Annotated in this window: 34 protein-coding genes, 2 tRNA genes and 2 riboswitches; of the genes, 5 read left to right on the top strand and 31 right to left on the bottom strand. The window is 42.1% G+C overall.

Translation table 11 applies throughout. From position 1 onward, the window contains the following. Positions 1-299: 299 nt before the first annotated feature. From ptsG to ACFPA1_RS13840, 15 genes are all read right to left on the bottom strand, one after another. On the bottom strand, positions 300-2,369 hold the full coding sequence (gene ptsG / locus ACFPA1_RS13910) for a glucose-specific PTS transporter subunit IIBC (RefSeq protein WP_213148347.1): 2,070 nt from the start codon (positions 2,367-2,369) through the stop codon (positions 300-302). Between the two features lie 182 nt (positions 2,370-2,551). Continuing rightward, complete coding sequence (gene glcT / locus ACFPA1_RS13905; protein WP_378583765.1) at positions 2,552-3,394, bottom strand: glucose PTS transporter transcription antiterminator GlcT; 843 nt, start codon at positions 3,392-3,394, stop codon at positions 2,552-2,554. A 120-nt stretch (positions 3,395-3,514) separates the two neighbouring features. After that, complete coding sequence (locus tag ACFPA1_RS13900; protein ID WP_378583763.1) at positions 3,515-4,843, bottom strand: NCS2 family permease; 1,329 nt, start codon at positions 4,841-4,843, stop codon at positions 3,515-3,517. Between the two features lie 108 nt (positions 4,844-4,951). Next, positions 4,952-5,053: riboswitch (purine riboswitch) on the bottom strand. A gap of 101 nt (positions 5,054-5,154) precedes the next feature. Then, complete coding sequence (gene guaA / locus ACFPA1_RS13895) at positions 5,155-6,696, bottom strand: glutamine-hydrolyzing GMP synthase (RefSeq protein ID WP_378583761.1); 1,542 nt, start codon at positions 6,694-6,696, stop codon at positions 5,155-5,157. 125 nt (positions 6,697-6,821) lie between these two features. Continuing rightward, a riboswitch (purine riboswitch) is annotated at positions 6,822-6,923 on the bottom strand. A 33-nt stretch (positions 6,924-6,956) separates the two neighbouring features. Continuing rightward, complete coding sequence (locus tag ACFPA1_RS13890; protein WP_378583760.1) at positions 6,957-9,146, bottom strand: transglutaminase TgpA family protein; 2,190 nt, start codon at positions 9,144-9,146, stop codon at positions 6,957-6,959. Next, a complete protein-coding gene (locus tag ACFPA1_RS13885) occupies positions 9,146-10,363 on the bottom strand; it encodes a DUF58 domain-containing protein (RefSeq protein ID WP_378583758.1) in 1,218 nt (405 codons plus the stop codon). Before ACFPA1_RS13885 ends, ACFPA1_RS13890 begins: the two co-directional genes overlap by 1 nt. Before the next feature lies 1 nt (position 10,364). Continuing rightward, on the bottom strand, positions 10,365-11,321 hold the full coding sequence (locus ACFPA1_RS13880; RefSeq protein ID WP_213148353.1) for an AAA family ATPase: 957 nt from the start codon (positions 11,319-11,321) through the stop codon (positions 10,365-10,367). A gap of 132 nt (positions 11,322-11,453) precedes the next feature. After that, positions 11,454-12,248: a 5'-methylthioadenosine/S-adenosylhomocysteine nucleosidase gene (locus ACFPA1_RS13875; protein ID WP_378583768.1), complete on the bottom strand. Its 795-nt coding sequence runs from the start codon at positions 12,246-12,248 to the stop codon at positions 11,454-11,456. A gap of 188 nt (positions 12,249-12,436) precedes the next feature. After that, positions 12,437-14,164, bottom strand: a complete 1,728-nt coding sequence (locus tag ACFPA1_RS13870; protein ID WP_378583756.1) for a CocE/NonD family hydrolase — start codon at positions 14,162-14,164, stop codon at positions 12,437-12,439. Between the two features lie 30 nt (positions 14,165-14,194). Further along, positions 14,195-15,670: a sodium:solute symporter family protein gene (locus tag ACFPA1_RS13865; RefSeq protein WP_213148355.1), complete on the bottom strand. Its 1,476-nt coding sequence runs from the start codon at positions 15,668-15,670 to the stop codon at positions 14,195-14,197. Further along, positions 15,667-15,855 (bottom strand): DUF3311 domain-containing protein, encoded by a 189-nt coding sequence (locus tag ACFPA1_RS13860; protein ID WP_378583754.1) that lies wholly within the window; start codon positions 15,853-15,855, stop codon positions 15,667-15,669. Before ACFPA1_RS13860 ends, ACFPA1_RS13865 begins: the two co-directional genes overlap by 4 nt. Before the next feature lie 187 nt (positions 15,856-16,042). Next, positions 16,043-17,584 carry a BCCT family transporter gene (locus ACFPA1_RS13855; protein ID WP_213148357.1) on the bottom strand — a complete coding sequence of 514 codons (1,542 nt, stop codon included), beginning with the start codon at positions 17,582-17,584 and terminating at the stop codon, positions 16,043-16,045. Between the two features lie 153 nt (positions 17,585-17,737). Then, the gene (locus tag ACFPA1_RS13850; RefSeq protein ID WP_378583751.1) at positions 17,738-18,826 is read right to left on the bottom strand and encodes a tartrate dehydrogenase; all 1,089 of its coding nucleotides are present in this window, start codon (positions 18,824-18,826) and stop codon (positions 17,738-17,740) included. Beyond that, entirely contained in the window at positions 18,826-20,277 is a 1,452-nt protein-coding gene (locus ACFPA1_RS13845; RefSeq protein ID WP_378583749.1) for an aldehyde dehydrogenase family protein, read from the bottom strand. The genes ACFPA1_RS13850 and ACFPA1_RS13845 overlap by 1 nt, the downstream gene beginning before the upstream one ends. Then, positions 20,274-21,359, bottom strand: a complete 1,086-nt coding sequence (locus tag ACFPA1_RS13840; RefSeq protein WP_378583746.1) for an aromatic ring-hydroxylating oxygenase subunit alpha — start codon at positions 21,357-21,359, stop codon at positions 20,274-20,276. The genes ACFPA1_RS13845 and ACFPA1_RS13840 overlap by 4 nt, the downstream gene beginning before the upstream one ends. A gap of 342 nt (positions 21,360-21,701) precedes the next feature. On the opposite strand from ACFPA1_RS13840, the gene ACFPA1_RS13835 reads away from it, so the two are divergent. Continuing rightward, the gene (locus tag ACFPA1_RS13835) at positions 21,702-23,051 is read left to right on the top strand and encodes a sigma-54 interaction domain-containing protein (RefSeq protein WP_378583744.1); all 1,350 of its coding nucleotides are present in this window, start codon (positions 21,702-21,704) and stop codon (positions 23,049-23,051) included. A gap of 70 nt (positions 23,052-23,121) precedes the next feature. Here ACFPA1_RS13835 and tatC read toward each other — a convergent pair whose 3' ends face one another. The 3 genes from tatC to ACFPA1_RS13820 all read right to left on the bottom strand — a co-directional run bounded on the left by tatC (position 23,122) and on the right by ACFPA1_RS13820 (position 25,993). Next, positions 23,122-23,883, bottom strand: a complete 762-nt coding sequence (tatC, locus tag ACFPA1_RS13830; RefSeq protein WP_213148361.1) for a twin-arginine translocase subunit TatC — start codon at positions 23,881-23,883, stop codon at positions 23,122-23,124. A 66-nt stretch (positions 23,884-23,949) separates the two neighbouring features. Then, on the bottom strand, positions 23,950-24,156 hold the full coding sequence (locus tag ACFPA1_RS13825; protein WP_213148362.1) for a twin-arginine translocase TatA/TatE family subunit: 207 nt from the start codon (positions 24,154-24,156) through the stop codon (positions 23,950-23,952). An 85-nt stretch (positions 24,157-24,241) separates the two neighbouring features. After that, positions 24,242-25,993 carry an alkaline phosphatase D family protein gene (locus ACFPA1_RS13820; protein WP_213148363.1) on the bottom strand — a complete coding sequence of 584 codons (1,752 nt, stop codon included), beginning with the start codon at positions 25,991-25,993 and terminating at the stop codon, positions 24,242-24,244. Between the two features lie 374 nt (positions 25,994-26,367). On the opposite strand from ACFPA1_RS13820, the gene ACFPA1_RS13815 reads away from it, so the two are divergent. Next, positions 26,368-27,342, top strand: coding sequence for an L-lactate dehydrogenase (locus ACFPA1_RS13815; RefSeq protein WP_378583741.1), 975 nt, complete (start codon positions 26,368-26,370; stop codon positions 27,340-27,342). Between the two features lie 55 nt (positions 27,343-27,397). Here the strand turns inward: ACFPA1_RS13815 and ACFPA1_RS13810 are convergent, their stop codons facing one another. From ACFPA1_RS13810 to groES, 3 genes are all read right to left on the bottom strand, one after another. After that, positions 27,398-27,838 (bottom strand): hypothetical protein, encoded by a 441-nt coding sequence (locus ACFPA1_RS13810; protein ID WP_378583738.1) that lies wholly within the window; start codon positions 27,836-27,838, stop codon positions 27,398-27,400. A gap of 154 nt (positions 27,839-27,992) precedes the next feature. Next, the gene (groL, locus tag ACFPA1_RS13805; RefSeq protein ID WP_378583736.1) at positions 27,993-29,627 is read right to left on the bottom strand and encodes a chaperonin GroEL; all 1,635 of its coding nucleotides are present in this window, start codon (positions 29,625-29,627) and stop codon (positions 27,993-27,995) included. Positions 29,628-29,669: 42 nt separating this feature from the next. Continuing rightward, positions 29,670-29,957, bottom strand: a complete 288-nt coding sequence (groES, locus tag ACFPA1_RS13800) for a co-chaperone GroES (protein ID WP_213148367.1) — start codon at positions 29,955-29,957, stop codon at positions 29,670-29,672. 302 nt (positions 29,958-30,259) lie between these two features. Between groES and ACFPA1_RS13795 the strand changes: the two genes are divergently transcribed. Next, on the top strand, positions 30,260-30,982 hold the full coding sequence (locus tag ACFPA1_RS13795) for a CPBP family intramembrane glutamic endopeptidase (protein WP_378583734.1): 723 nt from the start codon (positions 30,260-30,262) through the stop codon (positions 30,980-30,982). Then, positions 30,979-31,179 carry a YdiK family protein gene (locus ACFPA1_RS13790; RefSeq protein WP_213148369.1) on the top strand — a complete coding sequence of 67 codons (201 nt, stop codon included), beginning with the start codon at positions 30,979-30,981 and terminating at the stop codon, positions 31,177-31,179. Before ACFPA1_RS13795 ends, ACFPA1_RS13790 begins: the two co-directional genes overlap by 4 nt. 30 nt (positions 31,180-31,209) lie before the next feature. Here the strand turns inward: ACFPA1_RS13790 and ACFPA1_RS13785 are convergent, their stop codons facing one another. The 4 genes from ACFPA1_RS13785 to moaC form a co-directional block, all read right to left on the bottom strand. Continuing rightward, positions 31,210-32,826: an acyl-CoA dehydrogenase family protein gene (locus tag ACFPA1_RS13785; RefSeq protein WP_378583731.1), complete on the bottom strand. Its 1,617-nt coding sequence runs from the start codon at positions 32,824-32,826 to the stop codon at positions 31,210-31,212. A gap of 134 nt (positions 32,827-32,960) precedes the next feature. Beyond that, positions 32,961-33,386 carry a DUF4395 domain-containing protein gene (locus ACFPA1_RS13780; RefSeq protein WP_378583729.1) on the bottom strand — a complete coding sequence of 142 codons (426 nt, stop codon included), beginning with the start codon at positions 33,384-33,386 and terminating at the stop codon, positions 32,961-32,963. Positions 33,387-33,538: 152 nt separating this feature from the next. Beyond that, positions 33,539-34,192, bottom strand: coding sequence for a redox-sensing transcriptional repressor Rex (locus ACFPA1_RS13775; protein WP_213148372.1), 654 nt, complete (start codon positions 34,190-34,192; stop codon positions 33,539-33,541). A 32-nt stretch (positions 34,193-34,224) separates the two neighbouring features. Continuing rightward, complete coding sequence (gene moaC / locus ACFPA1_RS13770) at positions 34,225-34,713, bottom strand: cyclic pyranopterin monophosphate synthase MoaC (RefSeq protein WP_378583726.1); 489 nt, start codon at positions 34,711-34,713, stop codon at positions 34,225-34,227. 164 nt (positions 34,714-34,877) lie between these two features. Here moaC and ACFPA1_RS13765 point away from each other — a divergent pair, with 164 nt between their 5' ends. Then, positions 34,878-36,797, top strand: a complete 1,920-nt coding sequence (locus ACFPA1_RS13765; protein ID WP_378583725.1) for an ABC-F family ATP-binding cassette domain-containing protein — start codon at positions 34,878-34,880, stop codon at positions 36,795-36,797. Between the two features lie 552 nt (positions 36,798-37,349). Here ACFPA1_RS13765 and tsaD read toward each other — a convergent pair. The 6 genes from tsaD to ACFPA1_RS13735 all read right to left on the bottom strand — a co-directional run bounded on the left by tsaD (position 37,350) and on the right by ACFPA1_RS13735 (position 40,310). Next, positions 37,350-38,375 carry a tRNA (adenosine(37)-N6)-threonylcarbamoyltransferase complex transferase subunit TsaD gene (gene tsaD / locus ACFPA1_RS13760; protein ID WP_378583722.1) on the bottom strand — a complete coding sequence of 342 codons (1,026 nt, stop codon included), beginning with the start codon at positions 38,373-38,375 and terminating at the stop codon, positions 37,350-37,352. Then, positions 38,372-38,821, bottom strand: coding sequence for a ribosomal protein S18-alanine N-acetyltransferase (gene rimI, locus ACFPA1_RS13755; RefSeq protein WP_378583720.1), 450 nt, complete (start codon positions 38,819-38,821; stop codon positions 38,372-38,374). Before rimI ends, tsaD begins: the two co-directional genes overlap by 4 nt. Positions 38,822-38,839: 18 nt before the next feature. Beyond that, positions 38,840-39,541: a tRNA (adenosine(37)-N6)-threonylcarbamoyltransferase complex dimerization subunit type 1 TsaB gene (gene tsaB, locus ACFPA1_RS13750; RefSeq protein ID WP_378583717.1), complete on the bottom strand. Its 702-nt coding sequence runs from the start codon at positions 39,539-39,541 to the stop codon at positions 38,840-38,842. Continuing rightward, a complete protein-coding gene (gene tsaE, locus ACFPA1_RS13745) occupies positions 39,538-39,993 on the bottom strand; it encodes a tRNA (adenosine(37)-N6)-threonylcarbamoyltransferase complex ATPase subunit type 1 TsaE (protein WP_213148378.1) in 456 nt (151 codons plus the stop codon). The genes tsaB and tsaE overlap by 4 nt, the downstream gene beginning before the upstream one ends. 163 nt (positions 39,994-40,156) lie before the next feature. Continuing rightward, positions 40,157-40,233, bottom strand: a tRNA-Asp gene (locus ACFPA1_RS13740). Between the two features lie 3 nt (positions 40,234-40,236). Next, a tRNA-Met gene (locus ACFPA1_RS13735) sits at positions 40,237-40,310 on the bottom strand. Positions 40,311-40,420 lie beyond the last annotated feature (110 nt).

Genomic DNA, 40,420 nt, shown 5'->3' with positions numbered 1-40,420 from the left:
ATGTTACGTTGGCTTCGTTTCAAATGAAACGAATATTATTGTTTGTTGACGTTTTTGTTTGTTTAGTTTTCAAAGAACTATTTTTTAAAATCGCTTCATCAGAAGCAACTCTATTAATATATCACATCGTTTTCTCGAAGTCAACAACTTTTTTGAAGTATTTACTATCAATTTGTTGTTAACTCGCCGGTAACGACTGCTTTAATATACTATCACCCTGGATTAAATTCGTCAACTGTTTATATGGATTTTTTTCAAAAAAATAACCGGCCCTTATAAAGAGCCGGTAACTTAATACATTACTTTGTTATTTTAATAATACCTTCTTGCTTTATGTCTACAAGCCCCTGCTTTTCAATAACTACTTTTTCGCCTTCAGTTAAATTAGTAAAGACGATTGGTGTAATCGTTGATTTGGCATGCTCCTTAATATAGGCAATATCAAACTTTAACAGCGGCTGGCCTTTTGTTACACGGTCATTTTCAGACACCAATGTTTCAAAGCCTTCACCCTTAAGGTTAACCGTGTCGATGCCTACGTGAACAAGAATTTCACGGCCGTTATCAGAAAGGATGCCTAGGGCATGCTTGGTTGGGAACAGGTTAACAATTTTACCGTCGACTGGAGATACAACCAAGCCTTCCTCAGGAACAATTGCAAAGCCATCACCCATCATTTTACCTGCAAATACTTGATCCGGCACTTCAGTGATTGGTTTGATTTCTCCTTTAATAGGAGAAACAAATACATCTTCACCGTTATGTTCAGATTGAAGCGCTTCAGGGTTTACCTCTTCAATTTGCTGCTGCACGCCTTTTTCCGGGGCATTGACAGCGGTTGTGCGCGGACGCTTTCCTTCCATTATATCCTTCATTTGACCCTTAATTGTTTCAGAACGCGGGCCGAAGATAGCTTGAATATTGTTGCCGACCTCAAGGACACCCGCTGCCCCAAGCCGCTTCAATTCATTTTTGTCCACGTCTTTAATATCATTAACAGATACACGAAGGCGGGTAATACATGCGTCTAAGTGAGCAATATTTGCTTTGCCGCCCATGGCATCTAATATATTAGAAGCTAAATCGCCTGAGCTTGCTTTGCCAGTCGGCGCCTGGTTTTCTTCTTCCTCCAGTTCGCGGCCTGGTGTTTTCAAATTAAACGTGCGAATCGCGAAACGGAAACCAAAGTAATAAATAACAGCAAACACAAGACCGACAGGAATAACAAGCCAAGCATGCGTTTGCGGGTTAATCAACCCGAATAGAATGTAGTCAATTAAACCTCCCGAGAAAGTCATCCCGATTTTTACATTTAACAGGTGCATCGTCATAAATGACAATCCAGCAAAAATGGCATGGATTCCAAACAAAATTGGTGCAACAAATAGGAATGAGAATTCAATCGGTTCAGTGATACCTGTTAAGAAAGAAGTTAAGGCAGCAGATGCCATTAAGCCCCCGACAAATACTTTCTTCTCTGGTCTTGCTTCATGATAGATAGCAAGCGCTGCAGCTGGAAGACCGAACATCATGAACGGGAATTTACCTGTCATAAACGTACCGGCAGTCAGATTCTTCACGTGGTCTGAAATCTGAGCCATAAAGATCCGCTGGTCACCGTGAACTACCTCACCGGCATGAGTTGTATAGCTGCCAAACTCATACCAGAATGGAGCGTAGAAAATATGATGCAGTCCAAAAGGAATTAATGAACGCTCAATAACCCCAAAGACAAACGCCGAAAGCGTTAAGTTTGCATTTACCATGTTATTAGAGAACGCATTCAATCCGTGCTGGATTGGAGGCCAAATAACCAACATGATTAAACCTAAAATGATAGCTGTTCCTGCCGTAATAATCGGAACAAACCGTTTACCGGCAAAGAATCCCAAATAAGAAGGCAACTCAATTTCATAGAACTTATTATATAATCCTGCGGCGATAATACCAACGATAATCCCGCCAAATACACCTGTCTGGAGGGTAGGAATCCCGAGGACACTAACATAGCTCGTGCCATTAATATCCTTTGCATCAATTCCTAAAACTGTCCCCATTGTGACATTCATAATCAAGTAGCCAATAATCGCTGCAAGTCCGGCTGTACCTTCTCCGCCAGCTAATCCGACAGCAACCCCGACTGCAAATAGCAACGGCAGGTTACCAAAGACAATATCTCCGGCATTTTTCATTACATTAGCGACCATTCTGACCCCTTCATTATCTAAGAAAGGTGCCAAGTTTAATAAGGCCGGGTTAACAAGCGCTGCACCTAACGCCAGCAGGATCCCTGCAGCCGGCAGTAATGCAACCGGTAACATTAATGCTTTACCGACTTTTTGTAAGACGCCAAAAGCTCTCTTAAACATATTTAAACCTCCTGAAATTGTATTCTAGCTCATTAAATGAATGCTTTTTATAAAAAAGACGCAAAAAAGGCATGAGCAAAAGACCAATTGAATGAAGATATGGGTATAGAGTTCCCATACATCCTCATTTCAATCAATTTTTTACTCATGCCTGATCGAATCAGTAACACGTAAATTGATGACTATTTAAATTTGTTTTGCAGCCGCTGCAAATGCATCGTCAGATAGACAGCTTCTGCATCGAACACTTTCATTTTTAAAGCTTGCTGCATTACCTTAATGAGCTTCCATGCAAGATTATAGCACACCGGATATTCATCCTTCAATAGGGAAGCGATTTTTTCTGGCTCTTCCACTTTTTCCCCATTTCTGACACGTTCTATCGTAAAACGAAGATGGCGGACCAGCCTCATATAATCAATGCTTTCCTTATCAATTTCAACCAGTAACTGCTCTTCCACCATATCCACTAATCTGCTGATCAACTGGGAATGCTGATTAACCTCAGAAAGATTCTTATTCGTTATGGCACTATGAATGTGGAGAGCAATAAAACCAATCTCCCCCACCGGAAGTTCAATACCGGTTCTATCTTTAATCAATTCCACGACTTCCTTCGCCACCTCATATTCATGACGATAGAGCGCTTTCGTTTCGACCAAGAATGGATTGCCCATTTCCATCCCTTGCGAGACACGCGTTAGCGCAAACATTAAGTGGTCGGTTAAAGCAACATGAATATGCTCATTTAACTTTGAACGAGTACGCTGCTTTATTAGGTTAATGGCGGAAATGATTACTTCATGAACATTTTGGTCAATAAAAGGAAGAAGTTTAATATAGTTTTCCTGCTCTTTTTCATTTTTAAGAACAAATAGCTTTTCAACTTTTTCCGTATCAATAAAATCGCCCTGTTTACGGTTAAAGCCAATGCCTTTGCCGATAATGACAACTTCCTTGTAGGCAGGGTGTTCAGCAATCAATACATTATTATTTAAAGCCTTATTTATCTGAAGTTTTGCCATACCCTTAATCCTCATTTCGAATAAAAACAATCAGTATTACCATACTAAAAGACGCCCATCAGGAAGTCAACGACAAAAAAAGGAACTGTGAAAAATATCCACAGCTCCTTTATAAAGGATTTATTTTAAGAAAATAAAATACAGTACAAAGATAACAAAGAAGAAGTACATAATCGGATGAATTTCTTTCGCTCTGCCCTTTACCAGCATTGTAATCGGATAGAAGATGAAACCGATCGCGATTCCAGTTGCGATACTGTATGAAAGCGGCATTGCAATGATGGTTAAAAACGCCGGAACGGCAATTTCAAACTTAGTCCAGTCAATTTTCCCTAAAGAAGAAACCATCAGTACCCCAACAATAATTAATGCAGGAGCAGTAACCGGCGCTGTAATGACTGATAATACCGGGAAGAAGAATAATGATAAAAGAAATAATGCAGCAGTTACCAGTGACGCAAATCCTGTTCTGGCACCGGCAGCAACCCCCGCTGTTGATTCGATATACGAGGTGGTTGTTGATGTTCCAAGTACAGCACCGACAGTTGAAGCAACAGAGTCAGAAACCAAGGCTCTTCCTGCATTTGGAAGTTTTCCGTCCTTCATTAATCCTGCCTGACCGGCAACCGCAACAAGCGTCCCTGCGTTATCAAAGAAATCCACAAACAAGAAGGTAAGGATAATACCCAGCATAGCTGTTGTATAAAACGAACTGTCTCCAAAGGAAGAAAACGCAGCACCAAAGGTTGGTGAGATACTTGGTACATGGCCAATAACTTTGTCAGGAACTTTAATTTCGCCAAAAATCATTCCTACGATTACCGTGATGATCATTCCGTAGAATACCGCACCACTAATTCCTCTTGTCATCATGATAACTGTTACTAAGATGCCAAAAATGGCCAATAATGTCCCTGGGGCTGACAAATCTCCCAGACCAACAAGTGTTGCATCATTGTTCACGATAATTCCAGCACTTTGCAATCCGACAAAGGTAATAAATAAACCGATACCAGCACCAACTGCATGTTTCAATTCAATTGGAATGGCATTAATAATTTTCTCCCGAAGACCTGTCAGCGTCAGTAAAAAGAAGAATACGCCGGAAATGAATACAGCGCCCAAAGCATGCTGCCAAGGAATTCCGCTTCCTAGTACCACTGTATAAGCGAAGAAAGCATTTAATCCCATCCCCGGTGCTAACGCAAGCGGATATTTACCAAGAAGACCCATAATAATCGAACCTAATGCCGATGCTAATGCTGTAGCTACAAACACTGCTCCATAATCCATTCTCATTGCATCAGGAAGATCTTTAACAGATGCAAGTGACAGTGTTAATGGGTTTACAACCAAAATATAAGCCATTGCTAAAAACGTAGTCAGTCCGCCCATAAATTCGCGGCGGTAATTTGTGCCTACTTTTTCGAACTCAAAATACTTATGCATTCTTTTCTCCCCCTGTTTTTCCTTTATTTTATGCAAAAAAACGTTCCGGCATTCTACCGGAACGTTGACTATTGGCAGGTGAAAACAGAGAAAAGAATAAAAATGCCTCTCTATTAAACACTGCCTCGTAGTCAAGCCATTTACGGTGGCTCGGTAGAAACTTTTGGGCCATATCCCCAATATTATACGACGCAATTCGACAATATCTTCATTTGACTTTTTTATTTTAACAGCGTTTTTTATGTTTGTAAACAATAAAAACGAACGATACTAAAAAATATTTTTAGCATCGTTCGTTTTTTCACTTCCTCTTATTCCCATTCAATTGTTGCAGGTGGCTTGCTGGTGATGTCATAGACAACGCGGTTGATGTGCGGGACCTCGTTTACGATTCTTGTTGAAATGACTTCAAGGACATCCCACGGAATCCTTGCCCAGTCAGAAGTCATACCGTCAATCGAGGTGACCGCGCGAATCCCAATTGTATAATCATACGTACGGGTATCTCCCATGACACCGACGCTGCGGATATCCGGAAGCACGGTGAAGTATTGCCAAATATCGCGGTCAAGCCCTGCCTTTTTAATTTCCTCGCGGAGAATCCAATCTGATTCGCGGACGATTTCTAATTTATCTTCCGAGATTTCACCAAGGACACGAATACCAAGGCCCGGTCCCGGGAATGGCTGTCTCCAGACAATCTCATCTGGAATTCCAAGCTCGGTACCTAAGGCACGTACCTCATCTTTAAATAAAGTGTTTAATGGTTCGATTAATTTAAATTGCATGTCCTCAGGAAGCCCGCCAACATTATGGTGGGATTTAATCGTTTGCGCTGTTGCTGTACCGCTCTCGATAATATCGGTATAAAGCGTTCCTTGTGCTAAGAATTCAATGCCCTCAAGCTTGGCCGATTCATCATCAAACACATAAATAAATTCATTGCCGATAATTTTCCGCTTTCTCTCAGGGTCAGAAACACCTGTCAACTTTGATAAGAAGCGTTCTTTAGCATCTACCTTGATGACATTCATATGGAAGCCTTCAGAGAATGTCTTCATAACGCTGTCTGCTTCGTTTTTCCGTAATAAGCCGTGATCGACAAAAATACAGGTTAACTGATCGCCTATGGCCTTATGAATTAATACGGCAACAACTGAGGAGTCTACCCCGCCGCTTAGCGCGCACAGAACTTTTTTATTTCCGACAGTTGTACGGATTTTTTCCATTTCCATTTCAATGAAGTTCTCCATTGACCAATCGCCGCTGCAGTCGCAAACATTGAATACGAAATTATTTAAAAGGTCATTACCATAAATAGAATGGCGCACTTCCGGATGGAACTGAACAGCATAAAGCTTTCTATCTGCATTACTCATCGAAGTAATCGGGCAGGATGGGCTTGTTGCATCAACAGTAAACCCTGCCGGCGCTTCCACAACAAGGTCGCCGTGGCTCATCCAGACAACCTGCTCTTCCGGCAGACCGCCAAATAGCGCTGATTGATTTTCTACCTTCATTGTAGCTTTTCCATACTCACGGTGCGTCGCTTTTTCAACCTTGCCGTCAAAATGAACGGTCATTAACTGCATACCATAGCAAATGCCAAGAATCGGCAGACCCATTTCAAAAATTTCTTCGTCACAACGAAAGGAATTTTCATCATACACACTGTTAGGACCGCCTGAAAAAATAATTCCCTTCGGATTCATCTTGCGGATTTCTTCCGCCGTAATCGTATGCGGATGCAGTTCGCTGTAAACGCCAAACTCGCGAATCCGGCGTGTGATTAATTGGTTATACTGACTTCCAAAGTCTAAAACGACAATCATATTTTGCTTTCCAGACAACATGCCCACCCCTATTTTTTTAAGTTAATTTAGTTTTTCCCGATTTTTTATAAAAAATAAAAAAACTAGAGTTCCCGCCCTTAATAAAATAAGAAGGCAGAATTCTAGTTTTTTCGTATAAGAATATACTTAACCAATTCTGCCTTCATAGTCAGGCCATTTACGGCGGCCCGGTAGAGACTCTCGAACCCTATCATCGAGGATATATGAAGGTTTTCACCTATTAAATTACACCATATTGTAACAATAGGATGATTTTTTGGTCAAGCGATAGTCTTTTTGATTAAATTTTCCCACAATTCCCACGTTTCCTTCCAGCTTCCCTCTGGCAGGTTTTGATTGTATATGTACTGCTCATAACGGTGCGTTAAGCGCGTCATTTCCCTCGTCGAGAAGAACGTGTCAATATAGCGGGCATAGTTACGAAGTGTTTGATTTTCCTTACGTTTTAACCCGTAACGGTCGAGCTGACTTAGTAAAATCAAGTAGGCTGCACTGATGGTTTCATCCTTTTTCCTAAAACGGTAACGCAGCATGACGAGATACGGGAACCATTTGCCGCGAATTCGATACAAAAGCGCAATAACAGCAGCAGCTAGCACGCCGCCAAACACAATCCATTTCCACTCATTTTTGAAGAACAACTGGATATTTCTCCAGATATCCCTGATATCAAAGGAGTTATCTTTCTTTACATTTGCTGTTTCTTCGAGCGGCTTCTTTTCCGGTTTTTTTACAGGTGCAGGCGCAGGTGTTTGCGTATTTGTGGAAGTCTGCCCTGATGTAAAGTTAATGTTAATACTGTTTGAGAACCCTTTTGTCGGTTCAAAGGGAATCCAGCCTTGAGTCGGGATAAATACCTCTACCCAGGAATGAGCATTATTATTAGTGATTGTGTAAAGCTCCTTCGTTTCGTCATCCCGGCTGTATTCCAGGAACTCTCCTCCCGTAAATCCCTTTACCCAGCGGGTTGGAATGCCAATCGAGCGGAGCATGACGGCCATTGAGCTGGAAAAATTATCGCAGTACCCTGTTTTCGTATCGAATAAAAATTGGTCCACATAATCGTCTTTTCCCCCTGGGATAGCGACATTTTTCTGGTCATAGGTGTATTCTGTATTTCCAAAATACCGCTCCACCGCTCTTGCCTTATCGAACCAATTCGTTTCAGAAGCGGTGATCTCTTCTGTTAATTGTTTGATCCTTGGCGGCAGCTCTTCCGGAATCTGGGTATACCTTTTGTAAAACTCCTCGTTCATCACAGCCGGGTCATAGCCTGTCGTTTTTCTTAAATCTACAGCTTTGTATTGAGGCACTTTAAAATCAACAATATAATCCACATTGCCGATATTTCTGATTTTTTCCGTATTTGTATCAATTTGAATCGGGTATTGTTCAGGCAGCTTTGGTTGGAAATCGATGAACTTTTGAATTCCTGCCGGATAAACAACAAAAGAAACAAACTCCCCAGCCGGATTGACTTTAGCTGTTTCATTGGTGGTTTCCACATTACTTGGTATAGATAATACCGGCACTAAATCAGACTGTCTGAAATCAATGGTTGTCGCCCCCGATGCAAGCCAGCCCTTTCCGGTATACACATCCTTCGTTTCAACCTTCCAATAGTTCTTGCCATTCGACTCAACCGTAAAAACAGTGGTATCATCCCCAATAAACGGACCGCCCAATCGGGAGTCATTCGTCCCATAGCCAATCCGGCTGATACCGCCGATGCCATCTCCGCCTCCCTTGTTACCCGCCGCTTTTAAATATGGAACCGGGTCGGGCCAAATCGGCGCTGCCTTCGGAGCAGCAATTCCAACAATCACACTTAAGGCAACCATAATAACAAGCGGCACCATCCATTTTTTCATAAAAGCGGAGTCGCTGTTGATATTTTCTCTTCGGTTGATGCGGAAAAAAGTCAGCATGCCCATCACAGCAAATCCAGCTGCCACAGTCCGGACGATGGCAAATTTGGCATCATAGATGGTAAACGTATCGAGAACCGCGATATACAGTAACGTCATAAAGAAAAAGATAAAAATCCGCTGCTGCCGCAGGAGCCAATAATGGATGAGGTAGATCATGATCCACAATAGGATAAAAAACAACAGGGTGCGGAATTCGTTCGATAGTTCATTCCAGTTCCTAGCCGCAACGGACCATAAGTTATTAATAACATCCTCAGAAAAGGAACCTAACCATCCGGAGTGAAAAAAACCTCCCTCGTAGTGGAACCGATTAATCGAAAAAAGAATGAAAACAATCTTAATCAGCCATTGCCAAAACCATTTCATTTGCAGATAGGACAGGGCAAACGCAATAATCAAAAAAACAATAAATGTTTCGATATGGTCCGTATCTGTTAATTGTTCCACCGGCCTAAGCCATTCCCATAGCAGCAAAAATCCAAAGGTATATAAAAGAAGGGTTGGGAAATCTCTTTTCATTAATATAACGTCACCTCCGAGAAGGCAGCTTCGAATTGACCGTCATGAACCAATATCACTCGGACGCCGCGGGCGTTTGCAACTCCAATGAGCGAGCGTTCATTGCCGTCAGGCGCTTCATGTTCACCTTTGATAAGGAAAAGGGTAATCGCCCCTTTTCTTTGGCCGTGAAAGCTGGCTTTTTCAATCAAAGACTTGGTTAACTGGGCTGTGACGAGCATGAATGAAACGGTTTGCTGAATAAATAGGCCATCTGCTTCAATGACCTTTTCTAGCGGTGAAAAGCTTTTTGCCTCGATTTTGGCGAGATGATAGAAAAGCTGCTGCAGCTGCTGTTCCCCGCCTCTGATTGGAAACGAGGCTCGTTCCTTGCTGATGGTAAGAAGGCCTGTTTGCGCCCCTTTTTTCAAAACAGCCCTTAGTAAAGAGGCCGTGAACGAAACTACTGCTTCAAAGCGTTTATCCGGTACACAGTCCATCACCACAAAAACATCATGAGACTGCCGCTTTTCAAACTCTTTTGTCATAATCTCATTCCGCTTGGCAGTTGCCTTCCAGTTAATCCAGGAAAATCGGTCGCCCGGCTGGTAGTCCCTGACGCCGACCGCCATGGTCGTATCGCGCTGGACCCGTTCGCGGGATGCCGTCAAACCTTGGTCATACTGATGCTCAAAGGGACGGTAAAGGAGCTCGGTATAGGCCGGATAGACAATGATTTTCCCTTCAGCTGGGCGTGTTTTTTCCTTTTCAAATAAGCCGAGCGGGTCGCCGGCCCTAAGGGTAAAGGTTTGAAAAAAATGCTCGCCGCGCGGCAATTTATCGATGGTATATTCATAGGTAAACTCTTTTTTAAAACCGGGAAACAGAATGGCCTTCGGGGAGCTGGCTTTATCGGCATATTCTAATGATTGGTCCAGGTTATCTTGGACGATTAAATAAAATAACGGAAAGCCTTTCGACCTTTTTATCTGGACGGTTACTTTTAACGGCTCCCCGGCATTGTAATCCGTTTTGGGCAGAATCCTTTTGACTTCCAGTTCGTTCAAAGAATAGAAGGAAAGTGCAACGCAATAAATCGCAAACGGCAGGAAGCTGTAAAACAGAAACCAGCTGACAAATCCCCCTTGGAACATTGCATAGGAGAAGGTCAGGAAGATCAAGAAAAATAACAGGATAAACTTCCAAGCCCTTTTAGTGAATTTCCATAGTTTTTTCATTTTACTTCACAAGCCTTTGGACAGGAACGGGAACTCTGTTAACTACTCGGTTCACTACTTCCTCCGAGGTGATCCCTTCAAATTTAGCTTCCGACTTTAAAATAATCCGGTGCGACAGGACGTATGGCGCTAAATATTGAATATCATCCGGTAGCACATAGTCACGTCCAAAAATAAAGGCATAGGCTTGCGCAGCTTTCATCAGAGCAATGGATCCCCTTGGGCTTGCGCCGAGGTATACACTTCCATACCCCCTTGTCCGGTTAACGATATCCACGATATAACGCTTGATCGTATCATCGACAAAAACCTCTTTGACCTCTTGTTGTAGCGCCCGCAGGCCCTCCAGATCAATAACAGGCTGAAGGTCCTCGATTGGCGGCACTTTTTGCGCCCGGTTCAATACCTCGATTTCTTCCTGGATGTCCGGGTAGCCCATCTTCATTTTTAATAAAAAGCGGTCGAGCTGTGCTTCCGGAAGCGGATATGTACCTTCATATTCAATCGGGTTTTGCGTCGCCATGACGAAAAACGGTTTTTGGAGTTTGTGGGTCACTCCGTCAATCGTGACACTCGCTTCCTCCATGCCTTCAAGTAGTGCCGACTGCGTCTTCGGCGAAGTCCGGTTAATCTCATCCGCGAGGATAATATTACCCATCAGCGGGCCAGGGCGAAATTGAAACTCCATTTCCTTTGGGTTATAAATGGACACCCCGGTTACATCTGATGGCAGCAGGTCCGGGGTGAACTGAATTCTCCGAAAGTTAGCATTAACTGATTTAGCTAAGGCACGGACCATCATCGTTTTTCCGACACCCGGCACGTCTTCAAGCAGAACATGGCCTCCTGCCAGCAGCGCGACAAGGCTTAGTTCCGCGACATTTCTTTTTCCAATCATAACCTTTTCAATGTTCGCGAGAATTTTATCTATTGTGGGATTCCATTGTTCATGGGCCAAGGTTGACTCCTCCTCATTCAAAAAACCAAATAATTACATTCTATCTATGTATTCGATTTTTCTCCGAAAAATTCCTGTGAAAAAGACACAGATATTTCAACTATTAGACGGATGATAAGGAGGAAATGTTTCTTACTTTTTTGTTAAATTATAAATGTACGTTTTAACAAGTTTATACACATAACTCTGGCCTGCTGTTTCTGTATTGGGGTTGTATTTTTCACCGTTTACAATGTTATTAGAGACAATTCGAATTCCCAAGAACGGTACTTGGAAGCTTTCTGCAACTTGGGCGGATGATGCTGCTTCCATTTCTTCCACAAAGGTACTGAATAGGCTGTTCAGCCAATTGATTCGGTCCACTTCGTTATTCCATACATCCGCTGAACCGATCGTACCTTCGACAACTTTTCCTTTGTGATACTGGTCCGTTATTTTCATAGCATCAGCAAGCAATGCTTGATCTCCTTCGAAGTAGCGGATTTGCCCCGCCTTCACCTCTTCTTCACTTTCCTCTGAAGCGGTTAAGTCCATAGGCATCCACCTAGTCGGGGTAATCCCTTGATTTTTCCCTCTTATTTCTGTTTTAAACGAGCCGATATTGGTCACTCTTTTACCGACAACAATATCAAATACATGTATATTGGGAACATGGCCGCCTGATGTACCTTGATTAATAATAGCAATCGGGTGATATTTGACGATAGCAATGGCCGTAGCCGCCGCGGCATTTTCCATTCCTTTTCCTGTTTTTGAAACGATAACCGGATAGCGGTTGATTTCGCCTTTATAAAAAACAAACGATCCATACTTTTCTTTTTTAACTTTTTCTAATCCTTGAATTAACTGGTCAATCTCGACCGGCATGGCCCCTTGTATAACTATCGGCCTTTGTGCTGATTTTGCGTGTACCTCTATTTTAAACATTAAAAAGAAGCTTAAGACTATTAAGGCCGCCGGGATTATTTTCTTAGCAATCATGATTGGCATCTCCCTTTCATAAAATCCTCCAAATCAATCTAACAAAAAGACTACCTCCTTATTATCAGGAAGTAGTCTCTGATTTAGCCGAAATATATTTGTTCAGGCAGATTCATAACAAGAATGCTCAACTTTTACTTTCGGCGAATAACCGGAAGTATTACATGGGATGGATAGTCTTCCTCGTGATAAATTATTTGCATGGCGGGTCTTGACTCCAGATCTGTCAGCATTGTTCCACCATTATTCATATTTACATCAAATCTCGGGAAATTGCTTGAAGAAACTTCAATCCTGATTCGATGTCCAGGCTTAAAAACATTACTCGTTGCCCACAGGTCAATCTCATAGGCTTTTACCTCATTACCGATCCGCTTGTAAACATCGCTTGCCCGGACGATTCCGTCCGTTAAATTATAGGCTGTCCCGTTGGGTAGTACATCCACTAATTTGGCGGTGAAGTCGGTATCAACCCCATCCGTTTTAGCATATAAAACCACTTTAATTGGTCCTGTGACCTCTAGCTCATCCTCTAAAACTGGACTAGTAAAAACAAGGACATCTTCCCGTTCTTCAACTGCACGCTGATCTAGAGGCCCTGTTAATGCCCCCGTGTGAAGTAACGTTCCGCCCCCTGTTGTCGGGACAGGGTGTTTGGGATTGAAAACAAATTGGTCAAAGGGTTCGCTTTCGGGAGGTTCGGTAGTAAGCTGCCCATTACCAAATCTAGTATTGGCAACACCTTCACTATGAAAATAGTAAGGAATATGCGTGGTATCAGGTAATGGCCAGATCTCTTCTTCACGCCACACATTTTCTCCCATCACAAAAATCTTAACTGGTTTCTCAGAAAGAAGGCCCGTATCGACCCCTTTTAACCACTGATCAAACCAGCGAAGGTGAAGATTTGTTAGGTCTTCTTTGTAGTTAATCCAGTTTTCTGAAGCATGCAGCCCAAATCTGCGTTCCCCGATGGAAAAACCGAAGTTCCCGTGGGCCCATGGGCCAATCATTAACATTTGCGTTTGATTTGAGGACTGTTTCAACTTTACAAAGTTAGCAATTGAAGGTCCTAAGAAACAATCGTACCAGCCAGCAAGATGGTAAGCCGGCACGTTTATTTTCTTCAATTTTTCTTCCGTCAATGAAACTTGTTTCCAACCATCATCGTCAGGCTTCCATTCAGCCATTTCGAAAAAATAGCTTAATATGTCCAAACTTTTTAACGGCGGCCATTCCTTCAACGGTGCAGCTGTATACCAATTTTCAACCGTGTCGATATACCCGGCCAATTCCCGCATCTTTTCTTCATATTCTGCTAGGTTCATATATTTTCGTTTAAGCTCATCGCCAGCAATAGACTCAAGTGCCCATGAAACATTCAGGCCTAACTCATAAACCCCATTTCGAAAAAAGCCGCCCTCTCTGATATCACTTAAAGTTTGTGCCGGAAAGATAGCTTTTAAATGGGGGGGATTTTCGGCTGCAGCAAGCAATTGTGTATAACCGTAATACGACAAACCAAACATTCCGACGTTTCCATCAGAATATGGCAGTCCCGCTGCCCATTCAACCGCATCATAGCCATCATTTCCTTCGTGTTTAAAAGGATAAAAGTTCCCTTCCGAAGAAAATCGTCCTCTTACATCCTGAATAATCACTACATAGCCATTTTCCACCAAACGGTGCGTGTCCAAATAACGATGAGAATAATACCGTTCATTTTTGTTATAGGGCAGACGTGTAAGTAAAACAGGATATCGATTCCCATTGTTTGGCCGGTAAACATCAGCATATAAAATGGTGCCATCTCTTAACGTACAGGGGACATTTTTTTCAACTAATATTTGATTGACTGCCATTCGGGTATTTCTCCTTTTTCAATCCTATATTTAGGAGTTGATATTGTTTATTAATGGCTTTTGCATAGCCATTACCCTACTTGTGAAGACACTAATGGCAAGCATGATAAATGTGTTAATGGCAATTGCCACTACTCCAATATCCAGATCTTGGATCAAGTGCGGTGCGTGCGGGAAAAAACTTGCCATCGTTTTGTCTGTGATGGTAAAGTACGCAACCAAGGCGACACCTACAACCATGCCGACAGAAGCACCCATTTTACTAACAGGATTGCGCTTCATCAAGCTAAATGCTAATGGCGGGAATAGCTGCAGCACAAAACTATAAGCCATTGTCAATAGAGCAATCATTGTATTTCCGCCGAAAAAGGTAAAATATAACGATACTAATGAAATGATCGGCACAAAGATTTTCGTTAATTGAGCAAGCTTTTTGTCAGATGTTTCTGGCTTAATAGCTTTATAAACATTTTTTGATAATGTCGTAGCAGCTGTAAGGATTAATAAGGAACAAGGAACAAGGGCTGCCAATAACCCAGCTGAACCAACGACACCGATAAACCATGGCGGCAATGAGGCTTTTGCAATCTTAAATAAAGCGAGGTCGGATGCCGTTCCTTCCAAGTTAGGTAACTGTAACACCGCAGTAAAGCCGATAAATAAGATAAACACGAGAATGATTTGATATAAAGGCAAAATGGCCGTGTTTTTCCTTAAAGCAGATTCACTCTTGGAAGATAAACTAGCTCCAAAGCAATGCGGCCACATGTACTGCCCCAATGCAATGGTTAGACAGATGGAGACATACCAAGAAATACTCAAACCTTGATCAGGCATTAACAGGAATCCTGGTTTAGCTTGTTCCAATGTCTCGAACATTGGCTGAATGCCGCCATAATAATGGATTGGCAAATAAATACCTAAAAACAAAATAACTACAAGCATAAGCAGGTCTTTTAAAACTGCTGTCCAAGCTGACCCGTGAATACCTGAAATATATACAAAAATCGTTACAATAATCATTCCAACCCAAACGGCAATTTTCGGCGGAATCATTCCGTAGGATGCCTCGGACACAATAATCTGAAAACCCTTTAATTGCAAAACAATATAAGGGATCATGGATATAACACCAATTACAGCAACAAGCAACCCTAAGGATTTACTGTTATATTTCTTCGCAAAAAAGTCGGATTGTGTCAGCAAATTATGCTTTTTTGCATAACGCCAAATAGGTGGCAAGATCCAAAATGGAATCACATAGGTCAACGCACAAAAAATGTAGATGGTAGGACCTCCCATTCGATATGCGCCACCACTGGCACCCAGGAACACAAAGGTGGAAAACATTTCACCAGCCATTAATACGAACATGATGAGAGAACCGAAATTTCTCTCCGCAACCGCCCACTGCTCAAGCTTCATTTCTTGCCCTTTACGCGCACGAATTCCCAAGTATATAGCTGCAAATAGGGTTAATCCAATAATTAGAATCGAGCTATTCATTGATTTTCCTCCTGTTTATCATAGATAGCATTACAGATATATAGGCAGACAGAAGTTAACACCAGCCATAAAGCCGACCAGAATACAATAAACGGAAGGCCAAGTACATAAGGTTCAATTCGATTGATGACAGTTAGTGAGCCGATAGCGGGAATGATGGTTAATAAAGCAATCCATTTCTTCATGGGGTAAAATTCCTTCCTAAATAGAGTGGTGATTGTTTTGCTGCATAACAATAGTTCGTAGAAGTTGATATCCGAAATATAATATAGAATATTGATAATAGTCAGAAAATAAAATAGATACTTTGAGAAACTATACCTCTCCTAGTATGAATCAGTTTATGATTAGGAGAGGTTGATATAAGTTCCTTTATAATGCTTTCTTTTCAAGAGTTTCTGTATTTTTAGCTGTTTTGTTGCTTGATATCTGAACTAGTTCAGCTTTGAGCCCTTTGAAGGTTGAATAACACATAACCAACATTAGTATGGCAAGCGGGATGGATGTTGCGACAAGCGCTGATTGCAGTCCCTTTAAGCCGCCAGTTAAAATTAGAACAGCAGAAACCGCAGCAATGACGACACCCCAAATGATTTTAGTAATTTGAGTAGGATTTGGATTACCGTTTTCACTGATCATTCCCAATACAAAAATAGCAGAATCCGCAGATGTAATAAAGAAAATAATCACGAGTACCATTGCCAAGACAGATAAGAACGTGCTCATTGGGAAGAAATCAAAAAACTTAAATAAGGCAGATGTTACATCTGAAGAAACAGCTTCAGCAATTGCTGTTTTACCGTGATTTTGAATTAGGTCGAGTGCCGAACCTCCCATAACAGCAAACCACAAAAAGGAACCGAGAACCGGAATAAAGACAGCACCCATCATAAATTCTTTAATGGTTCTTCCTTTTGAAATCCTCGCTACAAAGCTTCCTACAAGCGGAGCCCAGGCAATCCACCAGCCAAAATAGAACAGCGTCCAACTACCAATCCATTCACCTTTCCCCGCATTATACGGCTCCATGCGAAAGGACATGCCGATAAAGTTTTGGGCATAATCGCCAATTCCTTGTAAAAAGATTTTAAAAATGGACTGTGTAGGTCCAAGAATTAACATAAATCCTAATAAAGCGAATGCTAGCAGCATATTAAGATTGGACAAGTGTTTAATACCGGCCTGCAATCCAGAAACCGATGATGAAAGATAAAGAATCGTTGTAATAGCAATGATGATAACCTGAATATAAAAACCTACTGGAATACCCCAAAGATAATTCATACCGCTGTTTACTTGCAATGTTCCAAAACCAAGGGAAGTAGCAATTCCAATAACAATGGATAAAATAACTATGATATCAATAAATTTTCCAAAAGAACCTTTAATCTTGTCACCAACTAATGGATAAAAAACAGAACTTAATGATGATGGCAACTTCTTTCTAAACTGGAAAAATGCTAAAGAAACACCAACAACAGCATAGCATGCCCACGCGGAAACTCCCCAATGCAGATATACAATTTGCATCGCAAGCTTTGCTGACTGCTCAGAATTTGCCTTCCCAAAAGGAGGGTCAATATAATAGGAGACAGGTTCTGCCACGCCCCAAAAGACAAGGCTGATGCCAATCGACGCGCTGAAAAGCATGGCAATCCATGTAGCTGTTTTATATTCCGGACGGTCGGAATCATCGCCTAAACGGATATGGCCAAATTTTGATATGGCAATATACATACAAAAGGCAAAGAAAACAAACACACTTCCAAGAATAAACCAACCTAAGTTGTTATAAATAAAGCCTAGTGATGAATTTGAGAAATTCTCCAGTTGCTTCGGAGCAAAAATACCGACACTGATTAGCAACAGACTCAGAACTAATGAAATATGAAAAACAGCTTTCTTGCTATTCATCTAATCACCCTTATCAGTAAATTTCAATTTTTTCCTCTTAATTACTTGTAAGCGATTTCCAAAAGTTGTATAAAAATAAAGAAAATTATTTATAATCAAAAATAATATAGCAGTCTATGGAGGAATTTCTCCTCATAGACCGCCGATCAAACATTATTTTAACACTTTAGATGCTGCGAGAGATCTGACAATACCTTCCACTCGGTCTCCTACCTCAGATGTAGAAGCGGTTCCCTTCATATCTGGTGTTAGAATCTTACCTTCCACTAGCAGCTCCTCGATGGCATCTAGAACTAGCTTTCCATAGTTTTCATATCCAAGGTGATCCAACAGCTGACTTGCGGACCATATCGTTGCCAACGGGTTAGCTAAACCAAGACCTGCAATATCCGGCGCAGAGCCATGAATCGGTTCAAACATCGATGGGAAGTTTCTTTCAGGATTGATGTTCGCACCGGCAGCCAGTCCAATTCCTCCAGCTAAAGCGGCACCTAAATCTGTTAAAATATCACCAAATAAATTTGAAGTAACCACTACTTCAAACCGTTTCGGGTCGGTTATCATCAGCATCGCAGCTGCATCAACGAGATAGGAGGCCGTTTTCACATCCGGGTAGTCTTTGCTGACTTCCTCAAATACTTGATCCCAGAAAACCATTGAATAGTTTAAGGCATTACCCTTACTGATACTAGTCAGAGATTTGCCTTCTTTTCTTGCTGTTTCAAAAGCGTAGCGGATCACCCGTTCAGTGCCTTTGCGGGAAAACACTCCGGTTTGCAGCACGACTTCATTTTCTTGGCCCTTAAATAACCAATCACCAGCTCCGGCATACTCCCCTTCACTGTTTTCACGGATAAACAGCATGTCCACATCTTTCCGATTAATATCTTTCAATGGACATGGTGCGCCATTGATTAACTTAATGGGACGGATATTGATGTATTGGTCAAAGCTTTTTCTGATTTTCAACAACAAGTCCCATAAGGAAATATGGTCAGGTACACCCGGAAATCCGACTGCACCTAGAAAAATGGCGTCAAAGCCCTTGAGCTTTTCGATTCCATCCTCATCCATCATGACACCGTGTTTAGAATAGTACTCACAGCCCCATGGAAAATAGGTGTACTCGAACCTTAGGCTGCCATCTAACTCTGCAATTTTATTTAAAACCTTTATTCCTTCCTGCAATACCTCGGGGCCGATTCCATCCCCGGGTATTACAGCAATTTTATATGTGCTCATTATTTGTCTCCTCGGTTCCAAACAACTAATTTCAATTCTGTCATTTCCTCAACTGCATATTTGATCCCTTCGCGTCCAGTTCCGCTTTCCTTCACGCCGCCATATGGCATATGGTCTACCCGGAAAGTAGGAATGTCGTTGATCATCACAGCCCCGACTTCTAGCATTTCGCTTGCAAGTAAAGCCTGATCAACATTTTTTGTATAAACCCCAGCCTGGAGCCCGTATCTTGAATCATTTACATATTCAATTGCTTCTTCAACGGAACTTACCTTATTCACAATCACAACCGGAGCAAATACTTCCTGGCAAGACACCTTTTGTTTCGGGTCAACATTGGTTATAATAGTCGGCTCTAAAACCCCATCTTCTGTAAGCTTACCGCCAGCTACTATCTCTGCGCCATTTTGCTTCGCTTCTTCAATCCAGACTGCCGCGCGCTCTGTTTCTTTTTTGGAAATTAACGCTGATATATACGTATCAGGGTTTAACGGGTCACCTATTTTTAATAGTTTTGCCGCCGCCGCAAACTTTTCAACAAATTGATCATACACATCTTCATGGGCATACACGCGCTGCAAAGAAATACATACTTGGCCTTGGTTGGAGAAAGCCCCCATCACACAGCGGTCGATGATTTGATCAATATTTGTATCTTTATCTAAAATAACTGCCGCATTAGAGCCAAGTTCTAAAGTTGTTCTTTTCAATCCCGCTTTATTGCGAATCGCAATACCAACAGCCGGGCTACCCGTAAATGTAATCATCGCCACTCTATCATCACGGATGATTGCTTCCCCTACGACTGATCCAGCTCCTGTTACCACATTTAAGACACCGTTAGGAAGGCCTGCTTCCTTGAAAAGCTCTGCAATATATAGGGCAGATAATGGTGTTTGAGACGCCGGCTTTAACACAATGGAATTACCTGATGCAATCGCCGGACCAACCTTATGGGCTACTAGATTCATTGGGAAGTTGAACGGCGTAATTGCACCAATAACTCCAATCGGCTTGCGGACCGTATACCCGATTCTTCCTACTCCGCCAGGAGAAGCGTCAAAAGGAAGGGTTTCCCCGTGAATTCTTTTTGCCTCTTCCGCTGCAAATTTATAGGTTTCAATTGTTCTTGAAACCTCTCCTCTCGCAAAAGAAATCGGCTTAGCTGACTCTCTTGAAATAACTTCTGCCGCTTGGTCTAACCTTTCTTCCAAGAGTTTTACGACATTTTCCAAAATAGCTGCCCGCTGATAGGACGGCATTTTGGAAATTACTTGAAAGCCGGCTTGAGCTGATTTTATGGCGTCCTTTGTCAGTTTTTCATCTGCCATTGCAATCTCAGCAATCAGCTCTCCAGAATATGGGGAGTAAAGAGGGGCATATTTTGCCGCCTCTACGTCTGCTCCATTAATAAACAAATGCTTTTTCTCAGCTGCTGCCACCTTACTCATCGCCCTAATGCCTCCAATACCATGTCGTGGAATTGTACGATTGCCTTTTCGGAGGAAGAATAAACTCCTTGGTTAAAGGCACGGGAACGGAATCCAATCTGCTCCAACTCTACTAACTCCACATCTTCTTGTCTTACTTGCTCGGCAAATGTGACAAGGTCCTGTTCTTCTTGGGATAAATTCTCATCCCTGAAATAGTAAGTGTATACTCCTAAAGTTGTTTCGTGGTCAATCGGAACCATTTGAATGGTTGCCATATTGGCAGGTCCTGGATAGATCGTTACCATTAGGTTTGGCCATAACCAGTAGAACTCCCCGCCTTGGAATTCTGCTTCATTTAAGTCAGTTGATCCCATTGTTTTATCCGGTTTAACCACTGATGCTTGAACGGAATAGTTTTGGCAAGTAACAATTTGATAGTTTTTCATATCAAGTGTTGCTACAAAGCTAGGATGTGCAACATGGCAATGGTCACACTCTAAATAGTTATCGATAAACGCCTTCCAGTTTGCTTTAATCACACGTGTTTTTTGGTTAATTCTCTTAAGTTCGCCTAAGAATGGGAACTTTGCTAGACGATCGAAGAAATCGCCGTACACTTCAGCTAAAGGTGCAGCATGATCATCAAGATTAACGAAAATGAGTCCCTCACCAATTTCCATTTTTACAGATCGTAAGCAGCGGTCGCTGACACAATGGGCATCTTCGCCAGTGAAGTTTGGAGCCTTATTCAACTGTCCGTCTAAATGGAATGTCCAGCCGTGGTAGCCGCAGGCAAAAATTTTCTTCGTTCCAGCGTCTTCTTTTTCAAGTTTTGTTGCACGGTGCGGGCAGACATTGTAGAATGCACGAATCACTTCGTCTTTGCCGCGGGTAACAAGAATTGGCTCGCCTGCAACTTCACAGGTAAAGAACTGGCCGACCTTCTCAACTTGACTTACATGACCGACTAATTGCCATGACTTAGCGAACACATCATTCATTTCCTGCTGATACACCTTTGGGTCTGTGTATAAATCATAAGTTAATGTTCTTTCATAGACTTTGTTCGACTGGTTTACGACTGGATTATAAGTTGCCATACTAATTCTCTCCTTTTATTCTTAAAATTTTTTATTCACAAGATAAATTGCTATAAATCTTCTAGATTACTAGATTGAGTCAGAAACAATTCATCTTACTTGTTCCCCAAAAACGGATGAATGCAGAATAAACCGTTTACAAGAGAACGAATATTTTGTTAAATTGTATTAGTGTGATTTAAATCACTTATCTTTTCTTAATGCAAGTATCGTGCCAATTATTAAAAACGCGTTATATTTAGGAAAAGTGTCAATTTCTATTCACTTCTTAGTTTAAAATTGAGTTATTTTCAACTCATTTGAATTATAATCAACTCAGACCGAGTAAGGAGCTGTCCTCCTATGTTAGAAAATATCCACATACCTGAAATAACAGGTGAAACATTAAGAAAGATCTTAGACCATTCTTCTGATGAAATATTTGTTATTGACCGGGACCAAAGGATTATTTTTGTTAATAGTGTTTGCGAAAAGCATTACGGCTTAAAGCCAGAGGATGTGGTTGGAAAACTAAATGTGGAATTACTTGAAATGGGGTATTGGAAGCCCTCGATTATACCTTTGGTTTTTAAGGAAAAGAAGCCAGTAACCATCCGGCAGTCCACCTATATTGGGGCTGAGCTATTAACGACGGCCGTTCCGATATTAAACGAAGAAGATGAAATTGAACTAATTGTCACGACCTCACAGGAGATGCAAACATTTAAGCAAATAAAAAAAGAAAGAGAAAGTCATCCAGCGGAATCTCCTCACTCCACTCCAATCACGAATTGTCAAAAGATGAAGGACATTCTGAAGGTCTGTGAAAAAATTGCGAAGGTAGATTCAACCATATTAATTCAGGGAGAATCCGGAACAGGAAAAGGCGTACTGGCTCAGTACATTCATGACATAAGCAAGCGGAAAAACAAAACATTTCTGAAGCTTAACTGTGCAGCCCTGCCTGAAGACCTGCTCGAATCAGAGCTTTTCGGTTATGCCGAAGGAGCTTTTACCGGTGCCAGCAAGCATGGTAAAAAGGGATTACTGGAGATAGCGGATCAAGGGACATTGTTTCTGGACGAAATTGGTGAGCTTCCTTTGTCGCTGCAAGCAAAATTATTGCAGGTCATCCAGGAAAAACAATATCTGCCGATTGGCGGATACGAAATGAAAAAAGTGGATGTCCGGATCATCGCCGCGACAAACCGCGATTTAGTTGAAATGGTGGGGAACAAAGTTTTTCGCGAGGATTTATTTTACCGTTTAAATATCATCGATATTCACCTGCCGCCGCTAAGGGAGCGCAGAGAGGACATTATTCCTCTGACTTATAATTTTTTATATAAATTTAATAAAAAATATGAGATGAATAAAATTATCTCTCAAGAATGCATGAATATCTTTTATGGATACTCATGGCCGGGAAACATCCGCCAGCTTGAAAATGTAATGGAAAGGCTCGTTGTCACCAGCGACTCTACCATCCAGAGATATGACCTGCCTGAGCTCATTTCGCAAAACATCCAGCCGCAAACTCAGTACAGCCTTCCCGCAAAACTCGACGATGCCATTGAGCATGTAAAGAGTACGTTAATTGTCCAGTCGTATAAAAAACATAAGAGTTCGAGAAAAGTAGCAAAGGATTTAAATATCAGCCAGACCCGGGCTGTAAAGCTAATCAGCCAGTATTGCGGGGAAGTTGAAGAGTAATTGATAGAAGATTTATTCAAAAAAAGGTTGCGGGAGTTCTCCCGCGACCTTTTTTCTTAGACAATAGGCATTATGAATATGACTGTCCGCTTTCTGCTAAGCCATGGTTTTCTAGAGCGGCCTCAAGCTGCAATTTTTTTCTGTACACAATTCTAGACAGCGATACGCTCACCTCATATAGAACAAGCAATGGCACAATTACCAGAACATCCGAGAGGAAATCTGGCGGAGTGATAAGAACGGATACGACAATCAGTCCAAAATAGGATAGTTTCCTAGCCTTGGCCAGCCTAACCGGATTGAGAATCCCTAGTCTCGTTAAAAACATGACAACAAGCGGCATTTCAAACAGAAATCCAAACGGAAGTGTAAGGTTGATCATGAACCTGAAATATTTTTCCGCGGTGAACATCGTTTCAAATTGTCCAGCTGACAGTTTGGTTAAAAATCCGAGAACGATTGGAAACAGCACAAAATACCCAAATGAGATCCCCGCTATAAACAACAGAAATAGCCCAGGTATGAACCTTAAGGTTACCACCCTTTCTTCACGATGCAGTGCGGGTGCCACAAAGCGCCAAATCTGGTAGGCAGCAACCGGAATGGCTGCCGCGATTGCAAATACGGCCGCAATCATCATGTAGACCCAAAGGATGTCACTTGGACCAAGGACTGCCAGTTTACCATCAAGATCTTTTACAAGCCATTTATAAATATCCTGCGCAAAAATAAAACTGGTGATGAGAAAAGCAATAAATGCCAGCAACGTGATAATCACCCGCCGTCGAAGCTCCTCTAAATGATCTCCCAGATGCAGCTCTTTGTTTTCCATCCTTTGAACCCTCCTATTTTTACACAGAAAGAGAGCGGACGTGTAGCCTCGCCTGCTCTCTTTCCATTAGTTTTCTTTTTTCACAGCGGAAAGCGCGGGTTTTTTCGCTTCCTCTTTGTTGTCATCAGATACTAAATCCTTTGCCGCACTTTTAAATTCGGTTAATGTCCGACCAAATGCCCGGCCGATTTCCGGCAGCTTGGATGGCCCGAATATGATCAGAGCAATGACAAGCACTAAAATTAATCCTGGAATACCGATATTGGAAAGCATTTTGGATCATCTCCTTTTTACGTAATTGGCAGCCACCAGTATGTTTCAAATAACTATGTGCCATTCATCCATTTTTCTGTTTGATTTAATTAGGAACGGCTTCTTTTTTGCGCTTTTTCTCCAATTGAATTTCATGCGCACGGGCGTGGGCACGGTGGCGGTCTTCTTCCACTTCTGCAGACATTTGGACACCCATAGGCACCGTAGTGGTTGCTATTTCCTTAAGCCCGTTCTCGTCTTTCTCATAAACAAATGATGCTCTTGTTGAAATATCTGCTCCCAGCTCGGTCACGAATGGAACGACACGATAATCGGCGCGCCATTGTTCTGGAGTGACCTGGCAGCGAACGTAACCGCGGTAATTATTAAAGAATTTGATGTGCGGGTTGTCCGCTAAAGTTTTCGCCGTGTCAGCACGCAAATCGGAGCCGTTTCCACCGGAAGTAATCGAAGTCCCGACAAACTCGGCGCCAAAAATTGGAGCATCAGGATTGTTATAATCAGTAGTCAGGTTGCTAGCCCAGCTTGCATGAACATCTCCTGTAAGAACAATTACGTTATCCATGTTCTTGCCGGCAATAAAATCTGTCACACGTTGGCGTTGGGCCGGATAGCCGTCCCATGAATCCATGCTGAACTTCGGCGGAGTACTTGCAGATTTGCGCTGTGCAAAGAAAATCTGCTGAGCAAGAACGTTCCAATGAGATTTCGAGTTTCCTAGATTGTCAAACAGCCATTGTTCCTGTTGAGCACCAAGAAGAGTCCGTTTTGGATCTAAGGATTCAGGTGTATGAGCTTTCGATCCATCGCCATTCGCCTGGTCATCACGGTACTGGCGTGTATCAAGGACAAGGAAGTTTGCCAAATCACCATAAGCGAAATCCCGGTATAATTGCATGCCGCCTTCTTGAGGAAACTGCGACTTGCGAAGCGGCATATGCTCGTAATAAGCCTGATAAGCAGCAGCACGACGCTTGATAAATGCTTCAACAGACTGCCCTTTTTCAGGAGTAATATTTGCGTAATTGTTTTCCACTTCATGGTCATCCCATGTCACCACCCAAGGGAATGCAGCATGCGCTGCTCTGAGGTGTTCATCGGAACGATACTGGGCATAGCGGTTGCGGTAGTCTTCAAGAGTGATTATTTCGTCACCTTGATGGGCACGGACATTACCCGTTGGCGAAAGATATTCATTTGTGCCGTATTCATATATGTAATCTCCGAGATGGAACACAAGATCTAGGTCCTCTTTGGCCAAATGCTTGTAGGCCGTATAATAGCCGTGTTCAAACTGCTGGCAGGAAGCGAATGCGAATGTCATGCTTGCTACACTGGCACCTGCTGCAGGAAGTGTCTTTGTTTTTCCAACAGGGCTTAGTTCATTTCCACACTTGAAACGGTAATAATAAACCGTATTGGCCTTTAGGCCGCTCACTTCAACGTGAACAGAGTGTCCGAGACTAGGTGAAGCATGTTCTGTTCCCCGCCCGATGACGTTGCGGAAGTTTTCATCAGTAGCAAGCTCCCAATTGACCGGAACGACATGAGACGGCATTCCTCCGCCATTCAATGGATCCGGAGCTAGTCTTGTCCACAAAACGACGCTGTCTGACAGGGGATCGCCAGAAGCAACACCAAGGGTAAATGGATAGACACTGAAATTTGGAGCAGCTTCTACCTTAAATCCGCCCAATGAATTAGCAATGGCAAGTCCCAGGGACACCCCCGCTATTTTGCCGGCTCCATGAAGGAAACTGCGGCGGTCAATATTTTTCTTCATACTATCTTCGGTAAACTTCCTTACTAGTTCGTCCAATGCTCTCTCATTTGTCATGATTTTTCTCCTCTCAGGATTAAAATTCTGAACCACAAATTTGATTATATTTGGCATTTGTTAATGGCGTATAAAGATATGTAAATAGATGGATATTACGGCGAATATCCCCATTTTATAATAATTAGACTTTCAGATGATAAATGGATGGATGTTCCTCAATAAATGGGGTTATTTCTTTAATCAACGGGAAATTATCCTAATTTTTCATAGTCCTATTTTCTTGGTTTTTTTTATTTTATTTTCAAAAGAAATTTACAAACAAAGATATATATTGAGCGAAATGAGGCAGAAGTTAGTAAATTAACAAAAAATAAAAACTATTTTCCCTATTGTGATAAAATAATTACATTGATTGTTTAGGAGGTTAACCAATGAAAAGAAATAAGTTAGTTGTTGTAGGAGTGGGCCATGTCGGCTCATATGTTCTGGCAGATGCCATGAAATTAGGATTATTTGCGGAAATTGCAGTCATTGATAGCTATAAGGATGTTGCTTTTGGTGAAGCGCTCGACCAAGCGCATGCAACCTCTCTTACCTATATGTCGAACACAACGGTCCGTTCCGGTGATTATTCCGAATGTGCCGATGCGGACGTGATTATCTGCGCTGCCGGCCCGAGTATGCTGAAAAGCGAAGATGATAAGATGCCGGACAGAGCCCAGTTGGCAGCTGTTAATGCAGAGGTCATTCGTGAAGTCATGACGGGAATCACGAAATATACAAAAGACGCCATCATTATTTTGATTACAAATCCGTTAGATACTATGGTCTACATAGCAGAAAATGAATTCGGCTATCCGAAGGGACGGGTATTTGGAACCGGCACGATGCTTGATTCCGCCCGCCTTCGTAAAATCATTGCCGACAATTATGACATCGATCCAAAAAGCGTAACAGGTTATATGATGGGCGAACACGGCCATACCGCTTTCCCAGTATTAAGCCGCTTAAACGTGCAAGGATTCGGCGAAAAAGAATTAGACCAAGTTTTTCAAGGTAAAGAACCATTAAGTCGTGAGAGAGTTAAGCAGCAGGTGGTAAAGGCAGCCTTTGATGTGTTAAATGGTAAAGGGTGGACCAATGCCGGTGTTGCACAGGCCGCAGTTACACTAGCTAAGGCGGTTATGCTGGATGAACGCAGTGTGTATCCTGTTTGCACCACCTTACACGGACAATATGGCTATGATGGCGATGTTGCCTTAAGTATGCCATGCATCGTCGGCAGAAATGGTGTGGAGCAGCAATTGGAAATTTCAATTGATTCTCAAGAAATGGAATGGCTGCATCAATCGGCTGAGTATATTAAAGAGGCGATGAAAGTAGCAAAGACAGGTAAGAATTCGTAATAACAACAACAAAACCACTTCCTAGTTGGCTATAGGAAGTGGTTTTTGCAATTGATTATTTATGATAGTATCGTTTTCTTTGTTTTTCCTTAGAAATGGCATTATAGTTATTTAATTTTGTAAACCGCTTTTTCTTTTTTAAGTACTTTTCGTTAAGTACTACCACTTTCCGGTGTTCGGTGGTCATGTATTTTCGGTATATTGATTTATATTTTTCAATTCCGAAATGACCTAATATATAAATTGGGAGGATCATGCATACGTGGATGACCAATTGCAGAATTACATCAAATTCAGTCCCAATAACGTATTTAGCCATTACAGCATGAGCCAAAAGAGAAGCCATTAAAATGATTACTATATTACAAATATGGAAAGGGACAGTATCTGTTTTTTCATGTAACACCCGCTCTAGTTCAGACTTAATATAAAGAGTTGTAAATACTGAGATCACAATCACGAACAGGGAAACAAAGTATGTAAGAATAGTGTTCATTTTTTCCGATCCCCCCACTCTCATGTTCTGAAACGAAAACTATATTTCCATTGTAACACAAGAAATGGAAAAAGAAGCTTCCCATAAGTTTGCTCAACTTACGAGAAGCTTCCAATCATGTTATTTATTCAAACCCTAGATATTGGGGCTGATATTACATCATGCCGCCCATTCCACCCATACCGCCCATGTCAGGCATACCCATGCCTGCACCAGCTGGTTCTGGCTTGTCAGCTACAACTGCTTCAGTTGTTAAGAACATAGCCGCAACAGAGGCTGCGTTTTGAAGTGCAGAACGAGTAACCTTAGTTGGGTCAACGATACCAGCTTCGATCATGTTTACCCATTGGCCGCTGGCAGCGTTGAAGCCTGTACCTACTGCTTCATGCTTTAAGCGCTCAACGATAACAGATCCTTCAAGACCAGCGTTGGTAGCGATTGTGCGGACTGGCTCTTCCATCGCACGTAAAACGATGTTGATACCTGTTTGCTCGTCGCCTTCAGCTTGAAGCTCAGCCACTTTGCTGTATACGTTAAGAAGGGCAACACCACCGCCGGATACGATACCTTCTTCAACTGCAGCACGAGTTGCGTTTAATGCGTCTTCGATACGAAGCTTACGCTCTTTTAATTCTGTTTCAGTTGCAGCACCAACTTTGATCACTGCTACACCGCCAGCCAATTTAGCAAGACGCTCTTGTAATTTTTCCTTGTCAAATTCAGAAGTAGTTTCTTCTAATTGAACGCGGATTTGATTAACGCGACCTTGGATTGCTTCAGTGCTTCCTGCACCTTCAACAATTGTTGTGTTTTCTTTTGTGACAACGATTTTAGCAGCGCGTCCTAAAGATTGAATTGTTGCGGACTTAAGGTCACGGCCAAGTTCTTCAGTGATCACTTCAGCACCAGTTAGAGCAGCGATATCTTCAAGCATTGCCTTACGGCGGTCACCAAAGCCAGGAGCTTTAACAGCAACAGCATTGAAAGTACCACGAAGCTTGTTCAGTACTAAAGTTGCAAGTGCTTCACCTTCAACATCTTCAGCAATCAGCAATAATGGCTTTCCTTGCTGTACCACTTGCTCAAGAACAGGCAGGATTTCCTGAATGCTTGTGATCTTCTTATCAGTGATTAATACAAATGGATTGTCTAAGATAGCTTCCATTTTGTCAGTATTTGTAACCATGTATGGGGAAGCATAGCCACGGTCAAATTGCATACCTTCAACTACATCCAATTCAGTAGTGAAGCCTTTAGATTCTTCGATTGTAATAACGCCGTCGTTGCCAACGCGCTCCATTGCTTCAGCGATTAATTGGCCAACTTCTTTGTCATCAGAAGAAATAGCGGCAACTTGAGCGATCGACTCTTTGCCTTCAATTGGTTTAGAAATAGCTTTAAGCTCTGCTACAGCAGCAGTAACTGCTTTTTCGATCCCTTTGCGGATGCCCATTGGGTTAGCACCTGCAGTTACGTTCTTTAAGCCTTCGCGAATCATCGCTTGAGCAAGAACTGTTGCAGTTGTTGTACCGTCACCGGCAACATCGTTTGTTTTGCTTGCTACTTCAGCAACAAGCTTTGCACCCATGTTTTCAAATGCATCTTCAAGTTCGATTTCTTTAGCGATGGTTACACCGTCGTTTGTGATTAATGGTGAACCGAATTTTTTCTCAAGAACCACGTTGCGTCCTTTAGGTCCAAGAGTAACTTTAACTGCATCTGCAAGTGTATCAACACCGCGAAGCATTGCGCGGCGAGCGTCTTCACTAAACTTAATCTCTTTAGCCATTGTTAAAAAACCTCCTCTTATAATTAAAGCTAGTTATTTTTCTTATTCTCCAACTACAGCAAGGATGTCGCTTTCACGTAAAATTAAGTATTCAGTACCTTGGTATTTCACTTCAGTACCAGCGTATTTTGAGAAGATGATGCGGTCGCCTTCAGAAACTTCAACAGCTACGCGCTCGCCATTGTCAAGCACACGGCCAGTACCTACAGCTACAACTTTTCCTTCTTGAGGCTTTTCCTTTGCTGTATCCGGTAATACGATACCGCTTGCAGTTTTTTCTTCTGATTCAACGAGTTCGATGATAATGCGATCACCTAATGGTCTTAACATTCAAACAACCTCCTCAAATATGTGTTATTCGGTCATTTATTAGCACTCGACTATGATGAGTGCTAACACAATTATTATAATAATCAATCTAAAAATCTTTTGCAAGTCTGATGCATAAAATTTATTAAAAAAAGTTACCCTTTTTTTCCACCTTATAAAGTATGGATAAAATCCATATTTCTATTCAATTCTTTTCAAAGCAGGCATTCAAAATTGAAACTAATTTGTCATTAAAGGTAGAATGAAGAATAGTGATTGATTACATTTCGATTGGAAAAAATAGATGGAAAAGGAGTTTTGACTTGAAAAGGGAATACTGGATTGTCCTTATTGTTTATATTGCCATGCAGCTTTCCAGCTTTGCCGGGATTCCTGCATTTATGTTTGGATTTCGCCTTTTTGGATGGAGGCAGGAATTTGTGGTACCGGTTTGGCTAATCACAAGTTTCACCCTTGCCTTTCTCATCATTCTTGTTATCCTAAGAAAAGAAATGAAGCCTGGGGTCCATAGTGAAAGAAACACTTCAATCGGTCATTCGATAAAGTGGGCGATTTTAGGGGTTTTCCTTGCCCTATTTGCCCAATATACGGCTGCCATCATTGAGCGCCTTATTGGGATTGAATTGGGCTCTAAAAATACACAGGAAATCCTCACGATCATTAATGCCTTTCCTTTGGCCATTCTTGTAACGAGTATTATCGGCCCTATTTTAGAAGAAATTGTGTTTCGGAAAATTATCTTTGGGGCTTTTTATAAACGGTTTAATTTCTTTATTTCTGCCCTAATCAGCTCGGTGGTCTTTGCGCTTGTCCATATGGAGCCTGAGCATCTGCTTATTTACTCGGCGATGGGCTTTACCTTTGCTTTTCTTTATGTAAAAACCAAACGCATCCTGGTGCCGATTTTCGCCCATGTATCCATGAACACGATGGTCGTCCTTGTTCAGTCGGTTTATAAGGATGACATTGAGCGGCTGATGCGTGAGGCAGAGGCAGTTCAAAACTTTATCGGAGGATTTCTATGAAACGTTCACCTTTGTTTTCTGGTTTGATTTATTTAATACTTGGTGCCCTGTTCACCTATTTTGCTATCGATGATGTCCAAAATAATGGCTGGGGCTTCTTCAGCTACCTTTTGGTCATCCTCGCCACCTTTGATTTTGGGTCAGCCTTAAAGATGATTGTTTTTCATTTTAAGTATAAGGGGCAAATGAAAAAATGAGGCTGTCACATTTAAACAGCCTCATTCTTATTAATCTTCGATTTCCTTTAGCGCAATCTGCTGATAAGTTTTAAAGAATGAATCACAGAATAAATCCCATTCGGCAGCGGCTTCCATCGAGGCCTCGCTTACTTCTCCTAAAACCGGTCGTTGTAATAAGTCTTCAAGCTGTTCGGAGAACTTTTTAATAGATTCTATCGGTGCACCTTCCAATACGCTAGCCACAAACTCGGCAGGTGAATACCAATCAGAAACCCTGGCCAAATCGCGGTAGATTTGCGTTAGAAGCAGATTACGCGGTCCCTCCCACTGTTCGTTTACGACCACATCGCGGAAGATACGCGGCAGCGACGAAAATTCCTCCATCACTCCATGACCAGCAAACACGGAGATAGCCTCCCGTAAAATTTCCGCCCCCTCATTCGTTGCACAGATTTTCTGCAGCAAGACAAGTTCACGCAGATTAAATAACTTTTTCCTAACTTCAATTGGATGGTCCGATTTAATTCCTGGATTAAGCGGCTTATCCAGCTGCAAGAAAAGATTATAGATTTTGAATGCCCCCGCCGTCGTTCGCTCAGCGGCATGCTGGAGTCGTTTCAACTTGCTTGCTGCGAGTGGATAGTCTTTTACCTTCTTTCCAAAAACACTTCGGAAATCACTGTACAAATTTGCCTCCCGAGAGGCCCTCAGCATAAACCCAGCACAGGCAATTCCAATTTCCAACCGCGACAAGGTCAATACAATTCCGACTGCAACTGCAATCCCCTTATCCTTTGGACCGATTGGATAGGCGCGCGCCCCCTTATATTGAATCTCCCCTGTTGGCAGCTCGGCTGTGCCAAGCTTCCATTTGATCCGATTAATCTCGTACCCGTTGCGTTTCTCCTTCTCCTTATCCCCCGGAAGCCAGGATGGTACGATAAATGTCGAAACTTTGTCAGTTCCCGATATTTTTGCCGTTACCACCGAATAATCGGCATGAGCCGCAGAACAGAAAAACTTATTCCCATACAAACGATAACACTTGCCTTCCGGAACCGCTTCCAAAACATTGGCCGGCAAATCAGAACCACCCTGGATTTCTGTCATAAATTGAGCGCCAATGGCAAATTCGCCATTTAGCCCTTCTTTTGTATGATTTAATATATCTTGAAGTTCTGGATAATCCTCATCCGGAAACTGGTCAAGCAAAGCCACTAAACCATGTGTACAAGTAAGCGGACAGGTTACTCCCGCCTCACCCAGCTGGTGAATTAGCATTCTTTTCACAAAGCTTTCCCAAGGTGTCATATTTCTGGAAAAAAGACCTTCTCCGAAAATTTCATTCTCTAATTGATGAACTTCTTGAGGACGGACAATCCGGTCAATCCGATTATTAAAAGCATCAAAGTGAAGCATGTAGGGGCGGACTTCCGGCCTGGCAATTCTTTCAGCTAACCGGTTCCATTTTGCAGATACTGTTGGCGAAAAGGATAATAGTTTTTCGTGGACTTGGCTGTGCTGAGAACCCGTAAATTTCTTAACCGCTTTTTGTAAAAACGGTTCATCACGATACCAATCAAGGTTGTCACGTTTTTCGAGAAATTCATCAAAGCTGTAAGAATTTTTTCCTTTCGCTTCTGTCTCTTGGGAAACAAGCTTCATAAAAACGCCACTCTCCTCATGAATGATAATTCATAATTTTCAATTTAATTTTAAATGTAAGGATATGGCAGCGTCAAATATAAGTAGAAAACAAAAAAAAGGCCGAACTAATCAGACCTCATAAAAAGATATCTTTATTGCTGCGCCCTTCTATAACGGTATTGGTTCCACTGAAAATAAATAAAGCATCCGATGCAAAAACCTAGAATTGCCACAAAGGCAGCCACCGCGACAAGAATCGTGAACACATAGCCAACACCATTCCATCCCAGCAGGAATCCTACAAATCCAATTCCCAAACACGATACGGCAATTTTTTGATTAAATTGCTGCTGCTCCCAATCCTCAGGGATATAAGCCTTTGGGTCCTTTCTTAAAAATAGTTTTGCTATTTGCATAATCGGATTAAATCCGAATAAAAGACCAGACATACCGGCAACAAACGGCACTAACAAAAACCATTCCTGTCCGGATAACCATGTTAACACAACACTTAAAACAATCGTCCACTGGTTTGTTTTCACAAGCGGCCGTGGGATTGAACGAACTTTTTCTGTCATTTTAATTCCAACCTTTCCTATTGGATTACGATAATTACTCGTGTAATCATTTTACCCGCTTCAACTCCCTTTGTATAGTGATCTGTTTAGGAAAAATGTTTCCAAACGAAAAATGGGCCTCTCACCATTTTGGCGAGAAGCCCATTGATTATTTATTCTTCTACTTCGTGGTTTGGATAATGCTTTAAAAAGTAAACAAGTGATTGCAGCTCCACCGCCAGGTCAATATGATGCACGCGGATCGATGAAGGTACATTCAGTCTCGCTGGTGTAAAGTTTAAAATCCCTTTTACATTCGTTTTCACAAGCTTGTCTGTAATCTGCTGTGCAACCGGGGCCGGCACCGTCAAAATCGCCACCGAAATATTTTCCTCAATCAAATACTGTTCTATATCGTCCATCGAATAAACGGGAACATCGCCTATCGAACCGCCAATTTTTCCGGGGTCCACATCGAAGGCACAAGCGATTTTTGTATTATTATTTTTTAAAAAATTGTAGTGTAAAAAGGCTGTGCCGAGATTACCCACCCCGATTAACGCTACCTTTGTTAATTCATCTTGATCAAGTGTTTTCCGGAAAAACGATAACAAATAGTTTACGTTATAGCCGTACCCCTTTTTCCCAAGGGCCCCGAAATAAGAGAAATCCCTGCGAATAGTGGCCGAGTCCACCTTTACTGCTTCACTCAATTCTGCAGATGACACCCTCTGCTTGCCAGAAGAATGAAGGTTTTGTAAAAATCGATAATATAAGGGCAGACGCTTTGCTGTTGCCTGTGGTATTTTCATCGTTTCATTGGACATATTTCTCCCACCCTTCAATTTTAATGGATATATTAGATTTCTCTTCTAAAATCACCGTTTTTGCCGCCGGTTTTTTCCACCAGAAAGGTTGGTCCAATCACCATCCCTTTATCAACTGCCTTACACATATCATAGACGGTCAGGGCACAAACAGAGGCGGCTGTTAGCGCTTCCATCTCAACCCCCGTACTGCCTTTGGTTTTCACTGATGCAGCAATATGCAGTGTATATTGTTCCTGCCCGGCCTGCTCCCACGAAAAACTAATATTGATACCTGTCAATGGAATCGGGTGGCACATTGGAATGATATCCCATGTCTTTTTCGCTGCCATCACTGCAGCAACCTGGGCAACTGCTAAGACATCGCCCTTTTTCATTTCGTGGTTTGTAATTTTTTCATAAATTTCAGTGCATACGGATATGCTTGACTGGGCTATCGCCGTGCGTGCCGTTTCCGGCTTATCGCTGACATCGACCATCTTGGCCCGGCCTTCTTCATTAAAATGAGTAAATTCAGCCATAAAGAAAATCCTCCTACAAAAAATAATACATTATTTTTTTGTCTATGTGTGTGAAACTTTGAACTAACAGTATATTTTTTTATCATTCCATTAAAAAATTTCACTTCATTGCCGACTTCCGGGTAATACGGTACACTAGTCGTAAGGTAATAGAGGTGAAAAAGATGATTTTATTACAGGTTAACCAACTACAAAAATATTATGGTGCTGAACTTATTTTATCGAATATAAAACTGGAATTACAATCCCGTGACCGTGTTGCTTTAGTCGGCCGTAACGGAGCTGGGAAATCAACATTATTGAAAATAATCGCCGGAGAAATGGGCTATGACGGCGGCGAAATCATTAAACCAAAGGATGCTACCATTGGTTATTTGGCGCAAAATACGGGTTTAGAGTCCCATTTGTCCATCTGGGAGGAAATGCTGACGGTTTTCGAGCATCTTCAGGCGATGGAAAAATCGCTCCGGAAGCTGGAAGAACAAATGGCCAATCCTGCTGTTTTCGGGGACCCAGGAAAATATGAAAAGGTATTAAAGGAATATGATGAACTGCAAGTTCAATTTAAAGAGCAGGGCGGCTATCAGTATGAAGCCGATATCCGCTCTGTCTTGCATGGATTAAATTTTTCTGATACTACGTTAATGATTTCAAGTCTAAGCGGCGGACAAAAAACGCGTCTTGCGCTCGGCAAGCTGCTGCTGACAAGACCTGATATTTTAATTCTGGACGAGCCTACCAACCACTTGGATATCGAAACCCTTTCCTGGCTTGAGCAATATCTGCAGGGCTACGCTGGCGCTATTTTAATTGTTTCGCATGACCGCTATTTTTTGGATAAAGTCGTTACAGAGGTGTATGAACTATCGCGCCGTCAAATTCAGCGATTTACCGGAAATTATAGCTCTTATCTTGATCAGAAAGCGGCCAATTATGAACGCGACATGAAGGTTTATGAAAAGCAGCAGGAGGAAATTGCCGCCTTAAAGGATTTCATCCAGCGCAACATCGCAAGGGCCACTACTACTAAGAGGGCGCAAAGCCGGAGGAAGAAGCTTGAAAAAATAGAAATCATGGACCGGCCATTAGGCGATGAAAAATCCGCTTCCTTCTCATTTGAAATTGAGAAGCAAAGCGGCAATGATGTGTTGATTGTTGATTCACTAGCTGTCGGCTATGATGGCGAGAAGGTTTCCAAGGATATTTCCTTTCGTGTGTATAAAGGCGACAGCATTGCCCTTGTCGGCCCTAACGGAATCGGGAAGTCGACCCTTTTAAAAACAATTATTAAAAAGCTTCCCGCTTTGGCTGGAACTATTCAATACGGAACCAATTTGTCCATCGGGTATTACGATCAGGAACAAGCCAACCTAACTTCCAATAAACGGGTCTTAAACGAACTATGGGATGAATATCCACTTAAACCGGAAAAGGAAATCCGCACGGTGCTTGGGAATTTTTTATTTTCCGGTGATGATGTGCTTAAAAACGTTTTGTCCTTAAGCGGCGGCGAAAAAGCCCGCCTAGCCCTTGCCAAGCTAATGCTCGAGAAAGCAAATTTATTAATATTGGACGAACCTACCAACCATTTGGATTTGGACAGCAAGGAAGTACTTGAGAATGCCTTAATTGATTATCCAGGTACTATTTTGTTTGTCTCACACGACCGTTATTTTATTAACAGAATCGCAACTAAGGTACTAGAATTGAGCCCCGAGGGCAGCACTGAATACCTCGGCGACTACGATTATTATGTGGATAAAAAGCTGGAGCAGGAGGAACTTACGGCACTTGCATTGGCTGCCTCCCAGAAGAAGGTTTCTGCTTTAGAGCCTGCTGAAAAAAACAGTTATCAACAGGATAAAGAAACTAAAAAACTGGAACGCCAGAGAAAACGCAAATTGGAAGAAATCGAGGAACGCATTTCAGAGCTTGAAGAAGAGATTCAGAATTATGAACAGCAATTATGCGAGCCAGAAGTTTTTCAGGACCATGAAAAGGTTTTAGAGATTAATTTAAAAAATGAAAAGGCTAAGGCCGAGCTTGACGAATTAATGGAAGAATGGGCCGAACTGGCAGAATAATGTGGATAACCGGACTGCTGGAGTCCGGTTTTTTAATGTGCTTGTAATCCAAAAGGCCTAATTTTCCACAGAATTATTCACATTGTAAATGCCATTATTTCAGTTATCCAATTAACTTTTCCACATTATCCACAAAAAAACGTCTATTTATCCACATTATCAACATTACCCACTGAATTATCCACAAGTCATTTGAATTTTCCACTTTTTCAAAAAAATTTTATCCACAAAATTGCTATTTTTATATTAGCCAAAATTTAATCAAATGTTTGTTTAACTCTTAAAATGCCTATATTTTAAGCATTTGCCGTTTTCAATCAATCGTTTGATTAGTTTATTGCCCATATCAATTAAACGTTTGATTAGTTTATCAACCAAATCAATCAAACGTTTAATTAGATTTTTTTATAAAGAAAACTCGCCGATTGGCGAGCCCCTAAGGGCGAAGACAGAGGCGTAGTTGCACTTATGCGTTAAGGAAGTATAAAGCTTTCGACAGAAAGTTTATACTTTCTTATTAGCTTAAAAAAGACCCTTCCTTGTTAGGAAAGGTCAGGTGTTATATGTTTCTATATCCAATCCAGGTATTGCGTTTAGTGATAAGTCTGCTCGAATTCCCTTTTCAAACATGACACTTCCGGCAGCGGCTATCATGGCTGCGTTGTCTGTGCATAAGGATAATGGAGGAATGACTAATTCAACATCCACTTTATCTGAAAATGCCTTTTCCAAGGCTGCTCGAAGCCCCTTATTGGCTGCTACTCCTCCGGCCAATAATATTTGGTTGACACCATATTCTGCAACGGCTCTTACGGTCTTCGTCACCAATACGTCAATGACACTTTCCTGAAAGCTCGCGGCCAGATTCTCCGGAGCAATCGTCTCACCACGCTGCTCGGCATTATGAACCGTATTAATGACCGCTGATTTTAAGCCGCTAAAGCTAAAATCATAGGAGCCTTCCTCCAGCCAGGCTCGGGGCAAATCAATAGTCGGACTGCCTTCATGGGCCAAACGGTCAATATGCGGACCGCCTGGATATGGCAGATTTAACGTTCTTGCAACCTTATCATAGGCTTCCCCCGCTGCGTCATCCCTTGTTTCCCCAATTACCTCAAATTGTCCATGCTCTTTCATATAGACAAGCTCCGTATGGCCCCCTGAGACCACTAAAGCCAACAAAGGGAATTTCAGCTCTGTCACCAGCCTGTTTGCATAAATATGACCGGCAATATGATGGACTGGCACAAGCGGTTTATTATGAGCAAACGCGAGTGCTTTGGCGGCATTGACGCCAATTAATAGGGCACCCACCAGACCTGGCCCTTCCGTTACCGCAACAGCATCAATTTCGGCAAATGATAGATTCGCCTGCTTTAATGCCTCTTCTATCACGACCGTGATCTGTTCAACATGATGACGTGAGGCAATTTCCGGAACGACCCCGCCAAACCGTTTATGACTTTCAATCTGCGAGGCAACCACATTGGCCGTTATCTCTCGGCCATTTTTGATAATCGCCACCGCCGTTTCATCACAGCTTGTTTCAATTCCTAATATCAACTGATCTTTTTTCATAAATTCACCCACATTACCAGCGCATCCTCCAAATTATCTGAGTAATAATTTTTCCGGATTCCGCCATTTTGAAACCCCAATTTTCGATAAAGAGACTGAGCGACATGATTCGTTACCCTTACCTCTAAGGTCATGCTTCTTGCACCCCTCTCACGGCAGACGGATATCAGCTTTCGCATCATCATCTCCCCAAGCTTTTTGCCGCGGTATTCAGGAAGAATCGCGACATTCGTCACATGACCTTCATCAATAACAACCCAAACTCCACAATAGCCAATAATTTTATTTCCATGTTCGAGGACGATATAAACAGCAAAGTTATTATTGTGCATTTCATTATAAAATGCTTCCCTGCTCCACGGGGTTGTAAATGATGCATGCTCAACCTCTAATACTTGGTCGATATCCTCTTCCCTCATGTAGCGAAAAACATAAGAATCTTCCATCTTTCTCTATCCTTATCTTTATAAAGTTTTCCCTTGCGCCTCTAACCACTTTGCTTCCGCTTCTGCTAACCGAATGTAATTAGGGACAAAGGTGTGTACGTCTTCCCCTTGTTTGTCTTTTCCCAGCATGGCCAGCTCGGACGGACGGGGATTGTTTTCTGTTATGCTTGAAAAAACGGCCTGAGTACCAAGTCTCTCTGTTATTCTTTCACGGTGAATTGACAGATCATTGCCGACAAATAGAACCGGTTTGCCCAATTCGGATAACTTCCCTGCCCAGTCAACCGCCATTGTTAATTGATCAGGCTCAATTACTTTTAGCTCTCCATTCTCGACTTGATACAGACCTGTATAAACCTGTCCCCGTCTCGCATCGAATATCGGGGAAATAAGCCCGTCAAAATATCGCCCGGGCCCTGCTGCCAGAATTTCAAGGCTTGATATTCCAACAAGTGGAATGTTTAAAGTCCATGCTAGCGTTTTTGCTATCGTAACGCCGATTCTAACGCCTGTATAAGATCCTGGGCCTTTGGCGACGACGATTTTTGTTAAGTCGGACGGCACCCTTTCGCAATCCTTCATTAACGTCTGAATGGCAGGCATGATCCGAACAGAATGGTTCTTTTTCAAATTTGTTATGTACTCGCCGAGTACTTCTTTCTCTTCTAAAAGTGCTACTCCTAAGGCATAATTAGACGTATCAATTGCTAAAATGGTCATGCCAAAATCTCCTTACATAATTGCTCATACCGCTCACCTTTTGGTACCAATACCAATCTTCTATGGTCTTCCCGATCGCGATATAAATAAATAGTCAGCAGTTCCCCTGGCAGCTGGTCTTCAATTAAATGAGCCCACTCAACCACTGAAACCCCATCGCCTTCAAAATATTCATCAAAGCCCAGGTCTTCCATGGAATCTGCTACCCGATAGACATCCATATGATATAATGGCAGCTTGCCTTTATATTCTTTAATAATCGTAAAAGTTGGACTGTTAACAGTTTTTTGTATATCTAAACCTTTTGCCAAGCCCTGGGTAAAGGTGGTTTTTCCTGCACCCAAATCACCCTCAAGTGCTATCACATCACCCGGCTGCAAAAGCTCAGCCAATCTTGCGGCAAAATGTCCAGTTTCCTCCGCATTAGCTGTCTTCCATTCAAATTGGTTCATAGCATCACCTTTTAACCTTACCATATCTATATCTTCATTTTACCTTAATTACGTGCAAAAAAAACCTTAGGAAGCTTCCTAAGGGTGTAATTATATATGTATGAAACAAAAATAGGCATAAAAAAAGCCGAAACATTGTTTCGTGCTTGTTTTTACGTATAAATGGCGGTCTGGACGGGACTCGAACCCGCGACCTCCTGCGTGACAGGCAGGCATTCTAACCAACTGAACTACCAGACCGAATTGCGGGGGCAGGATTTGAACCTGCGACCTTCGGGTTATGAGCCCGACGAGCTACCGGACTGCTCCACCCCGCGATAATAATATTATATGTGTTAAAAAACACAGCCTGGCAGCGTCCTACTCTCACAGGGACTTGCGTCCCAACTACCATCGGCGCTGAGAAGCTTAACTTCCGTGTTCGGGA

Source organism: Neobacillus sp. GCM10023253 (genome assembly GCF_042653105.1).
GTDB classification, from domain to species: Bacteria; Bacillota; Bacilli; order Bacillales; family Cytobacillaceae; genus Neobacillus; species Neobacillus citreus.
Note: the sequence above shows the minus strand (reverse complement) of the source record. Positions and strands in the feature narration are given on the sequence as shown.

Excerpts from the sequence above, each read along its gene's own strand:
- ptsG (WP_213148347.1), bottom strand. The coding sequence starts at position 2,369 with ATGTTTAAGAGAGCTTTTGGCGTCTTACAAAAAGTCGGTAAAGCATTA.
- glcT (WP_378583765.1), bottom strand. The coding sequence starts at position 3,394 with ATGGCAAAACTTCAGATAAATAAGGCTTTAAATAATAATGTATTGATT.
- ACFPA1_RS13900 (WP_378583763.1), bottom strand. The coding sequence starts at position 4,843 with ATGCATAAGTATTTTGAGTTCGAAAAAGTAGGCACAAATTACCGCCGC.
- guaA (WP_378583761.1), bottom strand. The coding sequence starts at position 6,696 with ATGTTGTCTGGAAAGCAAAATATGATTGTCGTTTTAGACTTTGGAAGT.
- ACFPA1_RS13890 (WP_378583760.1), bottom strand. The coding sequence starts at position 9,146 with ATGAAAAGAGATTTCCCAACCCTTCTTTTATATACCTTTGGATTTTTG.
- ACFPA1_RS13885 (WP_378583758.1), bottom strand. The coding sequence starts at position 10,363 with ATGAAAAAACTATGGAAATTCACTAAAAGGGCTTGGAAGTTTATCCTG.
- ACFPA1_RS13875 (WP_378583768.1), bottom strand. The coding sequence starts at position 12,248 with ATGTTTAAAATAGAGGTACACGCAAAATCAGCACAAAGGCCGATAGTT.
- ACFPA1_RS13870 (WP_378583756.1), bottom strand. The coding sequence starts at position 14,164 with ATGGCAGTCAATCAAATATTAGTTGAAAAAAATGTCCCCTGTACGTTA.
- ACFPA1_RS13865 (WP_213148355.1), bottom strand. The coding sequence starts at position 15,670 with ATGAATAGCTCGATTCTAATTATTGGATTAACCCTATTTGCAGCTATA.
- ACFPA1_RS13860 (WP_378583754.1), bottom strand. The coding sequence starts at position 15,855 with ATGAAGAAATGGATTGCTTTATTAACCATCATTCCCGCTATCGGCTCA.
- ACFPA1_RS13855 (WP_213148357.1), bottom strand. The coding sequence starts at position 17,584 with ATGAATAGCAAGAAAGCTGTTTTTCATATTTCATTAGTTCTGAGTCTG.
- ACFPA1_RS13850 (WP_378583751.1), bottom strand. The coding sequence starts at position 18,826 with ATGAGCACATATAAAATTGCTGTAATACCCGGGGATGGAATCGGCCCC.
- ACFPA1_RS13845 (WP_378583749.1), bottom strand. The coding sequence starts at position 20,277 with ATGAGTAAGGTGGCAGCAGCTGAGAAAAAGCATTTGTTTATTAATGGA.
- ACFPA1_RS13840 (WP_378583746.1), bottom strand. The coding sequence starts at position 21,359 with ATGGCAACTTATAATCCAGTCGTAAACCAGTCGAACAAAGTCTATGAA.
- ACFPA1_RS13835 (WP_378583744.1), top strand. The coding sequence starts at position 21,702 with ATGTTAGAAAATATCCACATACCTGAAATAACAGGTGAAACATTAAGA.
- tatC (WP_213148361.1), bottom strand. The coding sequence starts at position 23,883 with ATGGAAAACAAAGAGCTGCATCTGGGAGATCATTTAGAGGAGCTTCGA.
- ACFPA1_RS13825 (WP_213148362.1), bottom strand. The coding sequence starts at position 24,156 with ATGCTTTCCAATATCGGTATTCCAGGATTAATTTTAGTGCTTGTCATT.
- ACFPA1_RS13820 (WP_213148363.1), bottom strand. The coding sequence starts at position 25,993 with ATGACAAATGAGAGAGCATTGGACGAACTAGTAAGGAAGTTTACCGAA.
- ACFPA1_RS13815 (WP_378583741.1), top strand. The coding sequence starts at position 26,368 with ATGAAAAGAAATAAGTTAGTTGTTGTAGGAGTGGGCCATGTCGGCTCA.
- ACFPA1_RS13810 (WP_378583738.1), bottom strand. The coding sequence starts at position 27,838 with ATGAACACTATTCTTACATACTTTGTTTCCCTGTTCGTGATTGTGATC.
- groL (WP_378583736.1), bottom strand. The coding sequence starts at position 29,627 with ATGGCTAAAGAGATTAAGTTTAGTGAAGACGCTCGCCGCGCAATGCTT.
- groES (WP_213148367.1), bottom strand. The coding sequence starts at position 29,957 with ATGTTAAGACCATTAGGTGATCGCATTATCATCGAACTCGTTGAATCA.
- ACFPA1_RS13790 (WP_213148369.1), top strand. The coding sequence starts at position 30,979 with ATGAAACGTTCACCTTTGTTTTCTGGTTTGATTTATTTAATACTTGGT.
- ACFPA1_RS13785 (WP_378583731.1), bottom strand. The coding sequence starts at position 32,826 with ATGAAGCTTGTTTCCCAAGAGACAGAAGCGAAAGGAAAAAATTCTTAC.
- ACFPA1_RS13780 (WP_378583729.1), bottom strand. The coding sequence starts at position 33,386 with ATGACAGAAAAAGTTCGTTCAATCCCACGGCCGCTTGTGAAAACAAAC.
- ACFPA1_RS13775 (WP_213148372.1), bottom strand. The coding sequence starts at position 34,192 with ATGTCCAATGAAACGATGAAAATACCACAGGCAACAGCAAAGCGTCTG.
- moaC (WP_378583726.1), bottom strand. The coding sequence starts at position 34,713 with ATGGCTGAATTTACTCATTTTAATGAAGAAGGCCGGGCCAAGATGGTC.
- ACFPA1_RS13765 (WP_378583725.1), top strand. The coding sequence starts at position 34,878 with ATGATTTTATTACAGGTTAACCAACTACAAAAATATTATGGTGCTGAA.
- tsaD (WP_378583722.1), bottom strand. The coding sequence starts at position 38,375 with ATGAAAAAAGATCAGTTGATATTAGGAATTGAAACAAGCTGTGATGAA.
- rimI (WP_378583720.1), bottom strand. The coding sequence starts at position 38,821 with ATGGAAGATTCTTATGTTTTTCGCTACATGAGGGAAGAGGATATCGAC.
- tsaB (WP_378583717.1), bottom strand. The coding sequence starts at position 39,541 with ATGACCATTTTAGCAATTGATACGTCTAATTATGCCTTAGGAGTAGCA.
- tsaE (WP_213148378.1), bottom strand. The coding sequence starts at position 39,993 with ATGAACCAATTTGAATGGAAGACAGCTAATGCGGAGGAAACTGGACAT.